Source organism: Geobacter sp., from assembly GCF_030834625.1.
Lineage (GTDB): Bacteria > Desulfobacterota > Desulfuromonadia > Geobacterales > Geobacteraceae > Geobacter.
On sequence record NZ_JAUQXO010000017.1, the window covers coordinates 1 to 57,671 of the forward strand.

52 protein-coding genes and 1 tRNA gene (1 of these 53 running past the window's edge) are annotated in these 57,671 nt (G+C 60.9%); 10 read left to right on the forward strand and 43 right to left on the reverse strand.

What is annotated here, in order from left to right:
• Nucleotides 1–337: 337 nt before the first annotated feature.
• The 7 genes from RCH91_RS03445 to RCH91_RS03475 form a co-directional block, all read right to left on the reverse strand.
• Nucleotides 338–1,522, reverse strand: coding sequence for a DNA cytosine methyltransferase (locus RCH91_RS03445; RefSeq protein WP_306533144.1), 1,185 nt, complete (start codon nt 1,520–1,522; stop codon nt 338–340).
• Nucleotides 1,523–1,923: 401 nt separating this feature from the next.
• Nucleotides 1,924–1,998 (reverse strand) — tRNA-Gly (locus RCH91_RS03450).
• 18 nt (nt 1,999–2,016) lie between these two features.
• On the reverse strand, nt 2,017–3,312 hold the full coding sequence (locus RCH91_RS03455) for a CCA tRNA nucleotidyltransferase (RefSeq protein ID WP_306533145.1): 1,296 nt from the start codon (nt 3,310–3,312) through the stop codon (nt 2,017–2,019).
• An 86-nt stretch (nt 3,313–3,398) separates the two neighbouring features.
• The gene (gene flgM, locus RCH91_RS03460) at nt 3,399–3,710 is read right to left on the reverse strand and encodes a flagellar biosynthesis anti-sigma factor FlgM (protein WP_306533146.1); all 312 of its coding nucleotides are present in this window, start codon (nt 3,708–3,710) and stop codon (nt 3,399–3,401) included.
• A gap of 125 nt (nt 3,711–3,835) precedes the next feature.
• Entirely contained in the window at nt 3,836–5,002 is a 1,167-nt protein-coding gene (locus RCH91_RS03465; RefSeq protein WP_306533148.1) for a lipocalin-like domain-containing protein, read from the reverse strand.
• A 1-nt stretch (nt 5,003) separates the two neighbouring features.
• Nucleotides 5,004–7,541 carry an FtsX-like permease family protein gene (locus tag RCH91_RS03470; protein WP_306533149.1) on the reverse strand — a complete coding sequence of 846 codons (2,538 nt, stop codon included), beginning with the start codon at nt 7,539–7,541 and terminating at the stop codon, nt 5,004–5,006.
• On the reverse strand, nt 7,538–8,236 hold the full coding sequence (locus tag RCH91_RS03475) for an ABC transporter ATP-binding protein (protein WP_306533150.1): 699 nt from the start codon (nt 8,234–8,236) through the stop codon (nt 7,538–7,540). Before RCH91_RS03475 ends, RCH91_RS03470 begins: the two co-directional genes overlap by 4 nt.
• Nucleotides 8,237–8,408: 172 nt before the next feature.
• Between RCH91_RS03475 and RCH91_RS03480 the strand changes: the two genes are divergently transcribed.
• The gene (locus tag RCH91_RS03480; protein WP_306533151.1) at nt 8,409–9,569 is read left to right on the forward strand and encodes a sensor histidine kinase KdpD; all 1,161 of its coding nucleotides are present in this window, start codon (nt 8,409–8,411) and stop codon (nt 9,567–9,569) included.
• Here RCH91_RS03480 and RCH91_RS03485 read toward each other — a convergent pair.
• The 9 genes from RCH91_RS03485 to miaB all read right to left on the reverse strand — a co-directional run bounded on the left by RCH91_RS03485 (nt 9,562) and on the right by miaB (nt 20,144).
• Complete coding sequence (locus RCH91_RS03485) at nt 9,562–10,728, reverse strand: class II aldolase/adducin family protein (RefSeq protein ID WP_306533152.1); 1,167 nt, start codon at nt 10,726–10,728, stop codon at nt 9,562–9,564. The genes RCH91_RS03480 and RCH91_RS03485 overlap by 8 nt on opposite strands.
• A 107-nt stretch (nt 10,729–10,835) precedes the next feature.
• The gene (locus RCH91_RS03490; RefSeq protein ID WP_306533153.1) at nt 10,836–12,554 is read right to left on the reverse strand and encodes an aldehyde ferredoxin oxidoreductase family protein; all 1,719 of its coding nucleotides are present in this window, start codon (nt 12,552–12,554) and stop codon (nt 10,836–10,838) included.
• A 35-nt stretch (nt 12,555–12,589) separates the two neighbouring features.
• Nucleotides 12,590–13,261 carry an HAD family hydrolase gene (locus RCH91_RS03495; RefSeq protein WP_306533154.1) on the reverse strand — a complete coding sequence of 224 codons (672 nt, stop codon included), beginning with the start codon at nt 13,259–13,261 and terminating at the stop codon, nt 12,590–12,592.
• A 115-nt stretch (nt 13,262–13,376) separates the two neighbouring features.
• Entirely contained in the window at nt 13,377–13,862 is a 486-nt protein-coding gene (locus RCH91_RS03500; protein ID WP_306533155.1) for a ferritin family protein, read from the reverse strand.
• Nucleotides 13,863–14,004: 142 nt separating this feature from the next.
• Nucleotides 14,005–15,567, reverse strand: a complete 1,563-nt coding sequence (gene guaA, locus RCH91_RS03505; RefSeq protein WP_306533156.1) for a glutamine-hydrolyzing GMP synthase — start codon at nt 15,565–15,567, stop codon at nt 14,005–14,007.
• On the reverse strand, nt 15,564–17,039 hold the full coding sequence (gene guaB, locus RCH91_RS03510; RefSeq protein WP_306533157.1) for an IMP dehydrogenase: 1,476 nt from the start codon (nt 17,037–17,039) through the stop codon (nt 15,564–15,566). The genes guaA and guaB overlap by 4 nt, the downstream gene beginning before the upstream one ends.
• Nucleotides 17,040–17,185: 146 nt before the next feature.
• Entirely contained in the window at nt 17,186–18,256 is a 1,071-nt protein-coding gene (locus RCH91_RS03515) for a M42 family metallopeptidase (RefSeq protein ID WP_306533158.1), read from the reverse strand.
• Nucleotides 18,257–18,302: 46 nt separating this feature from the next.
• Nucleotides 18,303–18,803 (reverse strand): bifunctional nuclease family protein, encoded by a 501-nt coding sequence (locus tag RCH91_RS03520; RefSeq protein WP_306533159.1) that lies wholly within the window; start codon nt 18,801–18,803, stop codon nt 18,303–18,305.
• Nucleotides 18,804–18,818: 15 nt separating this feature from the next.
• The gene (miaB, locus tag RCH91_RS03525; RefSeq protein ID WP_306533160.1) at nt 18,819–20,144 is read right to left on the reverse strand and encodes a tRNA (N6-isopentenyl adenosine(37)-C2)-methylthiotransferase MiaB; all 1,326 of its coding nucleotides are present in this window, start codon (nt 20,142–20,144) and stop codon (nt 18,819–18,821) included.
• A 403-nt stretch (nt 20,145–20,547) separates the two neighbouring features.
• On the opposite strand from miaB, the gene RCH91_RS03530 reads away from it, so the two are divergent.
• The 4 genes from RCH91_RS03530 to rpsT all read left to right on the forward strand — a co-directional run bounded on the left by RCH91_RS03530 (nt 20,548) and on the right by rpsT (nt 24,449).
• Nucleotides 20,548–22,053 carry a DUF3373 domain-containing protein gene (locus RCH91_RS03530; protein WP_306533161.1) on the forward strand — a complete coding sequence of 502 codons (1,506 nt, stop codon included), beginning with the start codon at nt 20,548–20,550 and terminating at the stop codon, nt 22,051–22,053.
• Nucleotides 22,054–22,165: 112 nt separating this feature from the next.
• Nucleotides 22,166–22,486: a hypothetical protein gene (locus RCH91_RS03535; RefSeq protein ID WP_306533163.1), complete on the forward strand. Its 321-nt coding sequence runs from the start codon at nt 22,166–22,168 to the stop codon at nt 22,484–22,486.
• A 155-nt stretch (nt 22,487–22,641) separates the two neighbouring features.
• Nucleotides 22,642–24,009: a cytochrome C gene (locus RCH91_RS03540; protein WP_306533165.1), complete on the forward strand. Its 1,368-nt coding sequence runs from the start codon at nt 22,642–22,644 to the stop codon at nt 24,007–24,009.
• Between the two features lie 176 nt (nt 24,010–24,185).
• Nucleotides 24,186–24,449, forward strand: a complete 264-nt coding sequence (rpsT, locus tag RCH91_RS03545) for a 30S ribosomal protein S20 (protein WP_306533166.1) — start codon at nt 24,186–24,188, stop codon at nt 24,447–24,449.
• A 116-nt stretch (nt 24,450–24,565) separates the two neighbouring features.
• Here rpsT and holA read toward each other — a convergent pair whose 3' ends face one another.
• The 20 genes from holA to rnc form a co-directional block, all read right to left on the reverse strand.
• Entirely contained in the window at nt 24,566–25,570 is a 1,005-nt protein-coding gene (holA, locus tag RCH91_RS03550; RefSeq protein WP_306533167.1) for a DNA polymerase III subunit delta, read from the reverse strand.
• Nucleotides 25,571–25,606: 36 nt separating this feature from the next.
• Complete coding sequence (gene lptE / locus RCH91_RS03555; protein WP_306533168.1) at nt 25,607–26,125, reverse strand: LptE family protein; 519 nt, start codon at nt 26,123–26,125, stop codon at nt 25,607–25,609.
• Between the two features lie 16 nt (nt 26,126–26,141).
• Entirely contained in the window at nt 26,142–28,616 is a 2,475-nt protein-coding gene (gene leuS, locus RCH91_RS03560) for a leucine--tRNA ligase (protein ID WP_306533169.1), read from the reverse strand.
• Nucleotides 28,617–28,742: 126 nt separating this feature from the next.
• Nucleotides 28,743–30,872: a cytochrome c3 family protein gene (locus RCH91_RS03565; RefSeq protein WP_306533170.1), complete on the reverse strand. Its 2,130-nt coding sequence runs from the start codon at nt 30,870–30,872 to the stop codon at nt 28,743–28,745.
• Nucleotides 30,873–30,921: 49 nt separating this feature from the next.
• A complete protein-coding gene (locus RCH91_RS03570) occupies nt 30,922–31,299 on the reverse strand; it encodes a response regulator (RefSeq protein WP_306533171.1) in 378 nt (125 codons plus the stop codon).
• A gap of 25 nt (nt 31,300–31,324) precedes the next feature.
• Nucleotides 31,325–32,158: a GAF domain-containing protein gene (locus RCH91_RS03575; protein ID WP_306533172.1), complete on the reverse strand. Its 834-nt coding sequence runs from the start codon at nt 32,156–32,158 to the stop codon at nt 31,325–31,327.
• Nucleotides 32,159–32,205: 47 nt separating this feature from the next.
• The gene (locus RCH91_RS03580; RefSeq protein WP_306533173.1) at nt 32,206–33,291 is read right to left on the reverse strand and encodes a chemotaxis response regulator protein-glutamate methylesterase; all 1,086 of its coding nucleotides are present in this window, start codon (nt 33,289–33,291) and stop codon (nt 32,206–32,208) included.
• Complete coding sequence (locus RCH91_RS03585; RefSeq protein ID WP_306533174.1) at nt 33,288–34,163, reverse strand: protein-glutamate O-methyltransferase CheR; 876 nt, start codon at nt 34,161–34,163, stop codon at nt 33,288–33,290. The genes RCH91_RS03580 and RCH91_RS03585 overlap by 4 nt, the downstream gene beginning before the upstream one ends.
• A complete protein-coding gene (locus RCH91_RS03590; protein ID WP_306533175.1) occupies nt 34,163–36,163 on the reverse strand; it encodes a HEAT repeat domain-containing protein in 2,001 nt (666 codons plus the stop codon). Before RCH91_RS03590 ends, RCH91_RS03585 begins: the two co-directional genes overlap by 1 nt.
• 87 nt (nt 36,164–36,250) lie before the next feature.
• On the reverse strand, nt 36,251–36,745 hold the full coding sequence (locus RCH91_RS03595) for a chemotaxis protein CheW (RefSeq protein WP_306533249.1): 495 nt from the start codon (nt 36,743–36,745) through the stop codon (nt 36,251–36,253).
• Nucleotides 36,746–36,794: 49 nt separating this feature from the next.
• A complete protein-coding gene (locus RCH91_RS03600; RefSeq protein WP_306533176.1) occupies nt 36,795–37,166 on the reverse strand; it encodes a response regulator transcription factor in 372 nt (123 codons plus the stop codon).
• Between the two features lie 43 nt (nt 37,167–37,209).
• The gene (locus tag RCH91_RS03605) at nt 37,210–37,935 is read right to left on the reverse strand and encodes a chemotaxis protein CheW (RefSeq protein ID WP_306533177.1); all 726 of its coding nucleotides are present in this window, start codon (nt 37,933–37,935) and stop codon (nt 37,210–37,212) included.
• An 18-nt stretch (nt 37,936–37,953) separates the two neighbouring features.
• Nucleotides 37,954–38,757 carry an ExeA family protein gene (locus RCH91_RS03610; RefSeq protein WP_306533178.1) on the reverse strand — a complete coding sequence of 268 codons (804 nt, stop codon included), beginning with the start codon at nt 38,755–38,757 and terminating at the stop codon, nt 37,954–37,956.
• On the reverse strand, nt 38,758–40,821 hold the full coding sequence (locus RCH91_RS03615; protein WP_306533179.1) for a chemotaxis protein CheA: 2,064 nt from the start codon (nt 40,819–40,821) through the stop codon (nt 38,758–38,760).
• Between the two features lie 9 nt (nt 40,822–40,830).
• Entirely contained in the window at nt 40,831–41,196 is a 366-nt protein-coding gene (locus tag RCH91_RS03620) for a response regulator (protein WP_306533180.1), read from the reverse strand.
• Complete coding sequence (locus RCH91_RS03625; protein ID WP_306533250.1) at nt 41,193–42,869, reverse strand: response regulator; 1,677 nt, start codon at nt 42,867–42,869, stop codon at nt 41,193–41,195. Before RCH91_RS03625 ends, RCH91_RS03620 begins: the two co-directional genes overlap by 4 nt.
• A gap of 84 nt (nt 42,870–42,953) precedes the next feature.
• The gene (gene der, locus RCH91_RS03630) at nt 42,954–44,273 is read right to left on the reverse strand and encodes a ribosome biogenesis GTPase Der (RefSeq protein WP_306533182.1); all 1,320 of its coding nucleotides are present in this window, start codon (nt 44,271–44,273) and stop codon (nt 42,954–42,956) included.
• The gene (gene era, locus RCH91_RS03635; RefSeq protein WP_306533183.1) at nt 44,270–45,166 is read right to left on the reverse strand and encodes a GTPase Era; all 897 of its coding nucleotides are present in this window, start codon (nt 45,164–45,166) and stop codon (nt 44,270–44,272) included. Before era ends, der begins: the two co-directional genes overlap by 4 nt.
• A 29-nt stretch (nt 45,167–45,195) precedes the next feature.
• Nucleotides 45,196–46,239, reverse strand: coding sequence for an elongator complex protein 3 (locus RCH91_RS03640; RefSeq protein ID WP_306533185.1), 1,044 nt, complete (start codon nt 46,237–46,239; stop codon nt 45,196–45,198).
• Nucleotides 46,236–46,982, reverse strand: coding sequence for a ribonuclease III (gene rnc / locus RCH91_RS03645; protein WP_306533186.1), 747 nt, complete (start codon nt 46,980–46,982; stop codon nt 46,236–46,238). Before rnc ends, RCH91_RS03640 begins: the two co-directional genes overlap by 4 nt.
• Nucleotides 46,983–47,115: 133 nt before the next feature.
• Here rnc and tmk point away from each other — a divergent pair, with 133 nt between their 5' ends.
• From tmk to metG, 4 genes are read left to right on the forward strand one after another with little or no spacing between them, the layout of a single operon-like run.
• The gene (tmk, locus tag RCH91_RS03650) at nt 47,116–47,769 is read left to right on the forward strand and encodes a dTMP kinase (RefSeq protein WP_306533187.1); all 654 of its coding nucleotides are present in this window, start codon (nt 47,116–47,118) and stop codon (nt 47,767–47,769) included.
• Nucleotides 47,770–47,771: 2 nt separating this feature from the next.
• Entirely contained in the window at nt 47,772–48,728 is a 957-nt protein-coding gene (gene holB / locus RCH91_RS03655; RefSeq protein ID WP_306533189.1) for a DNA polymerase III subunit delta', read from the forward strand.
• 29 nt (nt 48,729–48,757) lie between these two features.
• Nucleotides 48,758–49,759, forward strand: a complete 1,002-nt coding sequence (gene ricT / locus RCH91_RS03660; RefSeq protein ID WP_306533190.1) for a stage 0 sporulation family protein — start codon at nt 48,758–48,760, stop codon at nt 49,757–49,759.
• The gene (gene metG, locus RCH91_RS03665) at nt 49,756–51,291 is read left to right on the forward strand and encodes a methionine--tRNA ligase (RefSeq protein ID WP_306533191.1); all 1,536 of its coding nucleotides are present in this window, start codon (nt 49,756–49,758) and stop codon (nt 51,289–51,291) included. Before ricT ends, metG begins: the two co-directional genes overlap by 4 nt.
• A 25-nt stretch (nt 51,292–51,316) precedes the next feature.
• Here the strand turns inward: metG and RCH91_RS03670 are convergent, their stop codons facing one another.
• On the reverse strand, nt 51,317–51,928 hold the full coding sequence (locus RCH91_RS03670) for a YdcF family protein (RefSeq protein WP_306533192.1): 612 nt from the start codon (nt 51,926–51,928) through the stop codon (nt 51,317–51,319).
• A gap of 91 nt (nt 51,929–52,019) precedes the next feature.
• Between RCH91_RS03670 and rpmB the strand changes: the two genes are divergently transcribed.
• Nucleotides 52,020–52,211 carry a 50S ribosomal protein L28 gene (gene rpmB / locus RCH91_RS03675; RefSeq protein WP_306533193.1) on the forward strand — a complete coding sequence of 64 codons (192 nt, stop codon included), beginning with the start codon at nt 52,020–52,022 and terminating at the stop codon, nt 52,209–52,211.
• A gap of 172 nt (nt 52,212–52,383) precedes the next feature.
• Here rpmB and RCH91_RS03680 read toward each other — a convergent pair whose 3' ends face one another.
• From RCH91_RS03680 to galE, 6 genes are all read right to left on the reverse strand, one after another.
• On the reverse strand, nt 52,384–52,761 hold the full coding sequence (locus RCH91_RS03680; protein WP_306533194.1) for a RidA family protein: 378 nt from the start codon (nt 52,759–52,761) through the stop codon (nt 52,384–52,386).
• Between the two features lie 24 nt (nt 52,762–52,785).
• On the reverse strand, nt 52,786–54,936 hold the full coding sequence (locus RCH91_RS03685) for a bifunctional (p)ppGpp synthetase/guanosine-3',5'-bis(diphosphate) 3'-pyrophosphohydrolase (protein ID WP_306533195.1): 2,151 nt from the start codon (nt 54,934–54,936) through the stop codon (nt 52,786–52,788).
• Nucleotides 54,937–54,994: 58 nt separating this feature from the next.
• Nucleotides 54,995–55,204 (reverse strand): DNA-directed RNA polymerase subunit omega, encoded by a 210-nt coding sequence (gene rpoZ / locus RCH91_RS03690; RefSeq protein ID WP_306533196.1) that lies wholly within the window; start codon nt 55,202–55,204, stop codon nt 54,995–54,997.
• A gap of 80 nt (nt 55,205–55,284) precedes the next feature.
• On the reverse strand, nt 55,285–55,896 hold the full coding sequence (gmk, locus tag RCH91_RS03695; protein ID WP_306533197.1) for a guanylate kinase: 612 nt from the start codon (nt 55,894–55,896) through the stop codon (nt 55,285–55,287).
• Between the two features lie 17 nt (nt 55,897–55,913).
• Entirely contained in the window at nt 55,914–56,792 is an 879-nt protein-coding gene (locus RCH91_RS03700) for a YicC/YloC family endoribonuclease (protein WP_306533198.1), read from the reverse strand.
• A 77-nt stretch (nt 56,793–56,869) separates the two neighbouring features.
• Nucleotides 56,870–57,671, reverse strand: the 3' portion of a protein-coding gene (gene galE / locus RCH91_RS03705) for a UDP-glucose 4-epimerase GalE (RefSeq protein WP_306533251.1). Its footprint extends 200 nt past the window's final position; the window shows 802 of its 1,002 coding nt (coding positions 201–1,002); its start codon lies off the right edge, out of view; its stop codon occupies nt 56,870–56,872.

The window sequence follows — 57,671 nt, forward strand, 5'->3', positions numbered from 1 at the left end:
AAATGCCAAGCAACTTGAGTCAAAGGCCAGAAAGCATATGCGGCATTTACAGAACAACCGAACCAAAGTGAAAAAGTTCTTCGAGCACCCCTGTGCTGCCTATGCATCTTAATTGCTCTGTTTATTTGCCGGAGTAATAACTAAACGTACCCGCTCGGTGATAACACCAGCGTCACCCTCGGCTACAGCAGACGTTGGACCAACCAGTGCAAGATTTGCTGCCTTCCATTGATTATACCTGATCCTGATCTCGCCTAAGTAACGGCGAGAATCAGCGTCCCGATACTTGGTCCGGTGATTCTCTTTCTGCTCAAGGTTATTGCCGTGAACGAACAAGTTAGCCTCTCAGTTGATCAAAGATATTTGAAGCAATCGCTTTAGCCATCAATGGGGGTACAGCGTTACCAATCTGGTTATATTGGCAGAGATGCTTCTCCTCCAGCCTACCTTCTCTATGCAATAGCTTGTGACTCACAACTGTCGGCTTTCCTTTAAAGACGTACCAATCAGGGAAAGACTGTATCCTTGCGCCTTCCCGAGCAGTAAAGTTGCGATCGATGAAGGGATGAACGAAGTTAGCATAGAAGGAAGCTGCAATAGTGTGACAGGGACGATCAGGATGCATGCGCCTGTTGTTTTGATCGTATATTTTGTCGGAGAACTCGCTGCTATTCCGTTTCAACGGTCGTAAATGATCAGGCACATCGGAGGTAGAATCGCCCCATCTCATAGACGCAAATCTGTCGACCAGCCGCTTCGAATGATTCATAGCCTTATGGTTGAAGAGCTTGTGTGAGTCCCGCCTTAAAAAGCTCTGGTAGGCATTCTGCGGAGGCTTGTCATAATGTGCCTCTTCGGCTCCTTCTCTTGCGGCAATCTTCGGCAAATCAGAGATGGCATCCCAGAGGGTAGGACACCTCTGAAGATTGTAATTCAACAAACTCCGCTGGTCACAAACGGTATGGGTTTTGTCGGGGAACGGTTTCCTCATCTTCGTTCTTGAAGCAACAACTACAAGTCTTTTTCTGATCTGTGGAACGCCATAATCAGTCGCCTCAAGAATTCCGAAATCAACATGATAGTTAAGTTTTTCCAACTCAGAAACAATGATATCAATGACCAGTTCTTTACTTTCAGTTCTTGCCTTGATCAGATTAGGAACGTTTTCCATGATCATGACTTTCGGCTGTAGCAAACGTCCAACCCGAATGAACTCTTTGAAAAGAGAGTTCTTCGGGTCTTTGGGGTCACCGCTGTTCTTGTTGCAGATCGAAAACCCTTGGCAGGGTGGTCCACCAAGGATGATGTCCGGTCGCAAACTTCCGAAGCTTTCAACAATTTGATCGTCGGAGATTTGAGTTATATCTCCCTGCATAACAACAGAGTCAGGATGATTGAACGAGAACGTTTCAGATGCCCAGTTGTCGACCTCAATCGCTCCTACAATCTTTGCACCCGCAAGTTGAAATCCAAGACTAAAACCACCAGCACCAGCAAAAGTATCAAGTACAGTGAAGCTCATTTTGCCTCTTACCCAAATGATAAGCTACTAATAATTGGAACCTTTCCGATCTTTATAGGTATAAATCATGGGCGCAAAGAGTGTCAACCACATAAGCGAGCGGGGGGGTAAGTTTGACTTGAGAGCGTAAACTTCCCCAAAACGAAGACAAGTTAAAAGTAGAGCTTTCTGGCACAATACAGAGCCAGGAGGTTCAAGATGAAAGGGTCACGTTGACGTATCCTCGCCATACAGCACGGAACCAAACACGCGCACATTTTGAACACGATGGCTCAGTGCGATCTTTCGAACCTCTTCACGGTGAGACTGAAGGACTTCGGAAGGCTTCATTTCCCTTTCTCCACGGCAAACGAGAACCAAAGAAAAAGGGGTTAGCCTTTTCAGCTACCCCCTTGATTTTCTGGAGCGGGAAACGGGATTCGAACCCGCGACCTTCAGCTTGGGAAGCTGACACTCTACCACTGAGTTATTCCCGCTTGATTGAGTACAACTTTTTAGCCCATGGGCTCGCCGGTTGTCAACAGTTTTTTCCTCAGGAAGGCGCGCGCTTCGGCGTCGGTCCTCACTTCGCCGGTGCACTGGGCCTCCCGGAGAAGCTCGTGGGCTTCCCCTACTATCCTGCCGGGCGGGACTGAGAGCAGGGCCATGATTTCGGCGCCGCTGAGGAGAAGGCTGCCTCCCCGAGGTATATGGGAATGCAGATAGTAACAGGCAAGGTCGCGGCAACGCGATTCGGTGATGTGCCCTCGGGCCAGAAGCTGCAGCGGAAGTTCGAGTCCTGCGGGATCACTGTCGTTGAAGAACCTGTATGCGGAGATGTTGTCCTGATGTTCTGCCAAGGCAAGCGCGCCGGCACGACACAACTTTTCCATGATTTGCCCAGCCGCCTTCCCAAGCTTCAGACGATCAGCCGACACACGGGGCGCAATTCCGGCCGCGTCGATAAACGCGGCCAGCTTCATCAGGGCAAGGACCGTCACTCCGCTCTGGGCTTCCACCCCCATCCTCATGCCTATCTTCTCTGCCGTTTCGTCAGCCGCTCGTGAAAACGAGTCGACAACCTTCCCGACCATGTCGATGGGCTCCGCTGCCTGTAAAATTCGCGAAGGCTCAAGACCGAAGACAACTCCGAGAAGCCCTGCGCTGCCCATTTCGCGGAAAGATGATCCGGCTCCCGGCGCTTGAAGAATCCGGAAAAGCTCGTCGCGGATCCGCTCTCCAGCGACGTTGGCCAACGGCGGCAGGTGGTCGGGAATTGCCGCGAGAGTTTCGGCCTCGATGTGAAAACCGAGGGTGGCGGCAAAGCGGAATGCGCGCACGAGCCGAAGGGGGTCGTCGCGAAAGGACGATGCGGAACAGCGCCTCACCACCTTTGCACGGATGTCGGCTGCTCCTCCAAGGGGGTCAATCAGCCCTGGTTCGCCCTGCAGCGGGACGGCAAGGGAGTTTATGGTGAAGTCGCGAAGGGCGAGATCAGCGAGGATGTCCTCACCCCTCAGGGGGGCGAAGTCAAAGGTAACGGTTTCGCCGCCTCCCTTGATGATGACGCGGGAATGGCCCCGCTCCTGGTCGAGCCAGAAGAAGGTGCCGCCGCACTCCCTGGCGAAGCGGCGTGACACCTTCTCGGCACCGCCGGCGACGGCAATGTCCACATCGTTCACCTCGCGACCCAGCACCAGATCGCGCAGGCATCCGCCGACCACGTAGCTCTGCAGCCCCAATTCCGCCGTCGCCCGCCGAAGCGTCGTCAGGTGGCGGATCTCCATGAATGGCGCAAAGGAAGTTTCCATGGCAAGAGCTTACCACCCGGTGAAGACGAGGCAACAAAAAAGCCCGCACGGGGCGGGCTTTTCGAAAGCATGTCTCCTGAGGATGGTCAGACCGCGATCCCCTTCTTCATGGCCATGAACATCTTCTCGGCCACGGCACGGGCACTCACGTTGTACTCGCCGGCAGCGACCTGCTTTTTGAGTTCCTGGACCCGCTCCACCCGGATATCGGGAATCTGCTGGAGGGCCTCGTTCATGCGGGCAACCCGTTCCGCGTTGTCAGAGAGCTTGACCGTATCCCCTCCCTGCCCTGCTGCTGCAGTTCCGTTCCTGTGGCTCTCACTGTCGGCAAGGGCCGCAGCTGCATCGTTTCTCGTCGCTATCGTTGCTGGGAGTATGGGCTTATCGTCTATTTTCATGGCGCACACAGCCTCCGTTGCCTCCGTTTCTCTCTTGTTGATTACTATATCGTCAGGTGTGGGAAAAATCTTTAGAAAAAAATGACACCGTGCCAAAAAAAATTTCGCAAAAAACACAAAAAACGTCAATTTGCCGACACACCCTCCCCGCCGTAGCCGGTCATCTCCACGTAGCCGGAGCCCCTCGGCCCGCCAGGAGCGCGGCTTTGCATCTTCACAGCCCCCTCCCAGTAACGGACAGTGACGAGAAGCTCCTGATCGGGGATTCGGGGGGTAATTTCGAGGTCGATGTTCGCGGCGGGTACGTTGAAGCGCCACCGGGAGGGGTAGCGGACACCGCTGGCGGGGCTTCGCCACCACTGGAGCACGTCGATTCGCACGTCCTCGCGGGTGAGATGACGGTACGAGCCGTCGGCCTCCACGAGGGTGCCGGAACTCCAGGGCTCGGTGCCGCCGTCACGACGGCGCAGGCGATAGAACATGACGTCACGGCCGTCATCGAGCTGAAGGGCGAACCAGTCCCACCCCGCCTGGTCCGGCCCCAGGGCGCTGGTGCTCCACTCCCGGTCGAGCCAGGACAGGCCGGTCACTGTAGCGGTTTCTCCACCCGCGGTTACGGTGCCGGCGGTTTCCATACGGGGGAGTGAATAGTAGTAAGAGGCGTTCCCCGGCTCGCCGCTTTTCTGGCTCAGCCCACCATCGCCGTTGAGAGCAACGGGCCTGTTGGCAGTGACGGTAAGATCGACGGCCACGTCTCCCTCGCGAGCCGTGAGGCGCATGCGCCAGGGCTTTTCCCCCACCTCCGTGGCAGACCAATCCTCCAGCCAGACCCTGAGGGGCCGCCCCCCGGCACCGGCAAGGCCCAGGGCGGACCGGCTGAAGCGCTCGAAGTGGTGGAAACGCCGCTCCTCCACGTCGGTGAGAGCGAAGTGGCCCATGATGATATCGTTGGCCCCCCAGCGTGAGGCTCGCTTGGAGGGAACCGGACTCAGGGCCACCCGGAAAAAGGTGAGCTGGTAGCCAAAGCGGCGCCCCCCGGCCGCTGCCAGGTTGCCGGTGAAGTACCACCACTCGGTGCGGAAACCGGGATGGGGGCCGTGGTCGGCAGGGAACTGGAAGCTGCGGGGAGTGGAGGCCCGGAGAAACCCTTCGGGGGGGGAACCGCCGAGGGCGTCGGCTACGCTGATGCCCGGCTCCCGGCGGGGAGCACTCCGGCCGCCTGCCAGGAGCCAGACAAGGGCCGCCGCACAGAGGAGCGCAACGGCTACAAGGAGAACCGGGCCGCGCCGCATGCTATTCCTCCTCCCGCAGGGCAAGGGCCGGTGAGGTGCGGGCGATGGCGAAGGCGGGCCAGATGCCGGCGATGAGGGCGGCGGAACAGGCAAGCACCATGGCCTGGAGGAGGATCGCCGGTTCGAGAGAGAGTTCCATGGTCCAGCCGAAGGAACGGCGGTTGATGACATGGATGAGGACAAGAGCCTCAAGGATGCCGAGGGGGAGCGAGAGGAGCCCGGCAATGAGGCCGATGAGGCCCGTTTCACCGCAGACGAGCCCCCACACCTCGGCCGGGGTGAGCCCCACGGCCCGCAGCACCGCCAGCTCCCGCGAACGCTCCACCTGGATGGCCATGAGGGCCGAGAGGACCCCCACGAAGGCCACCACCACCGTCAGGAGCCGCAGAACCCCGGTTATGGCGAAGGTCCGGTCGAAGACCGCCACGGAAGCATCGCGCAGCTGCCGGTTGGAGATGACGGTGATGCGGCTCGCGCCGGCCCGCTTCCTGATCTCCTCGGCAAGCTGGTCGGTGGTGACCCCCTTGTCACCGTAAAAGCCAATGCCGTCCACGCTCCGGTCATCCCAGTGACGGAGATAGGCGGCGCGGGCAATGGCCACGACCCCCGTATCAGAGCCATAGTCGTAGTAGACCCCGGCCACCGGAAACTCCCTCACCCCCCGGTCGGTGCGGAGACGCACCCGGTCCCCCGGCCCGACCCGGTGGCGGAAGGCATAGGGCTCGGAGACAATGACCGCCTCTCCCCTGCTGAAGGAACTCCACCCCCGCTCAGGGTCACCCTCCTTGAGGCGAAGGCCAAAAAATGATCTCTGGGGAACATCCATGACGAGGAGATCGGTCGCCCCTTCCGCCGCCTCGACGGTAACGCGGCGGGTGAGGCTCCTGGCAGCGGCGCCCGGCACCGTCGCCAGACGTTCCACAAGCGCCGGGTCGAGGGGGGGCTTCTCCCTGCCGGTGCCGGTCCCGACGGTGGTCACGTAGACATCGGCCCGCAGCCGGCTCTCCAGCCACCGCTCCACCGTGCTGCGGAAGCTCCCCACCATGATGCCGACGCCGATGGTGGCTGAGACGGCCACCACCAGGGCCGCCGTAGCCACGCCGGTGCGGGAGAGGGAGGTCACCACCCCCCGTGCGGCCATCCTCCCCAGGGGGCCGGCAATGCCCCCTGCCAAAGGCCGGACGAGGGCCGCGATGCAGACCGTGGCGCCGGGCACTACGAGGGCATAGCCAAGGATGAGGGCGAAGAGCCCCACGAAGCCAGTGACGATTCCCCCCCTGTCCCCGAGGAACAGCAGGCACCCTCCCCCCATGGCCAGGAACCCGACGATGGCTGCCAGCGGCACGAGACGGCGGGTCCGCGCCTCGATGACCGAACGGACGAGGACCGCCCGGGGCGGGGCAGTGGTCGCCTCCAGGGCCGGCGGCAAGGCGGCGGCAACAGTGGCCCCGATGCCGAGAATCGCCCCCTTGGCTAGAATGAGGGGCGAAAGGACCATCTCTCCCAGCTGGAGGACGAAGTAGAGATCGTTGATGGTGCGGGTGACGAGCCCCGTGAGCACCCGCCCCAGGAGCATCCCCCCGGCGAGCCCCAGCACCATGCCGACGATGCCGACGAGAATGGCCTCGCTGCAGATCAGCGCGAAGATCTCCCGCCGGGTGACGCCCATGGCCCGAAGCATGCCGATGAGGCGCCGGCGGCGGACCACGGCAAAGGTGGTGGTGTTGTAAATGAGGAACATGCCGACCATGAGGGCCAGGAGGCTCAGGGCCGTCAGGTTAAGGCGGAAGGCCCGGGTCATCTGGTCGAGGCTGCCGGTCCGGGCGCCGGCCGCCATCACCTCCGTTCCGGCCGGAAGGGACTTCCGCAGGGCCGTGAGCCGGGCATCCCCTCCCTCGGGAAGGATCAGGTCAATGCGGGAGAGCCGCCCGACCATGCCGAGGAGTTCCTGGGCCGTGGCAATGTCCGTGACCACGACCCCTTCAAGCCCCTGGCGGTTCACCCCTTCCCCCGCCTCCAGAAACCCGGCAACGGTGAGCCGGTGGTCTATCCCCCCCGTCTCCACGTTCAGGATGCCGCCCTCCTTAACGCCGAGGCGTCCGGCGGTTTCTCCGAGGAGGAGCCCCGAGGCAGGCCTCGCCAGAAGCCCCTCCAGATCGGCCCCCTTGATGAAGCGCGCCCCGAAGGCACGGAACGGCCCCTCGGCAAAGGGGTCGATGCCGATAATGCGAAGGGTCGTCCCCGGCTGGCCGGGCACGGCCACATACCCTTCCACCACCGGCGCGACGGGCCGTATCCCCCTGTCAACACGGAGACTCCGGTAAAGCTCCTCCGGAATCCCCGCCGGTCCGCCGACGATCTGGTGGGTAGCCCTCCCCGCCACCGTCTCCGCAGCCACCCGGAAGGCCCGGGACGCACTTTCGTTGGCCAGGTCAACCCCGGTGACGACCGCAACGCCGAGGGCCACGCCGATTATGGAGAGGACCGTGAGCCACGGATGCCGGAGGAGATGCCGCAGGATTGCCCGCAGAAGGATCATGGCCCCCTCCCCTCCCTGGGGAGTTCCACCAGCAGTCCGTCCCGGACGCTGAGCACCCGGTCGGCCCGCTCCGCCACTTCCGCGCTATGGGTCACGAGGACCATGGTGGCGCCGGCCCCGCGAACAAGGGTGTCGAAAAGTTCCAGCACCTGACGCCCCGTCTCGCTGTCCAGATTGCCGGTGGGTTCGTCGGCGAGAACGAGGGCCGGCCGGTGAATCAGCGCCCGGACCACGGCCACCCGCTGCTGCTCTCCGCCGGAGAGGCGGTCGGGGTAGCTGGCGGCCCGGTCGGCAAGCCCTACCCGTTCCAGAAGCTCCCGGGCACGAGTCTTTCCCTCCGGCGTCACCTCGCCCGCCAGCTCAAGGGGGAGGAGGAGATTTTCCAGCACCGTCAGGGTCGGTATCAGATTGTAGAACTGAAAGACGAAGCCGATGCGCCGACGCCGGAAGAGGGTTCGATCCCGTTCCGTGAGGCGGTTGATGGTGGATTCCCCGACGATCACCTCGCCCCGGTCGGGGAGGTCGATGCCGCTGATGAGGTTGAGGAGGGTCGACTTGCCCGAACCGCTTCGCCCCAGGAGGGCGATCCACTGGCCAGGCTCGACAGACAGTTCGGCTCCCCGGAAGATGGTCCGTTCCCGGTCCCCCTCGCGGTAGCATTTGTGGATGTCGGTGAGGCGGATGAAAGGATTCATGGGTGGGCACCGTTGCAAAGATGATGGGGGACGTCGAAAGCACCCCTCTTTGAGGGTACCACAGGAAGAGGCCGGCTCAATACCGGCACGAGTTGTGAAAAATTCAACGGCATTGACTGCCGCGCCGAATGTCGCTAGATTGTGAAGACGTTAACGAATTGGAGACCGCCCGATGATAGCACCCCAAACTGAAGCCGCGACCTTCTTTGCTCCTGCCGAACGGGCATCCCGCGCAAAAGTTGAGGAAATTCGCCAACGGGTGCTCCTCGATACCACCCTCTCGTCCCTTCTGGATGCCATCCCCGACTACGCCCTCGTCCTCAACCGCGAGCGACAGGTTGTTGCGGCCAACCGACGGCTGCTGGACGCCTTCGGGATGCAGGGGATCAACTCCATCACGGGTAAGCGTCCCGGCGAAGCCTTCGGCTGCATCTTTTCCTCCGAGGGTCCCGCGGGCTGCGGCACCGGCAATCACTGTTCCGTCTGCGGCGCGGTCATGTCGATTCTCGAAAGCCAGGAAACCCTCGTCCAGAGCTGCCACGAATGCCGTATTACCCTCAATCGCAACGGCGGGACATCCCTGGACCTGGAGGTCTGCTCTAGTCCGGCGACGGTCAACGGCATTCCGGTCACCGTCTGCGTCATGCGCGACATCAGCGACCAGAAGCGGCGCAACGTCCTCGAACGGGTCTTTTTCCACGACGTGATCAACACGGCCGGCGGCATTCACGGCATTGCCGCCATGCTCGCCGAGAACCGCGAACTCCCCCCTGAAAAGGAAGTCGAATACAAAGAATGGATGGTTCTTCTCTCCAGCCGCCTTATCGAGGAGATCAACCACCAGCGCAAGCTGCTGGCCGCCGAAAAGGGGGAATTCAAACCGGACCTGGGGATGGTGCCCATAGGGGAACTGATGCAGGAAGTCCATGCCCTCTACGTGAACCACGATATTGCGGCGGGGCGTGAACTGGTCATGGGGGGTGTTGTCGACTGCGCAATCGAAAGCGATGGCCAGATCCTGCGCCGCATCCTCGGAAACCTCGTCAAGAACGCCCTGGAGGCAACACCGCGGGGGGGTACCGTTACCCTTTCCTGCACCGACGACGGCGGCCGGGTCATCTTCGGCGTCACCAACCCGGGGGTCATGCCGGAGGAGGTCCAGCTCCAGATATTCCAGCGTTCCTTCAGCACCAAGGCCGGCACCGGGAGGGGGATCGGCACCTACAGCGTCAAGCTCTTCGGCGAACGGTACCTGAAGGGAAAAGTAGCGTTCACCAGCCGGGAACCGGAAGGGACCACCTTCACCCTGTCGATTCCCAAACGCTTCAGCTGATCCTCAATTCCACCCGCCGGAAATATTCCTCACGGCACCAGTTTTCCACCTCGACCATGGCCCGGAAGGCCTCGGCAAAATCCTTCTCTCCCACCGTAAAGACCCCGTGGCCGTAAACCACCGCCCGGCGAGGCCCTGCTATGACCGGCGGAACCCGCTTCGCCAGCCCTCCTGCCCCGATCTCTCCCGCCACAACCGGCGCATCACCCAGCATCCGCACCCGGTCGCACTCCTTCCAGCAGTCGGTCACGGTGCAGCCGGCCTCGTCGCACTCCATGCTCATGACAACCGCGAATTTGGGATGGCCGTGAAGGATCGTGGCGGCGCCCGACGCCTCGTAGATGCGGCGGTGGGCCAGCAGTTCGCTGGACGCGGTGATGCCGAAGGTGGAGGAGTTGTCCATGGGGACCGGGTCGATGCAGCCGGCCAGGGCGTCGAGGCTCGCGGCGGTCTGGGAGATGTAGATGACATCACCGGCCCGGCAGGAGATGTTGCCGAAGAAGGAGTCCACGAGCCCCCGCTCCACCGTGTAGCGGCCCACCGTGGCAATCTCGTGGAGGATGACGGCAGGGTCGGTGAAGGGGCCGTTGCGGAAAGCGAGGCCGTCGGCCGAGAGGGGGCGGAGCCAGTCACGGCGGAACGCGGCAAAGGCCTCCGCCTCTCCCGGCAGCAGGATCCCGTCATGGAGGACATCCTGGAGGTACTTCACGAAGGTCGAATGGAAGACCGACGAGTAGTTGATGTACGCCTGCTCAATGGTGAGGGCGCCGCTCGCCACGATCCCCACCCCCTCCACCACCACCCCCTTGCGGCTCCCCAGGAGCCGGGCGATGGTGGGGACCGGGTCGCTTCCAAGCTCTTCCCGTCGCAAAAACGGGATATCGTGGAGAAAGGTGCGGGTCTCCGTGTCCCGAGGGACGATGCACGACTCCTCCCGCGATGCCCGGGCCACCAGAAAATCCGCAAAGGGGAGCGACGGCCGGGCCGCCACCAGACCAAGACAGCTGAGCCGGGCAAGGACGTCGCCGGCCAAGTGCGCCAATGCGGTACTGCCGTCGACGATGAGGGTGTCGTCCTGGGCGGCAATGGCGATCTCCCCCCGCAGGGCCGAACGGTCGGTGATGAGTTTGTTAGTGTATGCCGCTATCTGTTCACGCATATACTTACCTAAACACACGTTTATTCACGAAGAAAATCAGCCCAAGAAAAACATTATAAAACAACTTGATACAGATGTTTTCTCGAGCACTACTTATAGCTGTTTTCTCAGGGCTGCTTCAGCAGAAAATCCGGATCCGCAAACGTCCCCTCGCGAGTGAGCCCCCGAATCCAGTAGTACTTCTGCAGCTCCTCCTCGAACCGTGGCCGGTCGAGGGGGGGAATCTCCACACCCTCTCCGCTGGAGCCGGGCTCGACAAAGAAACGCTCCGGCAGGCAGTCGTCCGCCACATTGAAGCCATTGTCGCAGTTGTAGAAGCGCTCGGTGAGACAGATCCGTCGGCCGATCTCCTTGAGGTCCTGGGGAGAGTAGTCGATACCCGTGGTGGCCGAGAGAAGTTCGGCGTATTCCTCTAGCGTGGCACCGAAAAACGAGAACTTGCAGGCAACCAGGGAATCAACGGCGGCGTTGGTGTCCTCGGCGATGGCGATGATCCGCGCCTTGCCCGAGAAGGAAAAGCGGTTGGTGGCAATGGGCTTTCGCAGGATCTCGTGGGAGATGGGATAGGCCCGCAGATGGCAGCCGCCCCGGTTGCTGGTGCAGTAGGCAAGCGCCATGCCGTAGGCGCCGCGGGGATCATAGGCGGGAAGCTCCAGACCCTTGACGCTCATGGACAGGCCGGGCTGCCCCAGGGCCTCGGCAACCCGGCGGGAGCCGAGGGAGAGGAGTTCGCCGTCGCCGCGGCGAAAGGCGATGTCGGCCAGAAGCCGCTGCACTTCCTCACCATCGGGGAAGCGGCCCCGGGCCTCCCCCCATGCCGACAGAGTGGCGGCGGCGGAGATGGTATCCAGGCCCAGCTCATTGCAGAGGGTGTTGGATTTGACGATGGCGGCAAGGCTGGCGATGCCGTTCAGCCCCCCGAAATGGGAGACAGTCTCGTATTCCGGAAGGTGCTCGCCGCTGGGGGTGCTCTTCTTGCATTGGATGGGGCAGCCGTAGCAGCCGTCCTTTTTTGCCTGGAAGTCACGCCGGATGGCGGGACCGGAGTAATTTCCCGATTCCTCGAAGACCGTCCGCCGAAAGTTGTCGGTGGGTGCCATGCGGCGCTGGCGCATAAGGTCCACCAGAGCCGGCGTGCCGTATTCGGCGATGCCGAGTTCGCCAAAAATCACGGGCGAGGCGCGGAAGAGCCGCATCACGTCCTGCCGGGCCTTGTCGAACCGCTCCCGGTCGGCGATGGTCACGGAAAGGTCGCCGTTCACCACCACCGCCTTGAGCCCCTTGGCCCCCATGACCGCGCCGAGCCCACCCCGCCCCACCGAGTTTCCCTCCCCCATCATGATGTTGGCGAAGAGGACCCCCTGCTCCCCGGCCGGCCCGATGGCGGCCACGCTCACCCCGTTGCCGAGGGCTGCAACGGTTTCATGGACCGTCTTCCCCCAGAGTTGCGGCGCGTCGGAAATCTCGGCACCGGCGGGCGTGACGGCAATGACGACGGGAGTCGCACTCTTGCCGGTGATCACCAGGGCATCGACCCCCGCGGCCTTGAGCCGCCAGGCAAAGCGCCCGCCGGCGGAGCAGTCATAGATGGTGCCGGTAAGGGGCGAGCGCGACACAACCGAAAGCCGGGCCGCGGTGGGAGCCGGGGTGCCACAGAGGGGACCGGCGGCAAAGATAAGGGGCATTTCCGGTTCAAAGGGATCGATCCGGTGAAGCCCACGCATGAGCCTCACTCCAAGCCCCCGCCCGCCCAAGTAGGCGTGGAGGAATTCCGGCGCAATCTTCTCGTGCCAGCTTTCTCGTGCCGTCAGATCGACGCACAGCATGCGTCCCGTCCATCCATGCGTGGTTACAGACTTCATTATATACTTACCCGCTCACGGCAAAACAATGGAATCTCGGCTAGTTCACAAAAACTGTCCACACGATAATCGGCGTCGGCCAGCTCCGCCGGTGCGCCGTACCCCCAGGTACACCCCACCGTCGTCACTCCTGCCCCTTTGCCGGCATCTATGTCGTTGATGCTGTCACCGACCATGGCCGCCCGCTCCGGCGCCACCCCAAAATCGGCCAGAAGCCTCAGGACTGGCTCGGGCGACGGCTTGCGAAACGGCAGCGAATCGGCACCGAGAATCTCCTCGAAATAGCGTTCGGTGCCGAGGACGGAAAGGACTTCGCGGCAGAGAGCCACGTTCTTGTTGGAGATGATCGCCATCCGCATCCCCCGCTCCCTCAGCGCGTCGAGGGTCTCCGTGACACCGGGATAGAGGACGGTTCGAACGGCAATGTGCCGGTGGTTATAATCAAGGAAAAGTTCCAGTGCGCGTACGATCTCGTCCATCGGAGCCCCGGGAAGGGCCCGTTCTACGAGACGGCGCGCCCCCTGTCCCACGAGCCTGCGCACAGCGTCCTGATCGATGGGGAGCCTGCCAAGGGTAGCCAGCATGTGGTTCGTAGCATCAGCAAGATCGGGGAGGGAATCGATAAGGGTTCCATCCAGATCGAAGATGATAAGGTCGATGGAATGCGACACGGGGCGTCTCCTGGTTCGGTATCACTATGACTAACTATAGAGGGTTAACCGGCCCCGCCGCAATAAAAAAGCCCGTCACTGGACGGGCTTTATGCTGCGATCGGGAAAAGTTCGATCAGTATTCCTTCAGGTTGCTGAACTCTCCCCACGCCAAGTAGGTCCTCGGTTCCTCCACGAACGAATAGATGTTTTCCACGATGCTCAGGTGCCGCCGTTCCTCTTTGGCCAGTTTCAGCAGCAGCGCGCGGGTATCATCGTTGTCCGCCTTGGCGGCAAGATCCTCGTAGAACTTGATGCTTTCCTCCTCTTCCTTCACCACATGCTGGTATCCGTCCGGATCCCGCAGCAGTTCCGCCACCAGATCACGCTTGCCGAGCAGCGGCTTGAAGGCGCATGCCGCTTCGTCGAGGGCCTTGAACTCGGCCTTTGCCGGATCAACATTCCCCAACATGGCCGTGAGGGTATCATGGTGCTCCTTTTCCGAAGCGGCCAGCAGCCCGAAGAGATTTCTCAGCTCCTCAACCGAAGAAGCCGCTGCAAGTTTCGTGTAGTGGTTGGCGGCCTCCTCTTCCATCTTGAGCGCACAGTCGATGATGTTCATACACAAGCCCCCTTTCCCTGGTGTGGTTTTGATTTCTCTAGTGAAATTATACCAGATTAATCCGACTTTTCAGGCGCAACTAAAAAGAGAAATGGGCGTGAAAAAAGAAAGAGCGCCGTTTCCGGCGCCCTTTGAGGTGCATCTATTCCCACTCGATGGTGGCGGGAGGCTTGCTGGAGATGTCGTACACCACCCTGTTGACCCCCTTCACCTCGTTGATGATCCGGCTCGAGATGCGTGCCATGTCCTCGTAGGGGAGCGGATACCAGCCGGCGGTCATGAAGTCCTTGGTTTCAACGGCCCGAAGCGCCACCACGTACTCGTAGGTGCGGCCGTCACCCATGACCCCGACGCTCTTCACCGGCAGAAAGACGGCGAAGGCCTGGCTGATCTTGTCGTAGTGGCCGGCGGCGTAGAGCTCTTCGATGTAGATGGCATCGGCCCGGCGCAGGATCTCGGCGTACTCTTTCTTCACCTCGCCGAGGATCCTGACCCCCAGCCCCGGCCCCGGGAACGGATGGCGCCATACCATCTGGTGGGGCAGCCCCAACTCCTCGCCGATGGCCCGCACCTCGTCCTTGAAGAGCTCCCGCAGGGGCTCCAGGAGCTTCAGCTTCATGTAGTCGGGAAGCCCTCCCACGTTGTGGTGGCTCTTGATGTTGTGGGCCTTGCCGGTCTTGGCCCCGGCGCTCTCGATGACGTCGGGGTAGATGGTCCCCTGGGCAAGCCAGCGGGCGTCAGCGATCTTCCCTGACTCCTCCTCGAAAATATCCACGAAGAGTTTGCCGATAATCTTGCGCTTCTTCTCCGGGTCGCTCTCGCCAGCCAGAGCCGAGAGAAACCGCTCCTCGGCATCCACCCTGATCACCTTCACCCCGAGGTTCTCGGCAAAGGTAGCCATGACCTGATCCCCCTCGCCAAGGCGCAGCAGGCCGTTGTCCACGAAGACGCAGGTGAGCTGGTCGCCGATGGCCCGATGGATGAGGGCCGCAGCCACCGACGAGTCGACCCCGCCGGAGAGGCCGAGGATCACCTGATCGCTCCCCACCTGGGTGCGGATGCGGCTCACGGCATCATCGATGATGTGTCCGGGAGTCCACTGGCCGCTGCAGCCGCAGATCTTCCTGACAAAGGTGTCGATGAGGATCTCCCCCCGGGGGGTGTGGTTCACCTCCGGGTGGAACTGGACGCCGTAGAGGTTGCGGGCCACGTCCTGGATGGCGCAGACCGGCGCGTTGGCCGTCTCCGCCACCACCTGGAAGCCGGCGGGAACCCGGGAGACATGATCACCATGACTCATCCAGACAGGGCTCTTCCCTTCGACGAAAAAGCCATCGAAGAGGGGGCCGGGAACTCCCGTGGACAGGAGGTCGGCATGGCCAAACTCCCGCTTTCCGGCCGGCACCACCTCGCCGCCAAAGTGGCGGCCCATGAGCTGCATGCCGTAGCAGATGCCGAGAACCGGCACCCCCAGCTCGAAGAGGGCCTCCTCCACCGCTGGCGCCCCTTCATCATAGACCGACTTGGGACCGCCGGAGAGGATGATCCCGGTCGGGGCAAAGGCGCGGATCGCCGCCAGATCCATGTCGAAGGGGTGGAGCTCGCAGTAGACATGGGCCTCCCGCACCCGCCGGGCGATGAGCTGGGTGTATTGGGAACCGAAGTCCAGGATCAGGATCTTCTCGCTGTGGATGTCACTGTTCATCGAACGTTCTCAACCCGGTAGTTGGGAGCTTCCTTGGTGATCATGACGTCGTGGACATGGGATTCCTTGAGCCCCGCGCCGGTGATCCGAATGAAGTGCCCCTTCTGCTGGAGCTCGCTGACGGTGCGGCAGCCGGTGTATCCCATGCCTGCCCTGAGACCTCCCATGAGCTGGTGGACGTTGGCGCCGAGCGGTCCGCGCAGGGGAACCATCCCCTCGATCCCTTCGGGAACAAGCTTCACCTCGCTCTCCACGTCGGACTGGAAGTAGCGGTCTTTGCTCCCCTGCTTCATGGCGCCGATGGAGCCCATGCCGCGGTAGCTCTTGTAGGCCCGGCCCTGGTAGAGGATGGTGTCGCCGGGGGACTCCTCGGTGCCGGCGAAGAGCGAGCCGATCATGATGACGTCGGCCCCGGCGGCAACTGCCTTGGTGACGTCGCCGGAGTACTTGACCCCCCCGTCGGCGATGAGGGGGATGTCGTGCTTGCGGGCAACCCTGGCGCACTGGGCAATGGCGCTGATCTGGGGCACGCCGACCCCGGCCACCACGCGGGTGGTGCAGATGGAGCCCGGCCCGATCCCCACCTTGATGGCGTCGACCCCGGCCTTGATGAGTGCCTCGGCAGCCTCGGCAGTGGCGATATTGCCGGCGAGGAGTTCAACCCCCGGGAACGCAGCCTTGATGGCACGAATGGCGTCCAGCACCCCCTGGGAGTGGCCATGGGCCGTGTCGATGGCGATGACGTCAACCCCGGCCTTCACCAGGGCATCAACCCGGGCCTCCATGTCGGTGGTGGGGCCGACGGCGGCGCCGACCCGAAGGCGCCCCAAGGCGTCCTTGCAGGCATGGGGGTACTTTCTCACCTTCTCGATATCCTTAATCGTGATGAGACCCTTGAGGTTCTTCTCGTCGTCCACCACCAGGAGCTTTTCCACCCGGGTATGCTTCAGGTGCTCCTTGGCCTCTTCCAGGGTGGTGCCCACCGCCACGGTCACGAGCCGCCGTTTGGTCATGCGGTCCGAGATGGGAAGGTCCAGGTTGGTCTCGAAACGGAGGTCACGGTTAGTGAGAATGCCGACAAGCTTCCCCTTGGCGTTGGTGACGGGAACCCCGGAAATCCGGTACTTCTCCATGATGGTCAGGGCCTCGTGAATCTTCTGGTGGGGGCGCATGGTTATGGGGTCCACGATCATGCCCGATTCGCTCTTCTTGACCTTGTCCACCTCCATGGCCTGCTCCTCGATGGAGAGGTTCTTGTGGATGATGCCGATCCCCCCCTCGCGGGCCATGCAGATGGCGGTACGCGCCTCGGTGACCGTGTCCATGGCGGCGGAGACAAGCGGAATGTTGAGGTGAATGTTCCTGGTCAGGCGGGTGTTGAGGGAGACATCGCGGGGGAGAATCTGGGAATGGGCAGGGACGAGAAGGACGTCGTCAAAGGTCAGGCCTTCCTGAATCGTTTCGTCTAACATCGCGGACTCCTTTGTGGTGGGTCTCAAGTATTAACCGGAAAAGATAGTCGAGGCAAAAAGGTGAGTCAAGTTAAAAGGGGTTAAAATCAAAGAGAAAATCAAGTCAGGGATCGGGAGAAACGGCTTTTCGCCGCAAACCCTGCCCGTCAGCGCGGGATAAAAGCCTCTTTTACCCCCATCCCCGGCAACGCGGCGACAATGAGTCGAACGGCGTTCTCCAGGTCGGAGAGGGAAAGGACCTCCACCGGCGTGTGCATATAACGGAGCGGCAGCTTCACCAGGGCCGTGGCGACGCCGCCGCGGGATATCTGCATCACGTTGGCGTCGGTGCCCGTGGCCCGGGGGATGCCGGTGTACTGGACCTCGATACCCTCCCGTTCCGCCGTGGAGGAGAGGATATCAAAGAGGGGGTGGTTGATGTTGGCCCCCCGGGGAAGGATCGGCCCTTTGCCGAGCTTCACCTCGCCGTTGTGCTTTTTCTCCACGTCAGGCTGGTCGGTAGCGAAGTCCACCTCCACGCAGATGCCCACATGGGGGTTAACGCTGTAGGCGCTGGTGGTGCCGCCGCGAAGCCCGATCTCCTCCTGCACGGAGGAGACGCCATAGAGGTCCACCGGGAGCTTCACCCCCGATTCGGCCACGGCCCTGAGAACCTCGGCCACCACGAAGCTTCCCGCCTTGTCGTCGAAGGCCCGGGAGGCAACACGGTCCCCCAGAAGACGCTCGAAACCGGCGGCGAAGGTGACCGGATCGCCGACCCGCACGTACTCCTGGGCCTCCTTCTTGTCGGCGGCGCCGATGTCGATGTACTGGGCGTCGAGACGCACCACCTTCTTCCGGTCCTCCTCGTCCATGAGATGGATCGGCTTCTTGCCGATGACCCCCGTCACCTCTCCCTTGGCCGTGTGGATGCGGACCCGCTTCCCAGGCGTCAGGTGGGCATCCACCCCGCCGATGGGGGCAAAGAAGATGAAGCCGTTGTCGTCCAGGTACTTCACCTGGAAACCGATCTCGTCCGTGTGCCCCACGATCATAACCCGCGGAAGGTTTTCACCCTCGCCGCGGATGAGGCCGATGACGTTCCCCATGACATCGGTGGTCACTTCGGCAAAGGGGGCGATGTAGTCGCGAAAGACCCGCTGGGCCGGCTGCTCGTAGCCGGAGGGACTCGGCGCTTCCACCAGCTGCTTGAAAAAATCAAGGGATTCCTGACGCATGTATGGGCTCCTGAATCTTTCGGGACGGGGCTGCCGCCCCATCTGGTCACATGGGATATTTGCCGAGATCGGCGGGGTCGAGGTTTTCGAGAAAATCGACAAAGCGGCGTGCATCGGCATCGGTGAAGCGTTCGTCGGTCTCGCCATCGCACAGGGAAATCTTGTGGAGCAGGTGTTCTGCCACCATGACCGGCAGGGAGTGTTTGAGGGCCAGCACCAGGGCCTCGGAGATGCGCACGTCGAGCTTCACCGTCTCCCCATCCAGCGCGACCCCCACCGAAGCGTCGAAGAGACCGTCCTTCATATCCTCGATGACGATCTCTTCCACCTCGGCATCGAGATGGCCGAGCAGCGCCGAAAGGAGGTCCTTGCGGTCGCTCTTGGCCGATGCGTCGTGTCGGATGAGCTCTGCCACGATATAGAGGGCGTCGGTGCTGTTGATCCAGATGGGGATGGTGTTCGCCTCGTCGGCATCCTTCAGGAGGACGACCGGCATCTGGGCGATGGAATCGAGGGCGAAACCGTAAATGCTCATCTTCAGGTACATGGATGCTCCGTTTCCTTACTGCCCGGTTGCGAGTTCGCCCAGGAGCGAATTCGGGTAGCCACGGGTGATGCGCACCTTCACAAGGGAGCCGATAAGAGAGGTGTCGGCGGCGAAGTTGACGATCAGGTTGCCGTCGGTGCGGCCGTAAAGCTGGTCGCCCCGCTTGCTCATCCCTTCCACAAGCACCGTTTGGCGGGTACCGACAAAACTCTCATGCCGCTCGATGGTCATGTCCCGCTGGAGGCCCTGGACCCGGTCGAGCCGCTCCTGAGTCTCCTTGCGGGTGACCCTGTCGGCAAGGCCCGCCGCCGTGGTCTCGGGACGGGGTGAATAGGCGAACGAGAAAATATCGGAGTACCGGACCTCCTCCATGAGGGAGAGGGTCTGGAGAAAATCATCCTCCGTCTCGCCGGGGAACCCGACGATGATGTCGCCGGTAATCAGGATGCCGGTGCGGGCCGCCTTGAGCGCAGCCACCTTTTCCAGATACTCCTGCCGCGAGTACCCCCGGTTCATGCGCGCCAGGATCCCGTCGCTCCCCGATTGGGCCGGGAGGTGGATGTGGCCGCAGAGCTTCGGCAGTTCGGCAAAACAGGCGATGAGCTCCGGCGAGATATCCTTCGGATGGGAGGTGGTGAAGCGGATCCGCTCAAGGCCGTCGATGGCCGATATTTCCCTCAAAAGCCCCGCAAAGGTGAGCTCTCCCGGCGTTTTCAGGCCGTAGGAGTTGACGTTCTGGCCCAGGAGCGTCACCTCCCGCACGCCTCCGGCCACGGCGTTGCGAATCTCCTCGACGATCTCGGCGGAGCGGCGGCTGATCTCCCTTCCCCGCACGTAGGGGACAATGCAGTAGGAGCAGAAATTGTCGCACCCCTGCATGACCGTCACGAACCGGGTTACACTCCCTCCTTTGTCCACCTGGGGAAAGAGGTCGAGCCGGGTCTCGTTGTCGATGAATTCCACCGCCGCGCGGCGCTCACCCCGCTCCGCCGCCCGGACCATTTCGGGCAGGAGGTGCAGGTTGTGGGTGCCGAAGACGAGATCGAGCCACGGCACCCTCTTCAGGAGCCGCTCCCCCTCCTGCTGGGCCACACAACCGCCCACGCCCAGGAGAAACGGCTTCTCCCGCTTGAGCCCCTTGAAACGTCCCAGATAGCTGTAGACCTTGTGCTCGGCCTTTGCCCGCACGCTGCACGTATTGAGAATGATCAGGTCCGCCTCCGATGAATCGGGGGTTGGCGAATACCCTTCCCCCTTCAGAAGCGCCGCCACCTTCTCGGAATCACTCACATTCATCTGGCAACCAAAGGTTTCAATATACAGAAGTTTTTCGCCTGTCACGGTTCCTCTTTCCTACGAATAATTCGATAGATATTACGAGATTAGGCTGCGCCCCGTCAACTGCGTAATTGCCGTATACGATACCAGTGAACATATTCAGGGCGCTGCCGAAAAATGTCGGTCCGACCCCTCCAAAAATGTCATATGGCTGACTGAGCAGCCCCCCTATATATGCAACTATCTATAAATTTATATAAATACATAATTGGCACCAATGTTGCTAATCTACTTATACATATGCTGGCATATGCAAACATTAACCTAAATAAATTTGTATACAACTCAAGCTCCTCACCCTCTTACCGATAAGAGAGAGTAATTCACGCATTAATTGACGGCCAACGCAAAGACCGGCTTCACGCAATGCAAATGCGGTTACAACACACCCAGGAAAGGAGAACGCATGAAACGCACAGCCCGGAAGGTTCTGGCAGGAGCACTGCTCGTCGGACTCTGCCAGCCACTCACGGCCCTGGCAGCCGACCAGGACCTGCAGAAGAAGATGGAGGTTCTGGAGAAAGAGCTGGAGGCTCTCAAACAGCAGATGAAGGACACGGACCGCAAGGTTGAGAAGGTTGAGGAGAAGTCGATAGGCCGCTGGCTGACCCTCGGCGGGGATTACCGGTTCCGCTATGACTACCTTACCGGGCGCACGGCTGCCCATTTTGCGCCTGACGGCCAGGGAGGGGCAATGCTGGTTGACGGTAAGTCCGTCAAAGACAGCTCCCTCTTCACGAACCGGTTCGGCATAAATCTCAAGGCCAAGGCCACCCAGAACGTGAGCGTCACAGCCCGTCTTCTCATGTACAAGGTAACCGGCGCCCAAGACGACGCAGCCCTACAGGGAAACTCTGCCTATTCATTCGACCGGGCCGGCGCCTTCGACGGCACCGTCGGCCATGTCCCCGGCGACAGCAAGCTGTCGGTCGACCGGGTCTATGCCACCTGGAGCAACATCATGGATCAGCCCATCTGGTTCTCGGTGGGCCGCCGCCCCTCCACCGGCGGCATCCCGGCGCACCTGAAGCAGAACCAGGAACGCCCCGGCAACTCCGGCGTCCCGCAGCTTCTGGTGGACTATGCCTTTGATGGTGGCACCCTTGGATGGGCGCCGGACATCGAGTCCCTACCGGGCGCGTATATGAAGCTCTGCTATGGCCGCGGTTTCGAGAGCGGCATTCAGGAAAGCAATAACAACAGCCTCAAAGACACCGACATGATCGGCATCAACATCGTCCCCTACGACACCGATGCATTCCATGCCGAGTTCCAGTACAACCGGGGAATGGACATCTTCAACGCCCCGGTAATGCTCACCGGTCCGTACGTAGGTCTTGAACCGACCGCCAACATCGGCGACATCGACTGGTATGGTCTCTCGTTTCTGGGCAAGGTAAAAAATGTTGGCCCCGGCTCCCTGAACTGGTTTGTCAATGGTGCCCTCAGCAAGACCCATCCCAGTGGTGACACTTTGATGGGCACCTACGCCCTTCTGTCCGACGCCAATGATGTCAAGTCAACCTCTGGATGGGCAGTCTACGCCGGGGGCCGCTACGATATCGAATCAACCGGAACGAAGATCGGCCTGGAGTACAACCACGGCTCCAAGAACTGGATCACCTTCGCTCCGGCCGCCGATGACATGTGGACCAGCAAGGTCGGGACGCGTGGCGACGTCTACGAGGCGTACGTTATCCAGGAGCTGAAATTCACGCCGATCTCCTCCTATCTCAGCAAAGTATTCTTCAAGGTCGGGTACCAGTATTACGACTTCGACTACACCGGCAGCAACAGCTGGCTCGGCGCACCGGTCAAGATCGGCGATCTGCCCAACGCCGGCATGCCACAGATGACCGCTCCCATGAAACAAGCCCAGGATCTGTATGCATCATTCGAGGTACACTTCTAGAACGATCACCCACGGGGGGCGCAAGCCCCCCCAACTTCCGTAAACGCTCAGAAAGGAAGTTCGAACACCGTGACGGCATCGATGCCGACACACAACCAAAAGGAGAAGGAAAATGAAAAAGGCGGTATCGGTAGTAATGGCTCTCGCACTCCTCACCATGAGCATCATCAGCTTCAGCGGTGTGGCTAGCGCCGAAGAAGTGAAGATGATCGGAGTGATCGAAAAAATCGAGATAAAGAGCCCCAAAGAAGCAGTAGTCACGCTCAAGGACAACAAAACCGGCAAGAACGTGGTGATCACCGTCACCGACGACCTCACCCTCGACAAGTTCAAGGACAAGCGGATAAAGGACGGCGATGAAATCCGCTGCAAGTACGACAACGAAGGCGGAAAGAACACCAGCAAGCTCTTCAGGAAAACCGCCGGCTGCTGAGTTTTTCTCTTAACTGAATAAATCTGTCGATTGCAGCCCTTGATGATGTGGCTGCAATTTTCTTGCACGCGATATCCAATTATTTAGATATATTATCTATGCATATTTCTAAATAATTCAGATCATCACACATTATTCTTAGAAGAGAGGTCCCCATGAGCACGAAAGTTCTCCTCAGCACCCTGCTTGCAGGCCTGCTGGCAACGGCGGCGGTCGAGGCCAAGGAACATTCCGGGAAGGGATACATCGAAAAGAATGGCTACAAGGGGCCGGAGACCTGCGAAGTCTGCCACGCCGGCACAGCGAAACAATTCCTGAAAACTGTCCACTGGACCCATGCATCCAAGGTAGACAATGTGGAAAACATCGACCCGAAGCAGGAATACGGGATGAAGAACCGCATTTACACCATGTGCAACGGCAACGACATCGTCAACAACCTCAAGGAGATTCCCAAAGCACCCGACGCCAAAGCGACCAAGTTCTCGGGCTGCAACAGCTGTCACCCCGGCAATCACCTCTCCGACGTGGGGAGCACCGGCCCCGCTGCCGAAGCCGCTATTGACTGTCTCGTCTGCCACTCGCAGGACTACGACTTCAGCAAGCGTGCGCCCTATAAAGATGACCAGGGCAACGTAATCCTCGGTCAGGACCGGAGCACCAAGGCGGCCCTCTCCATCGCAAAGCCAACGGTCAAGAACTGCATGACCTGTCACGAAGCGGCGGGGGGCGGTGTCTACGTGAAGCGCGGCTTCGCCTTCACCGCGGAGAACGACGTCCATGCCGCCAAGGGGATGGTCTGCGTCGATTGCCACAAGGCCGACAAGCACCGGATCCCGACCGGTTTCGACCCCAACAACTGGGCCCACGACGGCCTGCGCCTCTCCTGCACCGACTGTCACACGGAGAAGCCCCACAAGGAAGAGGCCTACAACCGGCACACGGCCCGCATCGCCTGCCAAACCTGCCATGTGACCAGAACCGGCGGCTCCTTCGCCAAAGACTTCACGGTGTGGGAAAAACTCTCCAACGGCTACTACGAGCCGACAACCCTGCGCAGAGAAGCCAACGAGACGGTGCCGGTCTATGCCTGGTACAACAAGACCGTGGCAAACCGCCCCGACTTCATCGGCCCCAAGGGTGACCGCAAGGATAGCAAGAGCAGGATCTACCCCTTCAAGATCTTCCAGGGGAAGGGCTACTTCAACAAGAAGGACGGGCAGCTCCTGGCCATGGACTTCGCTCCGCCCATGTCTACCGGCAACACCCTGGCCGGCGTGACCTCCGCAGCCAATATCATGGGTATCAAGGATTACGAGCCGGTTCCCGGCTGGCAGACTGTCTACTTCGGCAGCAACCACCTGGTGACGAAGGCTAAGGCGCTCACCTGTAACAACTGCCATGCACCCAACGGCGTCTTGAACTTCCAAAACCTCGGCTACAGCGCCGAAGAGATAAACAAGCTCACGAATCCCGAAGTTTACTTCGAATACATGGCCAAGAAACAGCGGGAAGAATGGTAAACCCTCTGCCTTCTCCTTCAATGTCAATGGGGGGTGGTCATTCCACCCCACTTTTTTGACCTCTGTTCCCACTCTGACGCAGGACATTTTTAACTTGACTTGCCAAGCGCTTCAATGGTAGTTAATTGACTTTCAAAACTACTCGAATTCACTCGTAACCCATACGGAGGTGCAGTTTGGCACATCACAAGTCGGCCCTGAAAAGGATCAAGCAGAATAAAAAGAAGCAGCTCAGAAACAAGTCCATCCGCTCCGGTCTGCGGACTTTCATAAAGAATGTGCGTGAGGCTGTCGAGGCAAAAGACCCGGCCAAGGCCAAGGAGGCCCTCCAGGCTGCAATTCCGGTGATCGACAAGGCGGCCACCAAGGGGATCATCCACGCCAATGCCGCTTCCCGGAACGTCTCCCGTCTTACCAAGCTGGTGAACACTCTCGGCTAAACGTTCTTACCCCTTGCGAAATGAAAAGGGACTCCCGATTGGGGGTCCCTTTTTCTGTTAAACAGTAAACGGAAAACGACCTTCAGGATAAAGCAAATCCCCCCGCGGATGTCTTTCTACTTGGGTCCAATTCCACACACGTCCATCACAAGCCTCTCCACGGTGAGGGCTGGCCGCTTTGCCCCCCCTCCCTTCAAAGCCAGATCAGTTGCGTAGAGGTTCTCGAACACCTTTCTCAGTTCGGCAGCAGTAAAGTTTCGCGCCTGCGCCATGACCCCCTTGAGGAAATAGGGGTTCACCCCGGAGAGCCGGGACATATCCTGCTGCGGAGTCTTCTGTGCCATCAGGTCCCGCACCCGCCAGAGCTGCCGAAAGTGCCGCGCGATCATGGCAAGGAGCATGAGCGGTGCTTCGCCGTCCCTTAGGATGGTGGCAAGGCTTCGGAGTGCCTTTCCCAGATCCCGCTCGCCGAGGGCATTGGTGAGATCGAAGACGCTCTCAACCTTCGTGTCGGAGACGATTCCGCGCACATCTTCCACCGAAATTGTCTCCCGCTGCCCCACGAACAGAGCGACCTTTTCCAATTGGGTCGTCAGCTCGCCCAGATTGTTCCCCACAAGGTAGACGAGCATGTCCGCCGCAGCCAGTTCCACACGCTTGCCGAGCCCCCGAGCCTCCTCGCGGATGAAGGCGCCGAGCTGGTTCTCGTAGGGGCGCTTGCACTCCACAAGCTCCCCCTTCTTTTTCATCTCCAGGAAGAACTTCTTCCGCTGGTCCAGCTTCTCACCCACGAAGACGAGACAGGTGGTGGGGGGTGGGTCGGCGATACAGGAGGCGAGAATCTCCAGGGCGGCTTGCGAGAGGTCACCGGCACGCTTCACAAGCACCATCCGCCGTTCCGCAAACATGGGGAGAGTTTGGGCCACCGAGGCAACCTCATCCCCCTTGCACTCGTTGCCGTAGAAGACGTCCAGATTGAAGTCGCGGAAATCCGGGGCCACAACGAACTCCATGAGCCGCTTCACCGCCCGCTCCATCAGGTACGGCTCGTCGCCATGGAAATAATAAAGGGGGGAAATCTCCCCCCGTGCTATGGCTTTATGGAATTCGTCGATTTTCATGGGTTTGAAAGAGCCAGAATCCGGAATTCTTGAAAATCAAAAATCCTCGGTGAGATGAATATAGACTTCTCGCGCCAGCTTGCGGCAGATCTCGCGGATGGCAGCCTCTTCACTGTTCTGCTGAACAACCAGGTCGTCTTGGGCAGGGAAGTCCTGGGTGGACGTCAGGGTCCCCTTCCAGACCACCTGGCCGGTACCGCTCTTGCGCAGCGTAATCTCCGACGTAACGGTGGCCCGGTATTCCTTCACCTCATCGATGGCGGTATAGGAGACGGCCGAGGTGCCGTAAGAGAGGACTGCTCCCGAAAGAATGAGCTCTCCTCCGGATTCCACCAGTCGGGTGCCTTCCCTCTTCACCAACTCATCCACAATGATGTCGGTAAGGGTCGCCTCAATGTTCGGCCGGAAGCTCCGGTTGGCGAAGATGGAGACCTCAAGAGTCTTTCCGTCGGGACCCGCCCCGCCCCTCGCCGGCTTCATGACATGATAGCCGCACCCGGCAACGACCAGCATGCTCAGAACTGTCGCCACGAGACGCACTATTTTCCCCTTCATGGACGGCATCTGCCCGTCACCCCACCACGATGTTGAGAAGCTTTCCCGGAACGTAGATCGCCTTCCGGAGCTGCTTCCCTTCAAGCCACGGCTTCACCTTCTCGTCGGCAAAGGCGGCGGCCTTGACCTGCTCTTCAGTGGCATCGACGGCGATTGTCACCTTGCCACGGAGCTTGCCGTTCACCTGGACAACGATGAGGAACTCTTCGTCCACGGCGGCTGCCGGATCAAAGGAGGGCCAGCCGGCCGCCTCCACACCCCCCTTGTGACCAAGTGACTCCCAGAGCTCTTCCGCCACATGGGGAACGAAGGGAGAGAGCATAAGAACGACGCTCTCGATGGCCTCCGTGAGGACCGGACCGTTTCCCGGCGCGTTCTTCGGTTCAAAGGCGTAGATGGCGTTCACGAGCTCCATGATCGCTGCGATGGCGGTGTTGAAGTGAAAACGCTCGTCGATGTCGTCGGTCACCTTGCGGATCGTCTTGTGGACGGTGCGACGAAGTACCCGGGCCTCGTCGGAGAGGGAGGTAGCATCCACGGCGCCGACCTTGCCGACGAAGGGCTGCAGGTCGCAGACCAGGCGCCAGACCCGGTTAAGGAAACGGAAGCTTCCCTCGACCCCCTGATCACTCCAGTCCAGGTCCTTCTCCGGTGGCGCCGCGAAGAGAGAGAAAAGCCGCGCCGTGTCGGCCCCGTACCGGTTGATAAGGGCGTCGGGATCGACCACGTTCCCCTTGGACTTGCTCATCTTGGCGCCATCCTTGATAACCATCCCCTGGGTAAGGAGGTTCGTGAACGGCTCGTCCACGGTCACATACCCCATATCCCGCAAGGCCTTGGTGAAGAAGCGGGCGTAGAGGAGGTGGAGCACCGCGTGCTCGATGCCGCCGATATACTGGTCCACCGACATCCAGTACGCTGCCCGGGCCTTGTCGATGGGACCGGAGGCGAAGTCGGGAGAGCAGTAGCGGAGGAAGTACCAGGAGGACTGGACGAAGGTGTCCATGGTATCAGTCTCCCGGCAGGCCATCTGGCCGCACTGGGGACAGGGGACATTCACGAAGGAATCGAGCTTTTTGAGGGGGCTCCCCCCCTCGCCCGTGAACTCCACGTCCATGGGGAGCACCACCGGCAGGTTCTTTTCCGGCACCGGCACCACGCCGCAAATGTCACAGTAGATGACCGGGATTGGGTTCCCCCAGTAGCGCTGGCGGGAGATGCCCCAGTCCCGCAGCCGGAAGTTCACGGTCTTTGTGCCGATCCCCTCCTGTGCCAGGTAGTCGGCGATCTTTTCCTTGGCCTCGTCGCTCCGCAGCCCGTCAAAGGGACCCGAGTTGGCCATGGTTCCCACTTCGGTGTAGGCGGCGGTCATGGCGGCGGGATCGAGGGTCTCCCCTTCCGGCTGGATGACTACCTGGAGCGGCAGGTCGTATTTTTTCGCGAACTCGAAGTCGCGCTGGTCATGGGTCGGCACGGCCATGACCGCGCCGGTGCCGTAGTCCAGGAGGACGAAGTTGGCGAGGTAGACCGGCATCCGGCGGTTGGTCACCGGGTTGATGCAGTATGAGCCGGTGAAAACCCCTTCCTTCTCGAAATCCTCGGCGGTCCGCCTGATTTTGTCTGTCTTCTTGACCGTGTCGATAAAGGCCTCAACCTCGGCCAGACGGTCGGGCGTGGTCAGCTCCAGGGCCATGGGGTGCTCAGGGGCCAAAGACATGAAGGTGGCGCCATAGAGGGTATCCTGGCGGGTGGTGAAGACCCTGACCTTCGAGAGGTGTCCCTCCACAGGAAAGTCGATCTCGCAGCCGAAGCTCTTGCCGATCCAGTTGCGCTGCATGGTCAGCACCCGTTCGGGCCAGCCGGGGAGGTTCCCTGTGTTCTCCAGAAGTTCCTCGGCGTAGTCGGTGATCCGGAAGAACCACTGCTCCAGCTCCTTCTGCTTCACCTCACTGTCGCAGCGCCAGCAGGCCCCGTCCTCCACCTGCTCGTTGGCGAGAACCGTTTCGCACTTAGGGCACCAGTTGACATAGGAGGTCTTCTTGTAGGCGAGCCCCTTCTCGTACATCTCCAGGAACATCTTCTGCTCCCACTTGTAGTACTCCACGTCGCAGGTGGCCAGTTCCCGGTCCCAGTCGTAGGAGAGCCCCATCTTCTTGAGCTGGCTCCGCATGTAGGCGATGTTTTCGTAGGTCCACTTGGCCGGATGACTCTTGTTCTGGATGGCGGCGTTCTCGGCCGGCATGCCGAATGCGTCCCACCCCATGGGGTGGAGCACGTTGAAACCGCGCAGTCGCTTGAAACGTCCCACCACGTCGCCGATGGAGTAGTTGCGCACGTGCCCCATGTGGATGCGGCCCGACGGATAGGGAAACATCTCAAGGAGGTAGTACTTGGGCTTGGCAGGGTCTTCGGTGACCTTGTAGGTCTTGTTCTCCTCCCAGATTTTCTGCCACTTCTCTTCGACGTTTCGGGGGATGTATTTCTCTTCCACGGCGTGCTACCTCCGGCTGGTGGGTCAAGGGGATCAAAACTAAGGGTTTGTTATTAGCACAAAAACGCCGGCCATGCAAATATGTTCACAGGGCCGGCGGGGGGTGGGAAAGGGGTCAGAGCCGTATCAGTAAAGCCTCTGGTGACACTTGTCACAGTGGATGGGATCCTTGACGCTGAAGGCCATGCTGAAGCCGTGGCAGGCGCCGCATGATTTCCCCTGTTCCATCTCTTTCATGGTGTGGGACTTCCTCACGGCACCGGCCACAATGATCTTGCTGTGGCAGTCGACGCAACCGTATCCCTTGGCGGAGTGGGCCTTGTGGCTGAAGAGGACACTCCCTACATCGCCGGGGAGTTCGTACTTGACCCCCTTGGTCGCCGGATGGCACTTCTCGCAGTCGCCGGCAACGCTGAAGGCGCTTTTACCCTCATGGCACGCCCCACAGGAGTTCCCCCGTCCCATCTCATCCATGGTCCAGCGACGGTTGTCGGCACTCGGCTTGAAGAGGGCATCGTGGCAGTCGGTGCAGCCATAGGCATTGAGATGGAAGGTATGACTGAAGCGCGCGCCAGATTCCTTGAAAGCGATCTCCTTCACCGGGTGGCACTTGGTGCAGTTTTCCTTCACGGCAAAGGCGCTCTTGCCGTCGTGGCAGGCGCCGCACGAGCCGCCTTTCTCCATGTCGGCCATGGTGTGGCGCCTGGCCGACGCGCCGGCGCCGAAGATCCCGTTGTGGCAATCGCTGCAGGCATGCAGGCCGGTGTGAAACGTATGGCTGAAGCGGGTTACGCCCGTCTGGGGAACCGGAATCGCCACTTCGGCGGTCGATGTGTGGCATCGGCCGCACGACCCCTTGACGGTGAAAGCGCTCGAACCGTCATGACAGGCACCGCATGAGTTCCCCTGCTCCATCTGGGCCATGGTCCAGCGCCGATTGCCCAGACCGGGGAGGAAGAGCCCATTGTGGCAGTCACTGCAGGTCAGGGATTCCAGGTGCTTCACGTGGGGAAAGCGGGCATCGTGGGGAAGCATCACATCCCGCAAGGGATGGCAGGTGCCGCAGTTGGCGGCGGCGGTGGCGGCAAAGGCGGTCTTGCCATCGTGGCAGGCGCCGCACGACTTCCCCTGCCCCATCTGGGCCATGGTGAAGCTCTTGCGCTCGGCACCGGCGGTAAAGATGCCGTTGTGGCAGTCGCCGCAGCCGTACATCTGCTTGTGGGAACCGTGGCTGAAGATTACTATGCCCGCAGCTCCCGTCTTGAAACTGACATCCTTCGTCTTTACGTGGCATCGGTCACAGTTGCCGCGAACACCGAACACGGTCTTGTCCTCGTGGCAGACCCCGCAGGAGAGCCCCTTCTCCATCTCGGCCATGGTGTAGCGCCGGCTGTTGACTCCGCCCACAAAGATGCCGCTGTGGCAGCTGCCGCACGCCAAAAGAGCGGTATGGATCTTGTGGCTGAACAAGGCCTCGCTTTTCTCGAACGTGACCTCCTTGACGGCCGTGTGACACCGGCCGCAGTCTCCTTTGACCGAAAAGGCTGTGCTGCCGTTGTGGCAACCGCCGCACGACTGCTGGGCCTCCATCTCCTGCATGGTGTAGCGCTTGCTTTTGGGCCCGGCCACAAAAAGCCTGCTGTGACAGTCGCCGCAGACATGGCCGAACCCCAGGTGAGCGGTATGGCTGAAGGTGGCGTCGGCGGCGAAGGGGATGTCCCGGACCGTGTGACACTTGGTGCAGTCACCTTTAGCGCTGAAAGCGGTATTCCCGTCGTGGCAGGCGCCGCACGATCTCCCCTGCTCCATCTCCTTCATGGTGACGTGGGGGTTGTCGGTGCGCGCCCCAAAGAGGGCGTTGTGACAGTCGGCGCAGCCGTAGGCGCCGAGACCCAGGTGGAATTTATGGCTGAAAACCACGGCGCCGAAATTGGGGATGTCGACCGGCACCTCCTTCGTGACGTGGCAGCGGGTGCACTCGGCGAGGGCAAAAGCCCGTTTCCCGGTATGGCATGCGCCGCACGACTTGCCACCCTCCATCTCCTTCATGGTGACCGGTGCCGCCTTGGTGCCGATCGCGAACAGGGTATTGTGGCAGAGGGTGCAGTTGTTCCCCAGTGCCTTCAGGTGGACGGGGTGGTTGAAGTCAATGGTGCCGGCGGTTTCTGTTTTATAGGTAACCACCCGGTAATCCCGGGCAAAGAGGAGCACCGGCAGGAAGAGGAGCAGCATGGCGGGGATGAGCAAGCGTTTCACGGGAACTCCGGGAAATGTCAACAATGAGAATGTTTCCGTTGGGGACGGACTAGGGGATTTCAAGCAATTCCCTTGCCACGGCAAGAATTTTACCGGCCTGAATCGGTTTCGTGAGGTAGTCGTTGGCCCCGAGTGCAAGGCCCCGCTGCCGATCCTCGGCCGCCCCCTCGGTGGTGATGATGACGATGGGAATGTGCCTGAACGCGGGGTCGTTGCGGACAAGGCTCACGAGCTTCAGACCATCCATGATCGGCATATTGATATCGGTAAAGATCAGATCGAACATCTCGCCGCCGAGCTTTCTCAGTGCGTCGACACCGTCGGACGCCTCCACCAGTGCAACATTGGGAAGCCGCCGCAGGGTGAAGGCGATGAGCTGCCGCATGGTGGGCGAATCTTCGACGATAAGAATTTTCTTATCGGCCATGGTCATGGACCTCCGGTGCAGGAAGCTACTTCGTCAGCAGATTGATGAACCCTTGCATGGTTGAGAGCTTGCGCTCCGAATCCGAGTAGAGCCTGGAGCTGAAAATGGCGGTTGCCGCGTGACCGGCAAGGAGCGTGAACAGCTCGTAGTCCACCGGCGCAAAGGCCTTCTTCTGGACCAAAAGTTTGTAGATGACGATGACTCCGATCACATGCTCCTTGATCTTGAGAGGTATGCAGACCATGGGGTTCCGCAGATCACGCACGTATCCCGCCGGGTCCTCGAAAAAAAAACTTTCTCCGGTGCTGGCGATGGTGCCGATTGTCCCCTCTCCGGGCCGGACCTTCGGCAACTCATGGAGGGGAACCCCCTCGGAGGCCGCGGCACCCAGCAGGCCGGTCTTCTCGTCGGTGAGCATGACGGCGAATTCCTCGGCCCCGATCAGGTTGATGATGATCTCGGTGATGACCTTGAGAACATCATCGAAGTCCAGAATAGAGTGCAGTTGGTAGCTGGCAATGTAGAGGTTGGCGAGATTGTTGTTCTCTTCCTCAATCTCCACGTAGCGGGTGGCGAAGTCGTTGTTCTCTGCCTCGATGTGCCGGATGCGGCCGAGGATCTCGTCCTTCTCCCGCTCCAGCTCCTCGATGCGGGCGACAAGCTGCCGGTTCTCCTCGGAAAGGGAGGACAAGAAGCCGCCTTCGCGAAGCTCCTCCTCCAGCTGGAAAATCCGGTAGCGGAGCCGTTCGTTCTCCTTGAGGAGATCCTGAGTGAATTCCGCCCCCTTCTTGAACATCTGGAGGAATTCGTCGGCCCGCACCTGAATCCCTTTATCATCGACCTTGTCGTCCATCGACATATGACTGGCTCCCGGCGCCGTCCACCCATGGAGCGGCGTGTCTGTTTCTAATATTCAAGGTCGGTGGCAACTCCGCAGCGCAGGCGGATTTCCCGCGCCATACGATCGAGGGGGACAATCTTGTCAACCACCCCCGTGGCAATCGCCTCCTTCGGCATGCCGAAGACTACGGCAGAATCCTCAGCCTCGGCAAGGACCTGCCCCCCCACTCCCTTGACGGCCCTCACTCCCCGGCTTCCGTCGTTCCCCATGCCGGTAAGCACCACCCCCAGGGTTCGCGGACCAAATACATCGGCACAGGAGGCGAGCATGGCATCAACCGAAGGGGTGTAGCGGTCCTCGGCAGCCGGCTTCAGAATCCGCGTAACGATGGAGTCATTGCGCCTCTCGAACACCATGTTATGACCACCGGGGGCGATCAGCACCCTCCCCGGCCTCACCGGGTCGCCGTCCGATGCCTCCTTGACCTCGAAAACGGAGAGCCGGTTGAGACGCTCGGCAAAGGTCCGCGTAAAGCCGGCCGGCATGTGCTGGGAAATCACAACGGCCAGGGGAAGAGCTTCCCGGAAGGAGGAGAGGATCCGCTGGAGAGCGGGCGGTCCGCCGGTGGAGGAACCGATGGCCACCACATCCAGTCGGCACGAAATTACGCGTGCCGGCGCCGCAGCGGGTTTCGTTACCTCAACGGGGCGGGGCGCCAGAGATGCCCCCTTCTCCCGGCGGACGATCTCCGCCATGTTCAGGGAAAAAACGCCACGCACCTTCTGCTGGATGTCGCCGCTGATGGAAAGGAGTTCCTCGGAAATCCCCTGGGTCGGCTTGGCGACGAAATCGACCGCCCCCAGCTCCAGGGCCCTGAAAACCTTCTCTCCTTCGCTCTTGGCACTGATGACGATGACCGGCGTCGGACAGTACCCCATGATAATGCGCAGGAGGGTGAAACCGTCCATCTTCGGCATCTCAAGGTCCAGGGTCACCAGGTCGGGCTTCAGATCGATGATCTTCCTGATCCCCTCCTCGCCGTCGGTGGCATACCCCACCACCTCCACCTCGGGCATCCCTTCGAGCATCCTGATGATGGCCCGCCGGTTGAATGCGGAATCGTCGATGACGACAACCCTGATCTTCCTCACGGCCCACCTCCCACCCTGCCGGAGAGGGGTTTCTGGTAAACCATGTCGTTCTTAAGATGCTTGAGAGTGAATGCCGTGGAAATATTCATGAGCGACTCGGAGTGTCCCAGAAGCAGGTACCCCCCGTCGCGAAGGGTCCGGAAAAAGGAATCAATGACCTTCCGCCGGGCAACCTGGTCGAAGTAGATGATGACATTGCGGCAGTAGATGACATCCATGCGTCCCAAGAACGCGATGCGGTTCGCGTCGAGCAGGTTCAGGTGACTGATGGTGACCAGTTCCCGCACCTTGTCGTTCACCCGGTACATGCCGTCCTGCTCGGTGAAGTAGCGACGGATGTAGCTGTCGTCGGTCACCCGGAAGGAAGACTTGCCGTAGAGACCCTTGCGGGCCTGCTGGATAACCCGCTGACTGATGTCGGTGCCGACGATCTCCACGTTCCAGCCGGCAAAACCACCCATGTCCAGCAGCAGCATGGCAATGGTGTAGGGTTCTTCGCCGCTGGAGCAGCCGGCGCTCCAGATGCGGAGGGTCCGGTCGCCGCTTTTCAGCTTCATCTCGCGTAGAGAGGGTATGATTTCCTCGGTGAATGCCTTGAGCTGGAATGCTTCACGGAAGAAGTAGGTCTCGTTGGTGGTAAGGATATCCATGATATCCGAAAGTTCCTGGTCCTTCTTCCGGTTGTACTTGAGGAAGTGGTAATAGTCCTTGAAGCCCGAGAGCTGGTGAAGCTGAAGCCGCTTGGCGAGACGCTTTTCCAGGAGATAGGTGGCATCGCTGTCAAAGTAGAGGCCACAATGGCTGTAGATGAGGTCCCGTATCAGACGGAACTCCTCATCGGACAGCGGTATTTCGGGCTCCACACCGAACATTACTGCCACCTTCCGAGAAGATCCCGAATTTCACCCCGCACCAGCTCGTCCTGCTCGGTTTCGAGGGCCTTGCGCAGGTGCACAGCCGCTTCTTCACCGAGAAGATGCGCCATGGCACGGACAGTGGTACATCGCACGTCCCAGTGGGGGTGCCGGAGAAGCCGTTCCCGGTACTCGCCGATCCAGGCGGAGCCGCTGTGGGAGAGGATGTCGATGGCCCCCTTGACCACCTCCTCGTCGTCGCTCTCAAGTCCCCTTCGCACAAGCAGCAATGCCCGGTCGCCCCCAAAACCCGCGAGCGTTTCGAGAGCGGTGATCAAGACAACCCCATCGGCCTTGCCCAACAGATCCTCGATGGCATCAAGCACCCTTTCCCCGCCGATCTTGCCAAGACTCCTGAGGGCAGCGCACCGGACCCACGGGTCTTCGTCATTGAGCGAGAGAACGAGGGGTTCCACCCCCCCCTCGCCTTGTATCTCGCCGATTCCCGTGGCTGCGGCGATCCGTACATCGGGGTCCTCATCCACCAGTGCCATGGCCAGATTTCCGAGGCACTCGGGAAGTCGCAGCCCTGCCAGAGCGGCCACGGCACTTCGTCTCACAAGCGCGCTCTCATCCTTCACCATAAGGGCGAGGCGCTCCGGATCAGAGAGAGCCGCATAGAGCCGTGCGGCATCGCGTCTGCCATCGGGAGACGGCGAGGCGGCGAGCATCCGCGCAACGGCAGCCACCTTCTCACGGCCGGTGGGGGCAAGTCGCACGAGGGCATCGACGGCCCCCTCGCGTACGTCAGGGTCGCTGTCGTCGAGCAGCGCGCCGATCTGATCCAGAAGCCCGGTCAGGCCGATCTTGCCGGCTGCCACCACTGCGGCACGGCGAACTGTGTAACGGCTGCTCGCCATGGCCGCGCCAAGGTATGGCGCCGCCCCGCCAAAACCCATCTCACCCCAAAGGTGTATGATAAAGGTTTTTTCCTCATCGTCAGCGTCGGAGAAGGCCGCGAGAAGTGCAGTCATTCCCCCTTCGCCCATGGACCGGACCCCCTGGAGACAGAGGCGCCGCAGCCGCTCGTCGCGACACCCCTCCAGGAGCGGCAGGGCCGCGCGCTCGTCGCCGATCAGGGCAAGGAGCCCCACGATGGCCTCCCTCACCGGTCGCTCCGTGGTATCGAGGGAAGCGATGAGTTCCTCCACGCACGGCTTCCCCCTGAGCCCCGCGAGCAGGTCATCCACCTCCCGGGCGTACACGGCGGGGAGCCTCCCCCGGAGACACACCAGAGCACAGGCCGCTGCTTCCCGGACAGCCCGGACCCGGTCCTGGACTCCCTGCATAAGCACCGCCACCGCATCGCGGTCTCCCACCGCGCCCAGGCATTCGAATACGGGACGCTTCAGGAGAACATCGGACACAAGGGGAGCAAAGACCGCAAAGGGAACCGGCTCGCCGATCCGGGTCAAGGCACCGAGAACCGAATAACGGAACCAGACGTCGCCCGTTCCCAAAGCCTCAACCAGGGCCGCGACCGCCCGGGGATCGCCGATCTTGCCGAGGTTCTCGGCAGCCGCGGCGGAGACATTGGCGTCGGGGTCCCGCAGTGCTTCCACGAGGGCCGGAATGGCTGAGCGGTCGCCGATGTTGCCGAGGATGTCCGCCACGAACTTGCGCACGTCCTGGTCCGGGTCCCTGAGACGCCCAAGGAGGAGCGGCACCCCCCGGGACTCCAGGCGCTCCAGGGCCTCCACCGCCGAGTTGCGCAGACCCGCGTTTTCGGAGGAGGCAAGGAGCCCGATGAGCCCGTCCACCGAAGCGTCATCCAGCGAGATGGAGAGGAGTGTGTTTACCGCCTCCTTGCGCACCCGCCAACTCCCGTCCCCCATGGCGGTAAAGAAGAGTTCACGGGTTTTTCCAAGGGGGTGGCGGGCAAGGCCGATCACCGCCAGGCGGCGCTCTTCCTCGTCAGGGGCATTCAGTTTTTTCCCTATGGTTTCAAGATCGTCCACGGACGGTCTCCTTACAATGCAGGGGTTAAGCTCCCGACATGTCATTCGACACGGGCCGGGGCACGAGAGGTGAATCCTCCCACGGCGTTACCGGGCCGGAGCGGCGCCCGTCACCCGGGAGAAGCCTGCGAGCGTCGATGTCTCGCGGCTGGTCAGAATAGTGTCGAGATTGAGAAGCATGATGAGGCTGTCGCGGACGAGGCAGACGCCAATCAGGTACTCGGTGCTTATCCCCTCGGCCACGTGGGGGGGAGGCTTGATGTCATGGGCATGGACCGTGACAACCTCGGTCACGTCGTCCACCACGAGTCCCACGAGCTGGCGCGCCACGGCCACCACCAGGAGCCGGGACTCCTCCAGCGGAGCACGGTCCGGGAGGTCGAACCGCATGCGCAGGTCGATCACCGGAATAACCGAACCGCGGAGGTTGATGACCCCTTCCACGAAGGCAGGGGTCTTGGGGAGCCTGGTCAGCCGCTGGGGCTTGATTATCTCCTTGATCCTCATGATGTCCGCGGCGAAGGTTGCATCGCCCAGACGGAAACAGGCAAGCTGTATTTCCTGAATGTCGGTTTCCACCATCATCCCCCTGGGGCAGCGAGTGGCGCGTCTGGTGCTGGTTTCTCGCCCGTCACGGGGAGAGGAGTTCCTGGATGATCTCGATAATCTTTGCCGACTTGAACGGCTTTGTCACGTAAGCCGACGCGCCGGCTGCCATCCCCCGTTCCGTGTCCTGGGCACTTTTCTTGGCTGTCAGCATCATGACCGGGATATGGGCCGTTTCGGGATTCTGTTTGATGCGTCGACAGACCTCAAAGCCATCCATGCCCGGAAGCATGATATCGAGAATAACCAGATCGGGCCTGGCCGAGACAACCTGCTCGAGGGCAGTCGCACCGTCGGCAACGCCAGTAACGTCATACCCCCTGGATGTAAGGAGAATACTCTCCAGCTTGAGCAGGCTCTCCTCGTCCTCCACAATCAGGATCTTTTTCTTCGTCATGGCCTGGAACCTTTCACGAATGGTGTCTTCAGCGGAGACTACCTCAGAACAGCGCAACGTCGAGAACCTTCTCCATCGTAAGCAGAATGACGATCTTTCCGTCGTGCCGCCCGATACCCGCAACAAATTCACGATCTATGCCATCGAGTACCGCGGGCGGATGCTCCACGGTGTCGGCGGCGATCCGTACCACCTGGGTCACCTCGTCCACAAGGATACCACAGAGCCCCTCTCCCTTCTTCACGACGATGATGCGCTCTTTCCCTCCCCCCCCTTCCCTGCAAAGACCAAGGCGCTCGCGGAGGAGAAAAACGGGGATGATGATCCCGCGCAGCGACAGAACTCCGGCCACGAAGGGGGGCGCATGGGGAACCTCCGTCGTCTCCCGGGGCTTGATGATTTCCTTCAGCTCCATGATGTCGATGCCGTAAATCTCATCGGCGACCCGGAAGCAGAGAATCTCAAGGGCGGCTACGGTTTCAAGGGAGACTTCGGCATCGGTCTCGACAGGGAGGACCTCATCAACCAAAGCCGCCTTCCGTCCTTCAAGAATGACGGACAGAGGGTCGCGGACCACACGCGGCGCCGCGGGGAGGTGGGGGGATGAAACCATCTCGTGCCGGGGGAAGAACTCGTCGTAGAGACTGTTATCGTTCTCCTCCGGCTCCATGGAGGGGGAATCGGGAAGGGGCTGTGCCGCCCGTGGCTCTTCGCGGCGCCCTTCCCGCTCCCGCTGGGCCTTTTTCCTGATCTCGGCAATATCCATCATGGTCGTCGATCCTTTGTCTCAGTAGAGGCTCGCTTCGTCCCGCAGTTCTTCCACCAGCGACGCGTCGATCCAGGAGGCGTCCTTCCCAAACCCCACCAGCAGCGCGTTGGTGGCAAGGATATTGATCTTGCGCGGCACACCGCCCGACAGCTCGAAAATGCGCCGGATGGCATCAGGAGAGAAGAGTCCCTGGGGTCCGCCGGCCACCTCCACCCGAAAATCAATGTATTCAAGGGTTTCCTCAAGGGTCAGGGGCTGGAGGTGATAATGCATGGCGATCCGCTGGCGCAGGGCTTCATGGGCCGGATCGGCCAGGATCTGCCGCAACTCCGGCTGCCCCATGAGGATGACGCTCATGAGGTTGCGGTCGTCCAGCTGGAAATTGGTCAGGAGCCTGATCTCGTCGAACACCTCCTGGTCGGGGATCAGCTGTGCTTCGTCAATGACGATGACCGGGCAGCGCTTCTCCCCCTCGAGCCGGTAGACCGCCTCGGTGAGCTGCCGCAGCAGCTCGTCCTTGGCTCCGCCCGGCTCGGCAATCCCGAGGCTGCGGGCCACGGTGCGGAGAAACTCAACGGCCGAGAGGCGCGGATTGACGATGAAGCAGAAGCACCCCTCATAGCCCACGGCATCCATGAGCGCCCGGGAGATGGTGGTTTTGCCGCAGCCGATGTCGCCGGTGAGAAGGGCCAGCTCCCGCTCCTCCACTGCGTACTGCAAGCGTGCAAGGGCCTCCCGGTGCCCCGGCGACAGAAAGAGGTAGCGCGGGTCCGGAGTCTTTGAGAACGGCTTTTCGTTCAGTCCGTAGAACTCCCGGTACATCTACCCTCCACTCCGGAATGCCTCGCCGATGATCCCCCCCACGTCAAGCACGAGGATCGTCCGCTGGTCCCCCAGATCCGCGGCACCGGTTATCCCCCGGTACCCCTTGAACATATCGCCCAATGCCTTGATAACGATATCCTGCTGCCCCATGAGGTCGTCGACAATGACCCCGAGCCGTTTCTCCGCCACCCCCACCACCACCACGTAAAACTCGGCGGAATCAGGCTTGGTCCGCGGAATGCCGAAGAAGCGCTCCAGCCGCACCAGCGGCAGGGTCGTCTCCCGGAGCTGGTAGACCTCCTTGCGCTCCACGGTGTCGATGTCGTTTTCGGTGACGATGATCGTCTCCAGCACCGAGGTGATCGGGATGGCATAGGTACGCCCGGCGGTGGAAACCAGCAGCGCCTTGATGATGGCCAGCGTTATGGGGAGGGTGATGATGACCTTGCTCCCCTTGCCGAACGTGCTCTCGATGTCCACCATCCCCGAGACAGCGGCGATGTTGTTCTTCACCACGTCCATACCGACGCCGCGGCCCGACAGCTCGCTCACCGCGTCGGCGGTGGAAAAGCCGGGAAGAAAGATAAAGTCGAGGGCATCCCGGTCGGATATCCCCTCAAGGGTCTTGATGAGCCCCTTTTCGAGGGCCTTCTTCTTGACCTTTTCTATATTGAAGCCCCGGCCGTCGTCGGACACCTCAATGACGACGTGGTTTCCCTTCTGATAGGAAGAGAGCCTGATGGTCCCCCGCTCGGGCTTGCCGGCGGCCACCCGCTCTTCCGTAGGCTCCAGGCCGTGGTCGATGGCGTTGCGGATGATATGGACCATGGGATCGGCGATATCCTCGATGATGAGCTTGTCCAGCTCCGTGTCGGCGCCGAAGGTCTTGAGGTCGACCTTTTTCCCCTGTTCCCGGGAAACCTTCCGGACGATGCGGGCCATCTTCTCGAAGAGCTGCCCCACCGGGATCATCCTGATCTCCATGACCCCCTTCTGCAACTCGGTGAGCTTGCGGTCGAGCCCCTTGGCCGCCTTGCCCAGTTCGATGGCCAGGGATGAGAATCCTTCGAGCCTCATGCGTGTCGCCAGCGTCGAAATGATGGACTGGGAAAGGACCAGTTCACCGACGATGTTCATGAGGTCGTCCAGCTTGCCGATGTCGACCCGCACTGTTTGGCTCATGCTCTTGGCGGTCATGTCGTCAGCTTGGCCGGTCGGTGCGGGGACCTCGGCCGGAGCCGCCGCCTGCGATATCGCAGGGACAGCCGTTGCAGTACCGGATGTCGCGGCAGAAGGGGGAGCGGCGGCAGCCGCACCGATCCGGGTGATCTCGACATTCTCCCGGTCGATGAGACCGGCAACCTCGTCATAGGCAAGGTCGGTGCCATAGAGGATCTCGAAGTCGATCATCGACTCGGGGGTAACGCTGGCGCTGGGGAGGGTGCTCACCACCTCCCCTGATTTCTTCAGGGCCTCGATGATCTCACCCAGGTCCTGGTCGAAGGACATGAGACTGAAGGAGGCGTGGATGGAGAAAATCGTCCGCCCCTTCTTCACATTCTCCACGAGCCGGTGTTCCTCATATTCGGTGAGGGAATTGAGAACCTTGTCCGGCAGACCGAGCTTCTGAAGGGGCGATTCCCCGTCCCCCTGCTGGGCGGTGGCGCAGTCGTTGATCCGCTGAATCATATCGGCAATGGCAGTGGCGAAGGTTTCGCCGGTGCCGAGCCCCCGCACCACGGAACCGAGGAGTTCCATGGCATCGAAGAGGACGTTCATGGTTGCGATAGTGAGGGGGATCTTGCCGAGGCGGAGGGAATCGAGAAGGTTTTCCAGGTTGTGGGAGAGTTGCTGGATGTCGGTAAAACCGAACATGCCGGCAAGCCCCTTGAGGGAGTGGGCGCCACGGAAAATGGCGTTTAGCAGATCCGGGTCGCACTCGCCGCTGTCGGCGCAGTCGCTGAGGGTCCCCAGATCGGTGCTCAGTCGTTCGACAATCTCTTCGGCTTCGGCCAGAAAGTCTTCCACGGCCCTGCCGGACGTATCATGGGAGTTTGCCATGGGTCACCCTCAGGACGTGTACTTCACGATCAGCTCCTGCAGCCGAGCCGGATCGAACGGTTTCACCAGGTACTCGTTCGCCCCGAGGGCGAGCCCCTTTTCCCGGTCGCGATCGCTCCCCTCGGTGGAGATGATGAAAAGCGGAATGTGCCTATAATTGTCACTCCCGCGCACAAAACTCACAAGCTCCAGCCCGTTGATGTCGGGCATGTTGATATCGGTTATGATCAGGTCAACCGGTTCCCGCGGCAGAAGCCGAAGGGCCTCGAATCCGCTCGCGGCCTCAACGATCTGATACCCGCCGAGGCACTCGATGGTCGCCACGAGAAGCGACCGCATGGTTGACGAGTCTTCCGCTATGAGGATCTTTTTCACATTGCACCCCGACTGCTGTCCATAAGTTTGCGTTCCAGAAGCGCCATTTCCATGGCCCTACCCGCCTGGGACAGAAAGATCTCAAGTGCCTCCGTCCCGGCAATCGGTTTTCTATCGGAATGGTTGTCACCGTAAAGGATGGCGACCACCTCTCCCTCGCTGACAATCGGTCCGAGAAAAACCTCGTGGGGCACCCCGCCGCCAAGGCGGTCGAAGAGGTACCGGTTCCATTCGTTGGGTTCGGGCCGCACCACCGCCGGATGCCTGGCTTCGAGTATCCCGGTGAAAAGCGATGGTTCCCCTCGGGGGATGCGAAGCAGCCGAACCCGTTGGTCGGCGGCGTCTCCTCGGTCGTCGAGGCCGAACTGGCCAAGCCCGGCAACCTCTCCCCCCGTCACCATGAAGATGACAGCACGCTCCATGAACTCCGCGGCAAAGCGCAGGACCAGCAGCGTAATACCACCACCGAGGGCCGGATCGTGGAGTTCCTCGAGCATCCCCCGCAAAAGGGTCATACCGCTGCCCGGGTCGCTCCCCCCCTTGGCGGTTCCCGTGAACTCCTCTCCCATCTCGAGACGGAGCTCGTCTCCCAGATTGATAAGCCCTGACGGGGCTGAACTCCCCGCACCGCCCGCCAGTCGCGCCAAGGCGGCCAGGAACGAGGGAGCAAAATCCTCCATGGTTACGGGGTCACTGATCTGCGCCCGGCGCGGCTTGAGAATGTGGGAATACCCCAACTCCCCCACCCGCCGCACGGCATCGCCATTGTAGTGGTCCGACATGACCAGAACCCGCAGATCGGGAAAGGTGTTCCAGACAAGCTCCAGAAGCTCAAGCCCGCCGAGAATCCCCGATCCGTCCATCCGCGGCATGATCAGGTCCACCAGAACACTGGGTCGCTCGCCGCGCCGATAGAGGGAGTCGATCTGGATGAATGCCTCGTCGCTCCGGGAGAGGGAGATGACCTGGTAGCCATTGCGCTCGAGCAGCACCCCCAGGGCATCGCGGGTAGCCCCGTCGTCATCCACGAGGATCAGGGTGCCACGCTCCGCCGCCGTCGGTGACGGGACATCAGGAACAGGGACGGGCTGGAAGGCCGCATTCAGGAGTTCCTCGGAGAACTCAACGGGAGGCACAACCTCGCGAAGGGACTCTGCCCTTTGCTCCTTCTCTACGACCCTGGCCCCTTCCAGTGCCAGAAACTGGGGATTAAGCCCCTGGTCCAGCATGAACTGGAGGGGATCCATCCTGATGGTGCCGGCCGGGGCGACATTGTCCTGAAGTTCGAACTCGAAGGTCCCTTCGGCCCAGGCGAAGAGCGTGTAGACCACCCGCTCCACCTGCTCCCGCGCCACCTCGTCGATGGCCGAGAGAGGAAAACCGAAGCTTCGCACCAGGATCGAGCCGAGCCGTTCCTGGTATCCTTCACGTTCCTGCTGTGCCAGCGCGGCCCGCAGGGTCCCGAGATCGAGCTTTCCCTTGCGGATCAGGACCTCGCCGATATTCTCCTGGAGGGTGCTGGAGGCGGCCTGGATCACCTGGCCGAGGCGGAAGACAATCGTTCCCTCCCGTCCCCTGCTGTGAAGCCGCAGGATCCCCGACTTGCATGAGAGGCTGAGGATCTGAAGGATCTCACCCAGTCCCAGGTCTTCTAGGCTCCCGACGAGACTCATGGGCAAAAAGGGACAAAAGTCCGAAAAACAGCGGTGAAAACGGCGCTCATCATAAACTACTCGCCCTGTCCAAGTAAAGTACGTTTACTCCCGGCGATCCCGGCCCCGGAAGATGATGTGCAGGGGGGTGCCGGTGAAATCGAACGCCTCGCGGAACTTGTTGATCAGGTACCGCTCGTAGGAAAAATGGACCCCCTCCGGCTGATTGGTGAAAACGACGAATTTCGGCGGCTTCGTTCCCACCTGGGTGGCATAGTAAAACTTCACCCGCCGACCATGGGAAAGGGGCGCGTGATGCGTTTCCACCGCTTCAGAGAAAACCCGGTTCAGGTCGGCGGTACTGACCCGCTTGGTGTATTGGACCATGACTCGATCCACCTCCTCCATGATCCGGTTGATCCGCTGCCCACTTTTGGCCGATACAAATACTATCGGCGCAAATGCCAGATACTTGAATTCGGTTTTGATCTGGTCCACGAACTTGCCGAGAGTGGTATTGTTTTTCTCCAGGCTGTCCCACTTGTTGACTACGAAGATACAGGCCCTTCCCGCCTCGTAGGCGTAGCCCGCAATCCGCTCGTCCTGCTCCGTCACCCCCTCTTCGGCATTGATGACGATGAGGACCACGTCGGCCCGCTCGATGCTGCGCAGGCTGTCGACCACACTGTACTTCTCCAGCTTCTGGGTGGTCTTCCCCTTGCGCCGGATGCCGGCCGTGTCGATGAGAAGGTAACGCTTCTTGTTGGAGACAAACAGGGTGTCGACGGAATCCCGCGTGGTGCCGGGAGTGGGGTTGGCCACCACCCGCTCGAAGCCGAGGAGCCGGTTCACCAGGGACGACTTCCCCACGTTGGGGCGCCCCACCACGGCGATTCTGGTGATCTCCTCGTCGTCGGGACGGGCCGAGTCCTGGGGGAGGGCAGCCACCACTTCATCCATCAGGTCGTTCACCCCCCGGTTGTGCTCGGCGGAGATGGTGTGGAGGGTGCCGACCCCCAGGGAGAAAAAATCGGCAGCGTCGTTCTCCAGCTTCTCGCCGTCCACCTTGTTGACCACGTAGAAGACCGGCTTCTTCACGCGGCGAAGCATTTCCACCACCTCCACATCGGAGGGGGTGAGCCCGGCCCGGCCGTCCATGAGGAAGATGATGACGTCCGCCTCATCCATGGCCAACTGGGACTGTTCCCGCATCTGCTGCAGCAGACGGTCCTGGCTCACCGGCTCGAAACCGCCGGTGTCGATCAGGATGAACGGCACGTCGAAGCGGGTGACGGTTTCGTAGTTCCGGTCACGGGTGACGCCGGGCATATCGTCGACGATGGCCTTGCGGCGCCCCACGAGACGGTTGAAAAGGGTCGATTTGCCCACATTGGGGCGGCCGACTATGGCAACGAGTGGCATCATGTGTATCCAAGCTCCTTCAGCATCCGTGCATCTTCGCTCCAGTCCTTGCGGACCCGGACGAAGAGCTCCAGAAAAACCTTCGTGTTGAGTAAGTGCTCGATCTCGACCCGGGCCGCCGAGCCGATCCGCTTGAGCATCGCCCCCTTCTTGCCGATGATGATCCCCTTCTGGGAATCCCGCTCCACGGTTATGGTGGCGGCGATGGAGACGAGCCCCCCGTCTTCCCGCTCCTTGAAGCTGTCCACCTCCACGGCGGTGGCGTAGGGAACCTCGTCGCGGGTGAGGCGAAAGACCTTCTCCCGGATGATCTCCGCAGCGATGAAGCGCTCCGGCACATCGGTCAGGATGTCGTCGGGGAAGTAGACCGGTCCCTCGGGAAGGACATCCCGCACGAGCGCCACGAGTCGGTCGACCCCGTCCCCCGTCTGCGCCGAAACCGGCACGATCTCCCGGAAGGGGTAGCGGTCCTTGTAAGCGGCGATCCGCTCCAGCACCGCCCCCTTCTCCGTCGTATCCACCTTGTTGATGACCAGAAAAACCGGTGCCGTCGTACCGGCGAGAACATCGATGATCTCCTGCTCCTGCTCACCCGGCTTCTGATTCGCCTCCACCAGGAACAGTACAAGATCCACCTCCCTGATGGAGGAGAGGGCGACTTCAACCATGTATTTGTTGAGACGCGACCGGGCCTGGTGGATTCCCGGCGTGTCGATGAAGACGATCTGGGCGCCGGGGACGTTATGGATTCCCTGGATGCGGTTGCGGGTCGTCTGGGGTTTGTCCGAGGTAATGACGATCTTCTCCCCGAGGATCCGGTTCAGAAGCGTCGACTTCCCCACATTGGGGCGCCCGATGATGGAAACGAAACCGGATCGGAACGGTGTATCTGACAAGGGTAACTCCTTTCGTGAAACGTGCGTTTTTACGCACCAACCAGGTTTCCGGCAATGGTGCCGCCGGCGTAAACAATTTCGAGATCATAGGGGGACAGCCGGTCGCTGCCGGTGACACGCGTCACCGAAACGCCATGCTGCTCCCCAAGGCGCGCGAGATTCCGCCGCCGCTGGCCCACCACGTCGGACACCCGCTGGGGGGCACAGACCGCCTCCACGCTGGTACCGGGTGGGACACCCGCAGCCAGCCGCTCGAGGAGCCCGTAGAAAAGCTCGCTTTCCACCAGCTGGCGAAACGCCGGGTGCCACGGACCGGCCAGGACAGTTCCCGGCCTTTCCAGTTCCTCCGTCGGTTGGAGTCCGATGCGGATCACCGGCACCCCGGCAACGAGACACCGGCGAAGCATGGCCGCGCAGAGGGTGACGGCATCATCCAGGCCAAGAGGGGCATAGGCGCCGTTGCGCCAGAGATCGGCCAGCCGGGTCCCTGCCACCACCACCGTTGGGTAGATGCGCAGAAACGCCGGGGAGAGGGCGAGCACCCGTTCGAGAGACCCGAGGGGCGATTCCGAGGTGTCACCGGGAAGCCCCGGCATGAGCTGGGCACCAACCCTGATGCCCGCCTCGCGCAGACCGGTGAAGGCCTGCTCCACATGGGCCGCCGTATGCCCCCTGCCGGCCGCTTCGAGAACCCGGTCATCCATGGACTGGACCCCCAGCTCCACGGTGGTCACCCCCCGGGCCCGGAGGAAGCGGGCCGTCTCACCGTCAACCGCATCGGGCCGTGTGGAGAGCCGAACATGGGTTATTCTCCCGGTTGCCAGGAGGGGTTGCAGCGGCTCCAGAAGCCGTTCCTGCTCCATCCGCGGGAGGCTCGTAAAGGTGCCGCCGTAGAAGGCCACTTCCAGGGGCCTCCCGCCCCCCGACGCGGCAAAGCGGTCGATCGTACCCACCATCCCGCTTGGTTCCGGAAGCCCGGCGCTCTGACCGGAGATCCGCTCCTGGTCGCAGAAAACGCACTGGTGGGGACACCCCTGGTGGGAGATGAAAAAGGGGATGATAAGCGGCTTCATCCTTCGGCGCCGACACCGCCGGCGAGCCGCGCCAGGCATTCCCGGGCAGCCGCCTGCTCCGCCTCCTTCTTGCTCCGACCGCTCCCCTCCCCCATCTGCTCCGAGCCCACAAAGGCCGCCACCGTGAAGCGTCGGTCGTGGGGAGGGCCGTCCGTGGCAATCAGCGCGTAGGTTGGTGCCGTGCCGAAACGGGACTGGGCAGCTTCCTGGAAGTCGGTCTTGAAGTCACGGCCCGAGGCGCCCGAGGCAATTCCGGCCAGAAGCGGGGCAAAGTCCCGCTCCACGATCCGTTCTGCGGGTTCGCTCCCTCCATCCAGATAGACGGCGGCCAGGAGTGCCTCGTAGGTGTTTGCCAGGAGCGACCGTCGTTCCCTGCCGCCGCTGCGCTCCTCGCCCCGCCCTAGACGCAGATGGCGCCCGAGTCCCATGGCTGCCGCAAGCCCCGCCAGGGTCTCCTCATCCACGAGCGACGCCTTCATCCGTGCGAGGACCCCCTCGCGACTCTCCGGAAATCGGGTAAAAAGCATCTTCCCCACTAGGAGGCCAAGAACCGCATCGCCGAAGAATTCCAGGCGCTCATTATCCTGAACCCTCTCGTGCCCACGACGCTCATTCACGTAGGAGCGGTGGGTGAGGGCCTCGGCCAGGAGCTGTCGATTCACGAAGCGATAGTTGATGGAGCTTTCCAGCTCATCCGTCGTCGACTGCTCTTCACTTTTGGTCTCTTCGCCCGGCTTGCACATAGGCAGACACTATACCCCGAATCCGCCGTATTTATCAATAATTATGCGACTTGGCGGGGATTTTTGCCTTGATTTATACCCGTCACTTCCCTATAATTCAGCTTTTACGAAACAGAAGGACAATGCATCCCCTATGGGTTTTTTTATCACATTTGAAGGAATCGAGGGGTGTGGCAAGTCGACCCAGCTGCGACTGGCCGCCGAGCGGCTGACCGCTGCCGGTCATGGGGTCGTGGTAACCCGTGAGCCCGGCGGATGTCCCATCGCCGACGCCATCCGCGCAATACTTCTCGACGCAGGAAACAGCACCATGGTGCCGATGACGGAGCTCCTCCTCTATGGGGCGGCCCGGGCCCAGCATGTGGCCGAAGTGGTCGAACCGGCCCTGACCGCGGGGAAGATTGTCCTCTGCGACCGCTTCACCGACTCCACCCTTGCCTACCAGGGATATGGCCGCAACCTGGATCGGGAACTGATCGCCCGGCTCAATACCCTGGCCGCCGGCAGCATCAGGCCGGATCTGACGATTATCCTCGACTGCCCCGTCGAGGTGGGGCTCGCCCGGGCCATGGCCCGGATCAGTGCCGCCAGCACGGCCCGGGAGGAGCGGTTCGAGCAGGAGTCACTCCTTTTCCACGAGCGGATCAGGGACGGCTTCCTCTCCCTGGCGGCAGCGGAGCCCCGACGGTTCGTGGTCCTGGACGGCAGCCGCGGCATCGAAGAGACCGAGGTCCGCGTCACAGAAGCGATCATGTCACGCCTTCCCACAAGCCCCGCCCGGAGGTAACCGTGCCATTCTCCCGTGTCATCGGCCAGGATACTCCCGTCGACGTTCTGCGGCGCGCACTCCGTTCCGGCAAGACGGCGCACGCCTATCTCTTCGAGGGGATCGAGGGGTGCGGCAAGCGAACCACGGCCCTCGCCTTCGTGGAGGCGGCCTTCTGCGATCGGGATGACGGGTGCGGCACCTGCCCCTCCTGCCGGAAGATGGCGACTCTCCAGCACCCCGACCTCCACCTGGTGGAACCCGACGGGGCATTCATCAAGATCGACCAGATCCGGGATCTCCAGCGGGAACTGGTACTGCGCCCCATCGAGACCCCGTTGAAGGCCTGCATCATAAGGGACGCGGACCGGCTCAATCCTGCCGCCGGCAACGCCCTCCTGAAGACTCTGGAAGAACCGCCGGGCAACGCCCTGATGATACTTCTCACCACGAACCTGGATGGCGTGCTCCCCACGGTCCGTTCCCGCTGCCAGTTGCTGCGCTTCGCGCCACTTCCGGAGCGGCTCATCGAAGAACAGCTCATCGCCGCGGGCCGGGACCAGGCGGCCGCCCGCCTTACCGCATCCCTTGCCGGCGGAAGCCTGGGAAAGGCCCTGGAGGAGGACGAGGGGGTAATGGTTGATCGCGCAGGACTTCTGGAGCGGCTCCGGACCCTTTCCCTCAGCGACACCGCCTCCCTCTTCGCCGCCGCCGAAGAGATGGCCGCCGACCGGGAACAGGCCATGGAGCAACTGGAAGTGCTCACATCGCTTTTGCGCGACGTCCTTCTCATTCAGGGAGGGAGCAACGCCGTGATCAACCGCGACATCCTGCCGCTCCTCGAAAACGAAGCAGCTCGACTGTCCCGGGAGAGGAATCTCGAACGGATCAACCACACCACGGAGGCCCGCCAGGCCCTCATGCGCAACGCCAACCCGCGGCTCACCCTCGACGTGCTCCTGATGCGTCTGGCGGGATGAATGCCGTTTGCATATTTTCGGAGGATAGCGTGGTAAAGATTGTTAAAGCCCAGTTCCATATCGCCGGCAAACTCTACGACTTCGGAGCCGGCGAGTTAGACCTCAAGCCGGGCGACAAGGTCATTGTCGAAACCGAACGGGGGCGGAGTATCGCCACTGTGGTCACCCCCCCGCGGGAGTTCGAAGAGGCCCACGCCCCGGAGGGGCTTAAAAGCGTCATACGGATTGCCGAGCCGTCGGATCTCGCCTCGGCGGCCCGCAACACCACCCGGGAACAGGAAGCCCACGGATTCTGCCTCCGCAAGATCAAGGAGCGGGGGATGGATATGAAACTCGTCAAGGTGGAATACCTCTTTGACGGGAGCAAGGCAATTTTCTACTTCACCGCCGACGGACGGGTCGATTTCCGGGAACTGGTCAAGGATCTGGCCCACCAGTTCCACACCCGCATCGAGATGCGCCAGATCGGCGTCCGGGACGAGTCGAAGATGATCGGCGGCATCGGCATCTGCGGCCGCGAACTCTGCTGCTCGTCGTTTCTGCGTGAGTTCGAGCCCGTATCGGTCAAGATGGCCAAGGAGCAGAATCTGGCCCTCAACCCCACAAAGATCTCCGGTCAGTGCGGGCGGCTGCTCTGCTGCCTCGGCTACGAGTACGAAACCTACTGCTCCCTCAAGAAATGCCTCCCCAAGTGCGGTAAACTGGTGAAATGCGGCAATTCCGAGGGCGAAGTCATCAAGCAGAACGTGCTGGAGGGGACCGTTCTTGTCAAGACCGACGACGGGGTAGTGGAGCTCAAGGGAGAGGACATCAAGACCGAGGATATCTCCGAACGCCCCAAGCTTCCCCGCCGCGAGGGGGCCCCAAGGGAGCGGGAGAAGGATCAGAAGGACGCCCCCGACACCGAACGGCGGGAAAAACCCCGGGAGCGCGACAACACCAAAAACCAGGAGCAGCAGCGGAACGACCGCGGAAGCCGTGACCGCCGCGGCGGCAAAGGCAGAGACAAGGATAAAAAGGAGCCGAAATGAGCCGAACGTTCTATGTCACGACCCCCATCTACTACGTTAACGACGTACCGCACATCGGCCATGCGTACACGACCCTTGCCGCCGATGTCCTGGCCCGCTACAAGCGGCTTAAAGGATACGAGGTCTTCTTCCTTACCGGCACCGACGAACACGGCCAGAAAGTGGAGAAGGCAGCCAACGCAGCCGGCGAGACCCCGCTGGAGCTGGCCGACCGGGTGGTGAAGCGCTTCCAGGCCCTCTGGGAGAAGCTCGATATTGCCTACACCGACTTCATCCGCACCACCCAGGAGCGCCACAAGAAGGGGGTTACCCACCTCTTTCAGGAGGTCATGGCAAAGGGAGACATCTATCTCGGCGAGTACGAGGACTGGTACTGCACCCCCTGCGAAACCTTCTGGACCGAAACCCAGCTCATCGACGGCAAGTGCCCCGACTGCAACCGGGTCGTTGAGAAGCTCAAGGAAGAGTCCTACTTCTTCCGGATGAGCAAGTACCAGGAGCAACTCCTGGCCCACATCGAGGCGAACCCCGACTTCATCCAGCCAAAGAGCCGGCGCAACGAGATCATCTCCTTCGTCAAGGAAGGGCTCCGCGACCTCTCCGTATCCCGCACCTCCTTCAACTGGGGGATCCCGGTGCCAGGGAACGAGCGGCACGTGATCTACGTATGGTTCGATGCCCTCACCAACTACATCACTGCCCTCGGCTACCCGGAGCAGACGGGGGAGTACGCGAAATACTGGCCCGTTGACGCCCATCTCCTCGGCAAGGACATTCTCCGCTTCCACGCGGTTTATTGGCCCACCTTCCTCATGGCTGCCGGACTTCCAGTGCCGAAGAAGGTCTTTGCCCACGGCTGGTGGACCGTTGAGGGGCAAAAGATGAGCAAGAGCCTCCAGAACGTTGTGGAACCCAACATGCTTGTGGACAAGTACGGCATCGACGCTGTCCGCTATTTCCTCCTGCGGGAGGTTCCTTTCGGCCTTGACGGCGACTTCTCCCACGCAGCCCTCGTCCACCGCATCAACTCGGACCTGGCCAACGACCTGGGGAACCTCCTCAACCGCTCCACAGCCATGGTGAACAAGTACTTTGATGGTGTTCTCCCCCAGCCTGGCACCATGACCGACCTGGACGCAGCTTTCCGCGCCAAGACCGAGACGATGGTTACGCAACTCGATGCATGCATGGACGAGCTTGCCTTCAGCAAGGCACTCCAGGCGATCTGGGAGGTAATCTCCGCCGGCAACAAATACATCGACGAGAGCGCCCCCTGGACCCTAGCCAAGGACCCGGCTCAGAAGGAGCGGCTCGGCACCATCATGTACACCCTCCTGGAGGCCCAACGGGTCGTGCATCTGCTGCTGTCGGCTTTCATGCCGCGCACTGCGGCCAAGGCCCTCGGTTATCTTGGATGGACCGAAGCGCCCAAGGAAGAAGACCTGGCCTGGGGGAAGCTCGTCCCCAGCACGCGAATCACCAAGGCAGAGGCGCTGTTCCCGCGGATCGAGGACAAGGAAGAACGGCAATAGAATGACGCGAGGGGCTTTCGAGCCCCTACTGTCCGTTTCCCATCGCTTGCGTTCTCAACTCTCCCGAAGCAAACACAAAAAAGAACCTGAACAGGCAGTACTTGTAGAACTCGCTGAAAAGTAGTCGGAAACTACCCCGGTCACTCCACCACGCCTCCTTGAGATTTTTCGTATCAACCGGATAGGGGTAGATGGCGATGTCCCGGGGGAGCGTGTTCCGGAAGATAAGAGTTGCCCGCTTCATATGGTAGCGGGAGGTGATGAGAAGGATGGAACGGACATCCTTCCGGGCGATGATTTCCCGGCCGTAGAGGGCGTTTTCAAGGGTGTTACGCGACGCCTTCTCCAGGAATACCCGGTCGGCAAGTGCCTCCCCTTCCCGATCCCGGAACAAATCCTGCTTCCGCACCACGGGGTCAACCCCGATCAGGAAGAGGTAGTCCCCCTTCTTCTCCCGGAAAAGACGCACCCCCTCTTCCACCCTCCCCCGCCCACCAGCAAGAACCACTATGGCATCAGCATGGATGTCGCGCTGCCGTACGGAAAAGGTCTTGTAGGCGAAGTCAACAAAGAGAACTGCAACCACAACCAGGAAAATCACGAGAATCGAAAACAGACCACGGAAAAAGAGCGCCATTGCACCACCTTATCAAAACATTTCACTTGCATCATCAGGTATCGTCTGCTATAAGAGAAAGCTTCAGAAACCAGAGAGAGGGAGTAGAGCCATGTCGAGAAAATGTGAAGTCTGCGGCAAAGGTCCCAGTTTCGGTAACAACGTCAGCCACGCCAACAACAAGACCCGTACCACGTGGTACCCGAACCTGCAAAAGGTGAAGGCCGTCAGGAACGGCAGCATCCAGACCATCAAGGTTTGCACCCGCTGCATCCGCTCCGGCCACGTTACCAAGGCCCTTTAAGAGCCGGGGGGCGCAGTGCCCCTCGGACATCCTTACGCTGCACCCAACAAATGACTCAGCCGCAACGCATCCACGCGTGCGGCTTTTGTCATTGTATGATCATCTCCGGCAATCCACCCCGCCTTCCCGACCACATCTCCGCACGAAACGAATCGTATAGGGCCAGCACCTGTCAGCAGAGGGCAAGCACCTCGATCTCCACGAGCGCTCCGCGGGGAAGTCCCTTCACCTCCACCGTCGAACGAGCCGGCGGAGCAGCGGAAAAACGGCTCCCGTACACCTCGTTCACCGCACCGAAATTGGCCAGATCGGTCAGAAAGATTGTCGTCTTGACGACGGCGTCGAACCCGACGCCAGCCTCGGCCAGCACCGCCGCAATATTTTCCAAGACCCGTTCGGTCTGCTCCCTGATCTCCCCTGCCACAAACTCGCCGGTTGCAGGGTCGAGCGGTATCTGGCCAGAGAGGAACAGAAAGCCCCCCGCCTTCACCGCCTGGGAATAGGGTCCGATCGCCTTGGGCGCCTTGTCAGTGGAAACAATCTCCTTCATAACACACGTCTCCTCACAGCTTTGCTAGTTCTTCATCCGCTCAACATGGGTGACGCCGTTGACCTTCATGATATTGTTCATGACCCGGTTCAGGTGCTCAAGGCTCGTGACGTCAACCTCGAATATGTTTACCCCCCGCCGGTCCACGGTGCTCTGAATCGAGGCACTGGATATGTTCGCCTCGCAGTTGGTGATGGCCAGGGTTATGTTGGCAAGAATCCCCTTCTGATCGTGACAGGAAACCCTGATCTTCACCGGCAGGGCAGCCTTGCGCTCCCGGTTCCAGTCAACGGCAATCCGCCGTTCGGGATCGTTCTCCAGGGCTATCGGACAGTCGACAGTATGCACTGTCACCCCCCTCCCCCGAGTAATGAAACCGACGATGTCGTCTCCGGGAACCGGATTGCAACACTTGCCGAAGCGAACGAGAACATCCTCCACGCCGCCAATCTGAATGGCGCTCGTGGATTTTCCCGTCAGTTTGCCGAGGGCCTTGCCGATCCGTGATTCCTTCAGATCCTGCCGCTCGGCGAGCTTCTCCTCGGGTATCAGCTTGCCGAGCACCTGGTTGCAGGAGAGCTTGCCGTAGCCGACGGCGGCCATGAGGTCGTCGTCGCCCACATAGCCGAATTCCGTGGCAACCCTCTTCAGCTCCCCCGACTTCTGGAGCTTGTTCAGGTTCAGGGAGAAGCGGCGGAACTCCTTCTCCATTATCTCCTTGCCGAGGGAGATGCTCCGGACCCGCTCCTCGGTCTTGATCCAGGCCCGGATCTTGTTTCGCGCCCGGGAACTCTTGACGATCTTGAGCCAGTCCTTGCTGGGGGTGTGGTGGGGGGAGGTGATGACCTCGACGATGTCGCCGTTCTTGAGCTCGTACTTGAGGGGCACGAGCTTGCCGTTCACCTTGGCGCCGACGCAACGGTGGCCCAAGTCGGTGTGGATGGTGTAGGCGAAGTCAATGGGTGTCGACCCCTTGGGGAAACTCTTTACGTCGCCGTTCGGTGTGAACACATAGACTTCCTCGGGGAAGAGCTCAACCTTGACGGTGCTCATGAACTCATGGGAGTCCTCGAGCTCCTGCTGCCATTCGAGGAGTTGGCGAAGCCAGGCGAAACGTTTCACCTCCTTCTCGTCGTACCCTTTCCCCTCTTTGTACTTCCAGTGGGCCGCGATCCCCGCCTCCGCCACCCTGTGCATCTCGGAGGTGCGGATCTGAACCTCCATCCGCTCGCCATGGGGACCGATGACCGTCGTATGAAGCGACTGATACATGTTCCCCTTGGGCATGGCGATATAGTCCTTGAAGCGGCCGGGGATCGGTTTCCAGGTGGAATGGATGATGCCCAGCACCTCGTAGCATTCGCGGATGTCGTTCACCATGATGCGGATGGCAATCAGGTCGTAGATCTGGTCGATATCCACGCTGCGGCTCTGCATCTTGCGCCAGATGGAGTAGAGATGTTTGCTCCGGCCAAAGACATCGCCCTTAATCTCGTGCTCCACGAGCTTGTCGACGATGATCTTCCGCACCTCATCAACGTAGCTCTCCCGCTCCTTTTTCTTCTTGGTCACCTTAGAAGCGAGGTCGTAATAGACCTGGGGCTCAAGATACCGGAAGGAAAGATCCTCCAACTCGCTCTTGATCCAGGAAATGCCGAGGCGGTTTGCGATGGGAGCGTAGATGTCGAGGGTTTCGCGGGCGATGGAGCGCTGTTTGGGCTCGGGCTGATACTGAAGGGTCCGCATATTGTGGAGGCGGTCAGCCAGCTTGACGAGGATGACCCGGATGTCATTAGCCATGGCGAGGAGCATCTTGCGAAAGTTCTCCGCCTGACTCTCTTCCTTGGTCTTGAAGTGAATCTTGCTGATTTTGGTGACGCCTTCGACGAGGTTGGCCACTTCGGCGCCGAACATCCCCTCCAGCTCCTCACGGGTGGTCAGGGTGTCTTCGATCGTATCATGGAGAAGCCCCGTCACCACCGTCGGGACATCGAGCCTGAGGTCGGCCAGGAGTCCCGCCACCTCCATGGGATGAACCAGGTACGGCTCGCCCGATAGCCGGGTCTGCCCCTGATGAACCTTGGCGCAATAGACGTAGGCCTTGCGGACCATATCCAGATCCGGGGCGGGGTTATAGGAACCAACCTTGTCGAGGATATCGTTAAGTCTGATCATAGAAAAAAGACAAAAAAAGGGCGGAAGCTTCACGCTTCTGCCCCTGTGGTCAGGCTGATTACTTGGCCTTGCGCGACGTCAGCTCGTACCCGACCTTACCTCCGGCGATCTCCCGTAACGAAACAACCACGTTCTTGTTGCCGGCCTTGTTGTCGATGAGGGGTGGAGCCCCCTTGTAGAGCTGCTTTACACGCCTCGACGCAAGCATGACGAGGAGAAACCGATTATCTACCTTTTCAAGGCAATCTTCTACTGTTACCCGTGCCATAGTGATGCTCCTTTCAAAACCCGGCATCTCTCAACCGGTGTCTGGTTAATGAGGGTTAGCAACCCGCGCCCGCGTAAGCCTCAGCCGATATGGAATATCTCCGTCACCGCCTCCAGCACCCGGGATGTCCGGCACTTCTCAGCGATGACCACCGACTTGAGCTCCTCAACCGCCCTGCTGAACGTATCGTTAATGATGATGTAATCGTACCAGCGGGATTCGCGGATCTCGCCGGCAGCTGCGTCAATGCGCCGGCTGATAACGTCGTCGCTGTCGGAGGAGCGGCCGTTGAGCCTACGGTGAAGCTCCTCGTAGCTGGGGGGGAGAATAAAGATAAAAACGCCACCCTCGTAGCGCTGCTTGAGCTGGCGCGCTCCCTGGATGTCGATGTCGAGGATGAGATCAACACCAATGGTGCGACACTCCTCAAGTGTGCGAATCGATGTACCGTAACAGTTGCCGTGGACCTCCGCCCACTCGGCAAACTCACCCTCTTCGACCATGCGACGGAACTCGTCCTGAGTTACGAAATAATAGTCTTTACCATGCACTTCGCCGGGTCGGGGTTGCCGCGTCGTATAACTGACAGAATGCCGGAGGTGCGGAAAGATGTCAATTATTTCCTTGCAGAGCGTGGTCTTGCCCGCGCCCGACGGCGCTGAGATTATATAGAGAACCCCGTCGCGTTTCATTGTAACCCCGGCCTGATCTATTCTATGTTCTGAACCTGCTCGCGGATCTTCTCCAACTCCGCCTTCAGCTCTACCACGATGGCGGCCATCCCGGCATCATTGGCCTTCGAACCGATGGTGTTCACCTCACGGTTCAGCTCCTGCATGAGGAAATCAAGCTTGCGCCCCACCGGCTCCGCAAGGGCAATGGTCTCGTCGAACTGGATCAGGTGGCTTCTAAAGCGAACAAGTTCTTCGGTGACGTCGCACCGGTCTGCCAAGAGCGCCACCTCCTGGGCAAGCCGCGCTTCGTCAAGGGCCGTATCGGCAAGGAGTTGCGCAAGACGCTCGCGAAGCTTCTGGGCATATTCGGCGATAACTGCTGGCGCACGCTCGGCTACCCGGCCAATGAGCGTTGCCAGCGTCTGGCGGCGTTCCGTGAGATCCGCCAGAAGCGCCTCGCCTTCACGCACCCTCATAGAATCAATGGCTTCCACCGCACCACGGACAGCCTGGAGAATCTCTCCGCGCAGCATATCCTCGTCAACTCCTTCCTCATGGGAGGCCAGGACATCTTTCTGCGACAAAATGAGAGGAAGTGTCACGGGGTCATAAATCCCAAGTTCGGTACGCAGATGATCGAACGCTTCTCGATAGGCCCGGGCCAAGCCAACATTCACCAGAGGACGATGCTGCCCGGCCGTACCCTCTTCGCGCTGAACGAAAACCTCGATTTTCCCCCGCTTCAGGCGATCACCCACCGCCTTGCGCACGTCGTTCTCGAAGGCAAGGAACGAGCGGGGCATCTTGACGAACACCTCGCCGTAGCGGTGGTTCACCGAACGTATCTCGACAGTGGTCCGCCCCGTTTCCGTCTCGACCACGGCCTTGCCGTAGCCTGTCATGCTTTTTATCATTTGAACTCCGTTCCGGGACCGGGGACCCGGGACCAGGGACCAGCCAACCCACGATACTTCGTATTTTGTATTTTCTTTTACCGGTCTCCGGTCCCTGGTCCTCGGTCCCGGAGTTTACTTTCCCATCTCCATGCATCGGCAACGATGGTTTCAAGGTCGTCATAGCGCGGGGTCCAACCGAGAACCGATCTGGCCCGATCCGCCTTTGCCACGAGCATAGCCGGATCGCCAGGGCGCCGCGGTGCTTCCTCTGTCGGGAAATGAACTCCCGACACCCGACGTACCATTTCGATCACCTCGCGGACACTGGAACCCCGACCATAGCCCACGTTAATGCGCGTTGATTCCCCTCCCCGCTCCAGATACGCAAGGGCCGCCAGATGGGCCGAGGCCAGATCCTCCACGTGTATGTAGTCGCGGATTCCGGTGCCGTCGGGGGTCGGGTAGTCGGTGCCGAAGATACAAACCTTGTCTCGCATCCCCAGGGCCGCCTGGCAGGAGACCTTGATGAGGTGAGTCGCCTCCGGAGTCCGTTGCCCCATGCGTGCCAGGGGATCTGCCCCTGCCACGTTGAAGTAGCGCAGCGCCACGGAACGCATGCCGTGGGCGGCACAGACGTCCCGGAGCATCCACTCGCTCATGAGCTTTGACGTGCCGTAGGGGTTGATGGGGACCGTGGGGCTTTCCTCCGCCGCGATGCCACTCTCGGGCATGCCGTAGACCGCGGCGGTGCTGGAGAAGATGAACCGCTCGACCCCGTGCTTCGCGCAGACACCAAGGAGGTTGAGGGTATTTCGCGTGTTGTTGCCGTAATACTTGAGGGGATCGGTCACCGATTCTGGCGCCACGATTGAGGCGGCAAAATGGAGCACCGTGGCA

Excerpts from the sequence above, each read along its gene's own strand:
- RCH91_RS03615 (WP_306533179.1), bottom strand. The coding sequence starts at position 40,821 with ATGGCAAACTCCCATGATACGTCCGGCAGGGCCGTGGAAGACTTTCTG.
- RCH91_RS03485 (WP_306533152.1), bottom strand. The coding sequence starts at position 10,728 with ATGCGTGAACAGATAGCGGCATACACTAACAAACTCATCACCGACCGT.
- rpoZ (WP_306533196.1), bottom strand. The coding sequence starts at position 55,204 with ATGGCACGGGTAACAGTAGAAGATTGCCTTGAAAAGGTAGATAATCGG.
- RCH91_RS03490 (WP_306533153.1), bottom strand. The coding sequence starts at position 12,554 with ATGCTGTGCGTCGATCTGACGGCACGAGAAAGCTGGCACGAGAAGATT.
- RCH91_RS03600 (WP_306533176.1), bottom strand. The coding sequence starts at position 37,166 with ATGACGAAGAAAAAGATCCTGATTGTGGAGGACGAGGAGAGCCTGCTC.
- tmk (WP_306533187.1), top strand. The coding sequence starts at position 47,116 with ATGGGTTTTTTTATCACATTTGAAGGAATCGAGGGGTGTGGCAAGTCG.
- RCH91_RS03700 (WP_306533198.1), bottom strand. The coding sequence starts at position 56,792 with ATGATAAAAAGCATGACAGGCTACGGCAAGGCCGTGGTCGAGACGGAA.
- RCH91_RS03455 (WP_306533145.1), bottom strand. The coding sequence starts at position 3,312 with ATGGAAACTTCCTTTGCGCCATTCATGGAGATCCGCCACCTGACGACG.
- RCH91_RS03595 (WP_306533249.1), bottom strand. The coding sequence starts at position 36,745 with ATGGTGGAAACCGACATTCAGGAAATACAGCTTGCCTGTTTCCGTCTG.
- RCH91_RS03530 (WP_306533161.1), top strand. The coding sequence starts at position 20,548 with ATGAAACGCACAGCCCGGAAGGTTCTGGCAGGAGCACTGCTCGTCGGA.
- gmk (WP_306533197.1), bottom strand. The coding sequence starts at position 55,896 with ATGAAACGCGACGGGGTTCTCTATATAATCTCAGCGCCGTCGGGCGCG.
- RCH91_RS03500 (WP_306533155.1), bottom strand. The coding sequence starts at position 13,862 with ATGAACATCATCGACTGTGCGCTCAAGATGGAAGAGGAGGCCGCCAAC.
- RCH91_RS03475 (WP_306533150.1), bottom strand. The coding sequence starts at position 8,236 with ATGAATCCTTTCATCCGCCTCACCGACATCCACAAATGCTACCGCGAG.
- RCH91_RS03535 (WP_306533163.1), top strand. The coding sequence starts at position 22,166 with ATGAAAAAGGCGGTATCGGTAGTAATGGCTCTCGCACTCCTCACCATG.
- RCH91_RS03515 (WP_306533158.1), bottom strand. The coding sequence starts at position 18,256 with ATGCGTCAGGAATCCCTTGATTTTTTCAAGCAGCTGGTGGAAGCGCCG.
- RCH91_RS03670 (WP_306533192.1), bottom strand. The coding sequence starts at position 51,928 with ATGGCGCTCTTTTTCCGTGGTCTGTTTTCGATTCTCGTGATTTTCCTG.
- RCH91_RS03480 (WP_306533151.1), top strand. The coding sequence starts at position 8,409 with ATGATAGCACCCCAAACTGAAGCCGCGACCTTCTTTGCTCCTGCCGAA.
- RCH91_RS03640 (WP_306533185.1), bottom strand. The coding sequence starts at position 46,239 with ATGAAGCCGCTTATCATCCCCTTTTTCATCTCCCACCAGGGGTGTCCC.
- RCH91_RS03465 (WP_306533148.1), bottom strand. The coding sequence starts at position 5,002 with ATGCGGCGCGGCCCGGTTCTCCTTGTAGCCGTTGCGCTCCTCTGTGCG.
- RCH91_RS03470 (WP_306533149.1), bottom strand. The coding sequence starts at position 7,541 with ATGATCCTTCTGCGGGCAATCCTGCGGCATCTCCTCCGGCATCCGTGG.
- RCH91_RS03540 (WP_306533165.1), top strand. The coding sequence starts at position 22,642 with ATGAGCACGAAAGTTCTCCTCAGCACCCTGCTTGCAGGCCTGCTGGCA.
- lptE (WP_306533168.1), bottom strand. The coding sequence starts at position 26,125 with ATGAAGGGGAAAATAGTGCGTCTCGTGGCGACAGTTCTGAGCATGCTG.
- RCH91_RS03585 (WP_306533174.1), bottom strand. The coding sequence starts at position 34,163 with ATGTTCGGTGTGGAGCCCGAAATACCGCTGTCCGATGAGGAGTTCCGT.
- der (WP_306533182.1), bottom strand. The coding sequence starts at position 44,273 with ATGATGCCACTCGTTGCCATAGTCGGCCGCCCCAATGTGGGCAAATCG.
- guaA (WP_306533156.1), bottom strand. The coding sequence starts at position 15,567 with ATGAACAGTGACATCCACAGCGAGAAGATCCTGATCCTGGACTTCGGT.
- flgM (WP_306533146.1), bottom strand. The coding sequence starts at position 3,710 with ATGAAAATAGACGATAAGCCCATACTCCCAGCAACGATAGCGACGAGA.
- RCH91_RS03570 (WP_306533171.1), bottom strand. The coding sequence starts at position 31,299 with ATGGCCGATAAGAAAATTCTTATCGTCGAAGATTCGCCCACCATGCGG.
- RCH91_RS03625 (WP_306533250.1), bottom strand. The coding sequence starts at position 42,869 with ATGAGTCTCGTCGGGAGCCTAGAAGACCTGGGACTGGGTGAGATCCTT.
- holA (WP_306533167.1), bottom strand. The coding sequence starts at position 25,570 with ATGAAAATCGACGAATTCCATAAAGCCATAGCACGGGGGGAGATTTCC.
- RCH91_RS03575 (WP_306533172.1), bottom strand. The coding sequence starts at position 32,158 with ATGTCGATGGACGACAAGGTCGATGATAAAGGGATTCAGGTGCGGGCC.
- RCH91_RS03680 (WP_306533194.1), bottom strand. The coding sequence starts at position 52,761 with ATGAAGGAGATTGTTTCCACTGACAAGGCGCCCAAGGCGATCGGACCC.
- RCH91_RS03605 (WP_306533177.1), bottom strand. The coding sequence starts at position 37,935 with ATGATGGATATTGCCGAGATCAGGAAAAAGGCCCAGCGGGAGCGGGAA.
- rpmB (WP_306533193.1), top strand. The coding sequence starts at position 52,020 with ATGTCGAGAAAATGTGAAGTCTGCGGCAAAGGTCCCAGTTTCGGTAAC.
- RCH91_RS03520 (WP_306533159.1), bottom strand. The coding sequence starts at position 18,803 with ATGTACCTGAAGATGAGCATTTACGGTTTCGCCCTCGATTCCATCGCC.
- metG (WP_306533191.1), top strand. The coding sequence starts at position 49,756 with ATGAGCCGAACGTTCTATGTCACGACCCCCATCTACTACGTTAACGAC.
- RCH91_RS03610 (WP_306533178.1), bottom strand. The coding sequence starts at position 38,757 with ATGTACCGGGAGTTCTACGGACTGAACGAAAAGCCGTTCTCAAAGACT.
- guaB (WP_306533157.1), bottom strand. The coding sequence starts at position 17,039 with ATGTTAGACGAAACGATTCAGGAAGGCCTGACCTTTGACGACGTCCTT.
- RCH91_RS03685 (WP_306533195.1), bottom strand. The coding sequence starts at position 54,936 with ATGATCAGACTTAACGATATCCTCGACAAGGTTGGTTCCTATAACCCC.
- rnc (WP_306533186.1), bottom strand. The coding sequence starts at position 46,982 with ATGTGCAAGCCGGGCGAAGAGACCAAAAGTGAAGAGCAGTCGACGACG.
- RCH91_RS03445 (WP_306533144.1), bottom strand. The coding sequence starts at position 1,522 with ATGAGCTTCACTGTACTTGATACTTTTGCTGGTGCTGGTGGTTTTAGT.